Genomic DNA, 57,671 nt, shown 5'->3' with positions numbered 1-57,671 from the left:
AAGTTACTCTGATGAACGACAAACAGAGGGGGCTAACTTAATATATAGCCTAATTTCCTGAGTTAGTTGAACAGTCGAACTGCCTATCTTATTTTTTGCTTGCGTAGCTATTAGCTGAAAATAAATCTCACTGCACTCATATAAACACAAGGTCAATTATGTAGATATGATAAGATTTATATAGAGCATGGCTGTGAGAGACGACAGAACTTGTTTTAATTATTTCGACAGGATTTTACGAAATGCATAGTGCACATTAAATACTATCAAATAGAATAAATTTCTGAGGCAACAAAATAAATTCTGTGTATGCCGCATGTCACTCTATACATAAACTTTTATTACTTATCATCCTGTCCCATCAAAGATGGCGCATTATATATGTCTAAATTCTACACATCCGCAGGTATTCTGGTTTATTACCACTATAGCTTGCATGCTTCTTCTGCTCAGATCACTATGCCTCATCGCATCTATTTTGCGGGCCTATCATGTGAAACACACTAAGCTATAAAATGACTTTTTTATGCGATTCGATAAATAAGAATTTAACCTTGTACATCCTATCACTAACGTTTCCAAAATTTATGAACAAACCAATATGCTAAATAAAAAATATTTAAATACCATAGAGTTGCCAGATGAATACTCTTCTTCACCTGAAGAGTATTTTTTTAATTTTCATATACGTTGATTTTAAAAAATAATAAAATTTTCCTCTATAAAACTTAACATTCGGAAATAACTTTACTTCTCCAAATTCTTCATAGTCTTTAGACTGGCAGTATTCTGCAATTAAATTATAAAAATTATACTTGTAAAGTATTCTCTCCTTGGCAGTCTTAAGCCCATCTTGATCAAAATATTTCAACTTCCCTGATATTAGTTCATCGACTATCTCTATTACGCCTTCGATCTTCTCAATGTCAATTGATAAAACAGATTTTTCTGGAAAAAATTCGTGTATGTCAGGACAGCCATAGTAGATTGGTCTAGAGCCACTAAGAAAAGTATCGGCAAGCTTTTCTGACCAGTATCCCTTATGACGACCATTCTCAACAACGATACAAAACTTATATCTTTTTATCACATCGAGCTTATCATCAAATCTCATTCCACCATGGCCATAAATATCAATTAAATCACCAATTCTTGATTTTTTGATTTCCTCTATAAATTTATTTCGTTTTTCATGCCCAGGAAAAATTGATTTCCCACTTGAAATAATGCAGGCTTTATTATATTGACTTACTTCTGGGTAATTCTCAAAAAAGTTGAAATCTTTCCCTGAATTTAACATCAAGTTATGCCGTCCATTATTTATTACAACAGACAAACCAACCCACCATGTATGGACATTGCAATGAATTAAATTAGGATGAATTATTTTCTCATCTGATGCGATAACTACACCAAATTGACTTATAAAGTGTGGGCTAACATTACAAAGATTTTCACATGGTTCCATTGATATATATATACATCTCTCTTTAGGGACGCGTGAAATAAATCGCTCTTGTAGTGCAGAGTGATGCATAACTGCAACCCAATCATATGCCTCACTCTCATCAAAAGTAAAACCCACCCCCCCCCAATTCATACCCCATGAATCAGGTATTTGCCTTTCTAGAATTTCTTTGCAAATATTTGGAGCATGCTTTATTAGAATCTTGATCATTTCAAAGCTTTACCTGACTTAAGCGTAATAACATGCCGTGAAAACCACTATGGTCATTGACTATAAAAAGTTCAATAGCCATCTTGCCTATTGAAATAATTTATTTAGCATGACTTCTTTCACTCCATAATTTTTTTAAGTCTGCAATAGCTCGATTATTACACAGTACAAATGATAAGATGGTAAATATACTTATAGCAGAAACAAATGTTATTATTTTATAAATGAAAAATCCGTTCATAAAGAGGTAACTATTAAATATATATACCAATGCTACTGCGGGAGAAAATGACAGAAACAACATTTTAAATGAAATTAAGGAATCCTTATAACTAAACCAGGAGTATTTAGAAGAAAGAATAAGCGGCAGAAATAAATATGGCACAGCAATTGATGAGATGGCCATTGCAACACCAATCCCTGCTATTCCCATTAATTTTACTAAGATGATCGATAAAACAATATGAAGCGTAAGCTCTATGTATGAGAAAAATATTGTCTCTTTTTTTTGATTTAATCCTGTAAGCAATGCCGAGGACTGATTAACAGAAGGCAATGAAAAAACGTAAAAAGTGAGCGCCATAAGCAGGTATGGATCTATATTAATTAAGGCAGAGTGTGTCCATAGCTTAATTATATTATCACTGAAAACTAGGGCTAGTAATAAAATATAGCCGTTTAATAATGTTAGTAAATGAAGTCCCTTTTTATATGATGCCGCAATCCACTTAAATAATCCCTGTGCATATTTGTGCCCGTAGATACTAAATAGGGAGACAGAATACAAGTTCAAAAAACCATATGGTATCAATAGAATTTTAGTTGCAAATGAAAAATTTGCAACTTCATTTAATCCTAGGTAGTGTGAAATTATTAAATTATCAACGGACCACCCAAGAGTTACTGGCAACCCCAGTATTAAGAATCCTGCACCTCCAGTTAAAATTTTTGCAGCAAATTGACTATCGAAGTATGAGAAGTCAAAAAAATTCACTTTCTTAATTGTTTTTCTAAAATAGAAGTAAATGCCAAAGAAAATAACTAAATTTAATGAAAATATAATCCAAACATAATCTACAATGCTTAATTTTCTTGCGTAACATATTATAAAGCTAAGCAACGTTATGCCAGAAAATAAAATATCAAATACTTTCCCTGGAATTTGCCTTTGGTAGATATTAAACGACGTTATTAAGGCTTGAATCGGAAACTTAGCAAGCAATACTGCAAGTGAAGCAATTAATAGCTTATATATTACATTATCACCATTAACACCTAGCGCCATTAAGATATAATGTTCACCATTAAAATAACTTACGATTAGCAGAGCTATAGTTAAAAATAATGAAACAATAATCAACAGGAATAGTGAATTCCAAATTAATTTTATCTTCAACTTCTCAAACAAAGGAACATGAGACAATACAGTCAATGACGAAGGTATTCCTAGGTTACTAAGTGCAATGTATGTGCATACTGTGTTGATTAATGTCCATGCCCCATAATAATGTAGTCCAAAGAAATTTAATAAAAGTGGATGTAGTACTACATTGATTGCATTAGTTAAAACAAGTGCCAAGACACCAAATATAATACCGCCTGACAATGTGCCGTTAATTATTTTATATAAAATATTGCGTAAATGATTCATGGTCTTTGGCAATAGAATTTAACTGTGGGACTGAATCATCAACATAAAGTTGATGATTCGGAAATATAGACTTACCTCCTAATATATATTTTTTTAGACTACACATATCCACATCACCATTCGGCATAAATATGCTTCCGACATGGTCGTCTTTAGAATGCGCATATGATAGTAGTTTATTTTTAACGAAATCAATATCTCCTAGCCAAGAATGATGAAAACCCGAGTATCCATCATGGCAATAAATCTCATTTATTAATTTTCCAGCCTCCCCCTTTTTCCTTAACTGATCAGATGTCATCTTTAATGATTTAAATACTTTACCAGTCATTAAAAAAACTCGATATGAATAACGCTCAGGCCCTGGCCAATTTTTTGAAAATAAATTTAGGTAAAAGAGCGTGAAGCGAAGTCCAATTGTTATAATTCCATGCTTCTTCGTTAATTCTATAAGGTCAGGAAAAACTCTCTGATCAATAATTTCATCAATATCTGACAGTATAATTGTGTCATCATCCTTCACATCTAAAAATGAACATGCTAAATTTCTTTGTATGGCCTCATTTGTCCACGGGTTTACATCGTACTTAATAAACCATGGTTTTCTCGAGATTCGAATTTTTTTACCTACAAAAAGCTGATTACCGTCAACTTTATGATATGTTAAATAAGAATTATCGCACTCAAGTGAAAAGGCGTAGTTTTTATTATCATAGCGGAATGTCTTATTTGACTCTGTCACACAAGTATGAATGCCACTCGATTTGTTTTCATTAATTTTAATTTTTGCAATTAAATTCTCATTATTGAAAGGACTGCAATCGTAAAACATATGTAACCTTTTTATATAGAGTCGAAATTATTTTCGGTCGATTAATCAAGAGATTACATAATCGCCAAATTGAACCCTGCGCTGCTCGCCAATAATTTAACGTTCTACGTTTTCCTTTTTTCCAATAGCAATAATGCCATCTTAGTTCTGAATATACTTTGTACTCATGATAATCTAAATTATTTTTTGTAATCAGCTTTGAACTTAATAGGAAGTTCAAGATTCTTTTCCTATCTGCTAGTGACTCCTTACTACTGTCACTACTATTGTGAACTCTATACTTCGCAAGTATATGGCTAAGCCATATTAACTCACCATTTGCAAGAACTTGGAGAAGGAAGGATAAGTCCGAGTGTTTTCCACCAAGATCGTCATTCAATATGCATTCTTTAACCATTGACGTTCTATACATGTACGTTGGAAATGGCGGATGCGATCCTGTAAATATGCGTAAATACTCCTGAGCAAGAATCTTCGGCGTCTCAATCTTACGTGGGCCCATTTCAGTAGCGATAAATTCCCGCGTTATAATCCCCCCCTCATCAACAACATAAGAATTACAAGCCACCGCAGAAGCTTTTGTATTTTTGATTAACGCTCCATGCAATACCTCTAAATACCCTGGCAGAACCATGTCATCATCATGAAACATTACCAAAAATTCACTCGAAGCCTCCTTTATCACTAAATTGAAGTGATCTCTTGAAGGCAAGTCTAATCTTTTTATGTATTTTACCTGAGGAAACCTCTCGCTAATCAACAATTGAACTTCACATCCTAATGAATTATCAGAGACAATTACCTCAACATTATCATAACCTTCATCCAATACTGATTGAATCGTCTGCTCGATATATTTTGGCCTATCACGACTAAGAATATAAAATTGTATATCAGCCATTATGGAATTACCTATTTAGTCCTGATGTTTATATTTTAAGTATATTACAAGTCAAATTAACTGAAATAACAACATTCGTTTGAAATACGAACATTACTCAGGGTTGCATAATTACTTCGTTAGTAAGTTTTTTACAAGGAAACTAATTCATACTAATTGCTTACTGTTGAACTTGTATCATAAAATCATACAATGGTAAGAAATAAAAACGTTACATAAATGAGGCTGAACACCCTAGTAACTGAATTTGCCTTTTCACAATTCGTAAAAACGGTCTACATTACTATGTATAACGCAGACACCATACTAAACCAAACCCATCGGAGTTCCTGTGTATAATTCTTTCCAGCCCAAACGCCACCTTCATCCAACGCTCAACGGAAGCAACCCATGAGAGGCATCCGCAACGACAACCAGTCGAACCCGTTCTGCACGAGAATCAAATCCCTGTAGATCCCTTGCTGCGCAAGATCCTCCAGATAGTTGAGTAGGTGCTCGAGTCGATTAATGATATCTTTAACGGCCTGTATTTCCGGCCTTCGATTCCGCCGGAACATCTACTGCCCGCATCATTGCTGCAAGTGCTCTACTCCATTCACGCCGAGCATTTACAAGGCGAACAGCTGGATTACATCCTTTTCTTCCGTCGGTTTACCAGCCTGTACGCTGATGCACGCGTCTGGAACCATATCAGCTTCTCATAGAACAGTGACCGCCCGTTCACCGAGGACGTTACGCGGGACTTTTCCATCCGTGTCCGTAACCTCACCGAGTGGCGCAAGTTGACCAACGACGAGCATTCCCCTGATCGATGCCAGGGCCTCCTACAAAAGCTTTGTACGCAAGGATAACGGCACCTCGCCGCCCAGGGGGCCAATCCGGGTGACGACTTTTGCGGCCAGAGGAGCAGCAAGCAAACCCACCAGTCGCACACCGGCCCAGAATCCCGACCGGTCAGCAAGCGTCAAAAGGATAGCAGCCGCCTCTGTCACATGGTGCACATCCTAACCGAAAACCACAACCGGGTCATCAGGGGCATCTCGGTGTCGCAGGCCTGCTGCGTCGCAGCGCCAAGCGCGGCAGTAGTGTTGGCACCGAAAAAGGCTATAAAACGCCAGCCTTCTTAAAAGATTGCGCGAACTGGTAATCTCACCTCATGTGGGATCCAAGCGGCTTTACAGCACCATCGACAACAAAGCCACTCGCAATGAGAACTATCACATCAGCCGAACACTCTCGCAAACGGATAGAGGAATGCTTTTACTGGCTGAAAACCGTGGGTGGCCTTCGTAAAACTAAACTGATCGGTCGAGCAAAACTGAACGGGCAGATGTTACTAGTGTTTGCCACTTACTATAAACTGGTCCATATTGGCAGCGTATCAGATTGTTGGAACGGATTGAGCTTTTCCACTTGCCAACTTCCCGGGTTTCCGATATGCATTTGACAATGCAATTCGATTATTGCAACAAGCTCAATACATTTCGTATTGGTGAAGGCGCCCTGCCAGTCTACCTTCGTTTCAGCCTACTCGTATCTCAACAAAGCTATTTACTATGAAAAAAATTAGACCACAATGATAAAAATTCTTCTATCGGGTGAATAATGTTGCTTCCATGCATGCGGCTTGTACTTACGATAAGTATCTCACTAGTGTTTTCATCCGCTCCGGCCAAAAATGGAAATGCTTATAAATTCATGTGCATTATTTTAATAATATCGTATCTATTCTTTTATCCAACAATTAATTGTCTACCGCCGGCACGATCCCAACTTACAACGCAAGTAATCGCATCCTCCAATAAGATCGATTTCGACAACCCCAACTCACTGCGTTTCAACCCATTGTTTGAGATAGAACATTTAACACGATACGTCATTCCCAGCATCCCCATAACATGTACTCAGACATGCCCCCTCAAAAATCTGGCAAACTCGATGAGCAATCTTACTAACCAAGATAGCAATGTCCGAACTAACATTGTATCCGTTCAAGACCACTTCTTCAGAATAACCAGCAACAAACGAATACAGCATCATGCATGACACGCTGAGCAACGAATGCAAAATAGAACTAACTGGATTACCTTAGCTCTAGCATTCATATTGAATACCAGAGCCACTTAGGATTAGAGCAGCAGGCCGCCAAGGCGATTCAACGTAGCCTGTGACCCCACTGTACCGCATACGTCTGGAGTTAACGCCACCGGTCTCACAATGCAACTGACGTCCGGCTGCAGTGTCTTCGCCTCCAGCAGCCAGGAGCCGAAGCCACCATCTAGGAGATGATCTTCCAGCGTTACAATCTCCTCATGAACACGCATCGGCTCGATTTGGGCCGCCTTATCGGACATCGACCATAGAGGCATCGAGTAAACTGCACGATCAGAGTACTCATCCCGCGCAACCCAGTCCATTGCAATTTGCAAGCCCGCACCTGTCGTGAGCATTGCACGTCGAGTTCCACCATCACGTACTTTCAGCCAGCTTCCGGGGCTGACATAAGGGGGAGCCTGATGGAAGTTTGGCTCTCCCGCCTTGCCCAATCGCAAGTACGACGGCCCCGGGTTTGCGACCAGATAACGCATACAGGCCCGCACCTCCATCGGATCGCCGGGCGCAGCGATCAGCATATTAGGCAGCGTGCGCATCAATGCATAGTCTTGAACTGCGTGATGCGAATAGCCCAAAGCACCATAAGCGACTCCTCCGCCCACTGATACTACGGTGACTGGCAACTGGTGGTACGCCACATCATTACGAATCTGCTCTGCGCAGCGGAAAGTTGGGAAGTTGGCGATTGAGTAAGTGAATACGTGATAGCCCTCTGATGCCATGCCTGCAGCCAAGCCTGTCATATTCTGCTCGGCGACACCCGCATTGATAAAGCGGTCGGGGAACTCCTCCGCAAATGGCTCAACGACGGAGTAACCGAGGTCACCAACTATCAGTGCGATCTGTGGATACAGGCGGGCTAAGTCCACCAGCTCTTGAATAAAAGCATTACGCATGATTCAGCTCCCTCAGTGCAAGGTCGAGTTGCTCGGACGATGGGGACTTGTAATGCCAATCGACACTGTTTTCCATAAAGCTGACACCCTTACCCTTGATGGTGTGAGCAATCACGAACGAAGGTTTGCCGGGCTCCCAGGGAGTGGAATCTAACGCTTCTGCTAATGCTGAGTGATTGTGACCATCAATTTCACGAACAGCCCAGCCAAAAGCCCGCGCCTTGTCAGCCAGTGGCTCGACACGCAAGGTCTTGTCAACCGTCGTCAGACTCTGCAGCTTGTTGTAATCCAAAATCGCCACTAGGTGGTCCAGATGATGATGAGCGGCAAACATCATCGCCTCCCAATTGGAACCTTCGCCTAACTCCCCATCGCTGAGCAGCACGTACGTCCTCCAGTCCTGCTCCGAACGCTTGGCCGCTAGCGCCTTGCCAGTTCCAAATGGCAGGCCATGACCAAGCGAGCCTGTCGAGAACTCGACACCAGAAGCCTTGTGACTGATATGGTTCATCAGTACTGAATGGTCCTGCCCATACTTGAGGAGATCATCCACGGGGAAGAAACCGGTCTCGGCTAGCGCCGCATAAACTGCGACGCATGCGTGTCCCTTGCTCAGGATGAAGCGATCACGCTGCGGCGCTGCCGGCTGCTTCGGATCCAAACGAAGTACCTGACCGTAAAGAACCGCTACGATGTCGCAGATAGAGAGAGCCGAACCGATGTGAGAGGCTCTGGCCCGATGCACCATTTGCAACGCCTGGACACGCATACGCCCGGCAAGGTCACGACTATCAATGTGAAGGCTATTCATTTCATTTCAGTAAGGGTTGGCCAGCCCAGAGGGCCGTACGAAGAATGGCTTCATCCAAGCTGACAGTTGGTACGACTCCCAGCTCAATGGCAATACGTTCCACAGATGGCACATAGGACTGGGGCACAGCCCCCGGAGGTGGTGTCTGAGCTATCCGCACTTTCCCCTTTCCCCCTAGGACACCATTGACGCGATGGGCCAATTCACCGATTGACAAGCTCTCAGTGCCCCCAACGTTATAGGCCCGGCCACTTGGCGCGTCGAACAACATCAACCATAGCCAATGCACAAGGTCTGCGGCGTATAGATAGCTACGCAACGGCGTACCATCGCCCTGGATATGGATGTCCTCGCTTCGCATTGCAGACCCGATGAAATTACCAATCGCGAAATGCTTGTCGAGTGGCAGGTGCGGACCAACGAACGCAAAACAACGAGCAATTGCCACCTCAAGACCTGGCCGCACCGCTGCAGCCATCGCGCACAGCAACTCGCTGACGCGTTTGCCCTCACCATAGGCTGACGCTGAGGTCAACGGATCAGGAGCACCGGACCAGCTCTCGGAAATGGCCGGAACCTCAGATGGCGTACGCCCGTAAACGGCACCTGAACTCAACAGCAATAGGCGCCTTGGAGCCGTTCCAGGCAACATAGCATCCAGCACTCGACGCGTACCCACTATGCACGTATCTAATATCTCGGACTGCGTGCTCGTAGCAACAACATCAGTCGCAGCATGGATTGCAAAATTGCAATCACCAACAATCTCTGGTGTGAGGTTGCGCACATCACCAGTAAGCCATTCGATCTCTGGTGCTCCACGCAACTCGGGGAACTCTTGGAGGAAAGACTCTGGCCGACGGCTCAATGCAACAACGCGCGCGGACAGGCCAAGTTGCCGGTTAGCGTGCAGGAAGGTGGCCAAGAGCCATTTACCGATAAAGCCAGTACCGCCGGTCAATAGCAGCTTTTGTCCACGCAGCCTCTCCCAGCGGACCCCTATCATGTCGACAACATGATCAAGATCTTCAACTGGTAAGAGTAAAGGGGAATGTACGCCGCTCATGCTTAGAAATTCACCCCGAAAAACTCTTCCAGCTTATCTGCAATGTAATCAAGCTGCTCTTTCCCCAACGCGGGGAAAGTACCCAGCCAGAAAGTCTGGTTCATCACAACATCAGTGTTGGTCAGATCACCGCTGATACGGAAATTACGCCCTGCCATGTACGGCTGTTTCGTCAGATTACCGGCGAAAAGAAGGCGCGTACCAATCTTGTTTTCTTCCAAGAAATTGATCAGGTCGGCACGCTTCACTCCAGCGCTGTCCTTGACGATTAGTGGGAAGCCAAACCAGGACGGTTCGCTATTCGGCGTCGCTTGCGGCAGGTGCAGGAACTGCTCAACGCTGGACAACCGGTTCTTCAGATAAGCGAAGTTGGCACGGCGCTTGGCGATAAATTCCTCGACACGATCCATCTGTGCCAATGCACAGGCGGCCTGCATATCCGAGATCTTCAGGTTATAGCCCAGATGGCTATAGGTGTACTTGTGGTCGTAACCGTCGGGCAGATCGCCACCCAGATCCTTTTTCGTCCAGCAGAATCGCTTGTCGCAGGTATTATCTTTACCGGGTGCACAGTAACAATCACGCCCCCAGTCGCGGAAGGATTCGGCAATCAGCTTCAAGTCAGCATTGTTGGTAAATACCGCCCCTCCCTCACCCATTGTAATGTGATGTGCTGGATAGAAGCTCAGTGTAGCGATATCGCCAAAGGTGCCAACCAGCTGACCATTGTAGGTTGCCCCCAAGGCATCACAGCAGTCTTCCACCAACCAGAGGTTGTATTTCTTGCACAGCGCGATAACGACATCCAGATTGAACGGGTTGCCCAAGCTATGGGCCAGCATGATAGCTTTAGTCTTGGGTGTGATGGCAGCTTCAATCTTGTTTGCATCAATGTTGTGTGTAGCAAGATCCACATCGACAAACACCGGAACGGCACCGAACTGGAGGATAGGGTTAACCGTCGTTGGGAAGCCGGCTGCCACGCCGATGATTTCATCTCCCTGCTTGATTGCACGATCACCCAACTTTGGGCTGGTCAGTGTCGTGAACGCAACCAAGTTAGCAGATGAGCCTGAGTTGACTGTGATCAGGTACTTCACACCCAAAAATTTGGCTAGTCGCTCCTCAAACATGGCATTGAAACGCCCCGTCGTCAGCCAACCGTCCAGTGAGGCGTCCACCATCAACTGCAGTTCTTTCGCACCAATAACCTTGCCCGAAACCGGTACCACACTTTGACCGGCGACAAAGGGTTTTGGCGTGTAGGCAATTTCTGCATATTGCTGTACCAATTCGCTTATTTGTGAACGTAGTTTATCGAGTTGTGGCTGGAAATTAACGGTAGATACTGTATTCATTTTTCACTCTGATATTGTTTAATTTGATCAAGGCAGAAAGCGCGCATGTCTGCAGCAGACAGCCAAGCCTGGTGCCAGTCGGTAATGCGGGAAAGCGCCGTTTGCAACGACCATTGCGGCAACCAGCCCAGCCGTTGCCTTACTTTGGAAATATCCAGCTTAAGATAGTTGGCCTCGTGTGGATGATCACCCGGTTGCAAAGACCATGTAGCCCCCTGGCCCCAGGTTTCGCACAGCTGCTCCACAATCCATTGAACCGAGCGTGCATCTTCATCGCAAGGGCCGAAGTTCCAGCCTTCCGCATCGACTTGACCATTTTCGTACAGTCGTTCTGCTAACAGAAGGTAACCGGAAAGTGGTTCCAGCACGTGCTGCCAAGGACGGATGGCATGCGGATTACGGATCTGAACGGGTTGCTGCTTTTCCAGGGCACGAAGGATATCAGGAACTAAACGATCCAGCGCCCAGTCTCCGCCACCAATCACATTACCTGCACGTGCAGTAGCCATTGCAATACCTTCGTTTTTTAGGAAGGAATTACGGTAGGCACTACTTACAAGCTCGGCACAGCCCTTGCTGTTGGAGTAAGGATCGTAGCCCCCCATCGGTTCATCTTCCCGGTAACCCCAGACCCACTCTTTATTCTCGTAGCATTTATCTGTAGTGACATTAACGATGGCCCGAACACTACCAGCCTTACGTGCAGCTTCGAGAACATGAACGGTACCCATGACATTGGTGGCATAGGTTTCGATGGGCTGTTGGTAAGACAAACGCACCAAAGGCTGCGCTGCCAAATGGATCAGAATCTCAGGCTGGAAATCCGTGACTATAGCGCATATTTTTTCATAGTCTCGAATATCTGCAATCTGAGTGTCCATGCCTTCAGCTACTCGGGCCACATCAAACAATGCTGGTATTGTGGGTGGCTGTAGGGAGACGCCGCACAACTCAGCCCCCATTGATTGGAGCCAAAGGGACAGCCAGCTACCTTTAAAGCCTGTATGCCCCGTTAACAATACGCGTTTGTTACGCCAGAAATCCGGCCTGATTTGCTGCGAAATCACTTGGAGCCCCACTTCTTCCAGGGAGCGTTGCCACTCATCCAGAGCTCTTCCAGAAAATGTTTGTCTCGCAGCGTATCCATCGGTTGCCAGAAACCTTGGTGTTCATAGGCCATCAGTTGCCCATCCTCAGCCAACTGCATCAGCGGCTCCTGCTCCCAGACAGTGCTATTACCTTTGATATATTCCAACACTTTTGGGCTCAGAACAAAAAAGCCACCATTAATCATGGCTCCATCACCTTTTGGCTTCTCTTTGAAGCTCAAGACCTTACTGCTCTGAATATCCAGCGCGCCAAATCTCCCCGGAGGATAAGCCGCCGTTAATGTTGCAGCTTTTCCATGCTGGCGGTGAAATTCAATCGTCGCCGAAATATCGATATCACTGACACCATCGCCATAAGTAAAACAAAAAGCCTCTTCGTCTTTAACATAATCAGCAACACGTCCAAGCCGCCCACCGGTCATAGAATCATCACCAGTATCGACCAATGTTACTTTCCATGGTTCTGCGCGCTTTTCATGAACATGCATACTATTTGCTTGCATATCAAATGTTATATCCGACATATGCAAGAAATAATTTGCAAAATACTCCTTGATGAAATAGCCTTTGTAACCACAGCAAATAATAAAATCGTTAACTCCATGGTACGAGTACATCTTCATGATATGCCAAAGAATCGGCTTGCCACCAATCTCTACCATAGGTTTGGGACGAACTGATGTTTCTTCACTCAGTCGCGTACCGAGTCCCCCTGCAAGAATCACTGCTTTCATTTCGACTCTCTCTATTCGATCAATTGCTTGCCGAGCACACGAAGGCATCGGAGTAGAACTGTTTAGCGGGCAAGCCAGCATCAGTGAGTATTTTCTTAGCGCTATGGATCATGACATCTGACCCACAGGCATAGACCGATGCATTATCCCAATCAGACACCAAATCAAGCATCACATGCTGGATATAACCTGTTTTACCAGTCCAACACTCATGCGAACGCGATTGAACCGGGATATAATTGCCCCCCCCAAAAATACTGGGCACATCAAGATAAAAATCTTGCGGCTGACGACCACCCCACAATATAGTTACTGATCGTGGTTTTTTCTCAGGCTGCAAGTACATGATAGACTCCAGCATTGACTTGACAGGAGCAATACCCGTACCAGTTGCCAGGAAGAACACGTCAATATTAGCAGTGTCTCGCAGCCAAAAAGTACCATGCGGCCCATGGAGACGCAGAAGATCATCGACCTTAGCTTGATTGAACCAGTACTCGCTCATCACGCCTCCATCCACTTTGCGAATATAGAGTTCAAGAGCTTTTTCAACAAAGCTTGAATTCGCTAAGGAATAGCTACGACGTACACCACCAGGGCCAATTACATCAATATACTGACCAGGAATAAATTTAAAATTTTCTGCTGGAGGAATACGCAATACAACCTTGACTACATCAGATGCAAGTTGCTCAATAAGTGAGATACGACAAGGCAAAGTTTTGGGCACGGGCACTACGATATCGCCAAAGTCTTCAATGTCGAGTTCAACATCAGATTGAGCAGATCTTGCACAGGTCAATATCCAGCCCTCTTTCCGTTCTTCGGAAGTAAGCCCCGTCTCATCCATCAGAGGTGACGTGATGCCACTCAGCACCTTGGCTTTGCAAGAACTACAACGCCCCGTTCGACAACTATAAGGGAGCTTTAAGCCGGAAGAGGAGGCTGCTTCCAATAGAGACGTATTTTTCTCCACTTGAAATTGACGTCCGCTTGCTAGTTTAACAATTGCCACTGTAGCCACTTATTCCACACTAACATTGACGACGTAACCATTGGCCTTTAGCAAGGCATGCTGCTTGGCAGATTGCAAATCTGCTGCAACCATTTCCGCGCACATTTCCTGTACAGTAATTTCAGGCGTCCAACCAAGTTTAGCTTTGGCTTTTGCGGGATCCCCCAACAGCGTCTCTACCTCTGTCGGGCGGAAGTACCGAGGATCGATACTCACAACGGTCTGACCCACTTTGAGGGCCGGGGCCTTGTCGCCCTCAATTTTATCTACAATTGCGACTTCATCGACACCTTGCCCCTCAAAATGCAAAGTAATGCCCAGTTCTTGTGCGCTCCACTTGATGAACTGTCGTACGCTATATTGCACACCTGTTGCAATAACAAAGTCCTCCGGCTGTTCTTGCTGGAGCATCATCCATTGCATGCGCACATAGTCTTTTGCATGCCCCCAGTCGCGCAATGCATCCAGGTTGCCCATGTACAGACAATCCTCAAGCCCTTGGGCAATATTTGCCAAACCGCGGGTAATCTTTCGTGTCACAAAGGTTTCCCCACGACGTGGACTTTCATGGTTAAAGAGGATGCCATTACAAGCATACATGCCATAGGCTTCTCGATAATTCACTACGATCCAGTAAGCGTAAAGCTTAGCCACCGCATAAGGGCTACGCGGATAAAAAGGAGTCGTCTCTTTTTGCGGGATCTCTTGCACCAAGCCATATAACTCACTCGTTGATGCCTGATAGAAACGCGTTTTCTTTTCCAGACCCAAAATCCGGATTGCTTCCAGAATCCGCAGCGTACCGATGGCGTCCACGTCAGCCGTGTATTCAGGGCTTTCAAAACTTACTGCCACATGGCTCATCGCACCAAGATTGTAAATCTCATCCGGCTGGGCCTCCTGAATGATACGTACAAGATTGCTGGTATCCGAGAGGTCACCATAATGAAGCTTCAGTCGAGCATCTGTTATGTGTGGGTCTTGATAAATGTGATCCACTCGCTGGGTGTTAAAAAGACTCGCACGGCGCTTAATGCCATGCACCACGTATCCTTTTTCCAATAAAAACTCTGCCAAATAAGAACCATCCTGGCCCGTAATACCAGTAATAAGTGCAACTTTATTCTTTGTCATAGCCACAGCAGTCACGCGAAATTTTTCTCTAAGAAATCACGGTAAGCAAGTGCAAGTCCTTCGACAAGATTGACTTTTGCTTTCCAGCCTAAAGTATTGAGTCGCCTACTATCCATAAGCTTGCGAGGCGTACCATCTGGCTTGTTTGGATCCGTATGTATTGTACCGGCATACCCTACAGTTTCGGCAACAATTTGAGCCACTTCAAGAATAGAAACATCATCTCCGAAGCCGACATTGATATGACTGAGCATAGGTTGGGTATTTGCAATATAGGCCTCCGTCGAGAGGTTCATTACATGAACACATGCCAAAGCCATATCATCCACGTATAGAAATTCCCGTCTCGGCTTACCTGTACCCCAAATAGTAACACTTGGGGCATTGCTCATTTTTGCCTCATGAAAACGGCAAATGAGCGCGGGAATTACATGAGAATTTTCCGGATGATAATTATCACCCGGTCCATATAGATTGGTAGGCATCACACTACGATAATCTATACCATGTGATTGGCCATACTGGCGATTATAACTCTCACACAATTTTATACCCGCAATCTTGGCAATGGCATAAGGCTCATTCGTTGCTTCGAGTACGCCTGTAAGCAGTACAGCTTCACTCATCGGCTGGGGGGCCAATTTTGGGTAAATACAGCTGGAACCAAGAAACAGTATTTTCTTTACACCACTACGGAAAGCCGCATCAATGACATTGGCTTCTATCATCAGATTTTGGTAGATAAATTCCGCTGGATAGGTATTATTGGCGTAAATCCCACCGACTTTGGCCGCTGCCAGATACACCTGATCTGGCTTTTCCGCCTCAAAAAAATCCCTTACTGCTGCCTGATTTGTAAGATCCAGTTCCGAATGCGTACGAGTAACAATATTTTGGTAGCCCTTAGCCTGGAGTACACGGATGATGGCGGAACCTACCATCCCCCGATGACCCGCAACATAGATTTTCGGAGCATTCATTTAGACAGTTCTTCCATAATTATCTTCAAATCGAACTATATCGTCCTCACCCAAGTAACTTCCCGACTGCACTTCAATAATTTCTAACGGTATAGTACCAGGGTTGGCCAAACGATGGACTTCCCCCAGTGGAATGTATGTCGACTGGTTTTCTGTCAAGAGGATAACTTGATCGCCATTGGTAATCTCAGCCGTACCTTTTACAACGATCCAGTGTTCTGCCCGATGGTGATGTTTTTGCAGGCTGAGGCTAGCTTTGGGTTTGACCTGAATCCGCTTGACCTTGAAGCGCCCGCCTTCGTCGATACTGTCGTACCAACCCCAAGGTCGGTGGACTTTTCGATGCAATGCGTACTCTTCGCGCTTTTGCTTCTGGAGTCCGCTGACGATATGCTTGACATCCTGGCTGCACGATTTATTGGCGACCAGCACAGCATCCGAGGTTTCAACGACAATGATGTTCTCTACGCCAACCAAGCTCACCAACCGGCTGGTTGCATGAACGAGTGTATTACAGCTACCAATGGTTAGCACATCACCGACGTGGGCATTACCGTTCTCGTCTTTAGATAGAACCTCCCAAACTGCATCCCATGCCCCCAGGTCACTCCAGCCGGCATCGAGCGGCACCATTTTGATGGGGAAAGCGCTTCCGGGACAGTGTTCTATCGCAGCGTAATCCACGGATTCAGCTGGAATCCCGGCAAACTCATCTTTGCCTGGTCTAACGAATTGCGCATCCGTCGAACGCTTAGACCAAGCTAAACGTGTTTTGGCTAGAATAGCCGGCCGAAATGTCTCAAGAGCGTTCAGCCACACTGAGGCTTTGAGCACAAACATGCCCGCATTCCAGAAATAACCTCCCTCTTCCAGATAACCTTGGGCAGTTTGCGCATCCGGTTTTTCGACGAAACGCAGGACAGTCCGTGCTTGGATACCTCCAGCGGCGTTGTCCATCTGAATATAACCGTAACCCGTTTCTGGACGATCAGGCGTCACTCCCAGAATCACGATCGCACCGTTCGCCGCTTCTTTAATCGCAGTCTGCGTCGCTACCACGAACGCGTCGAAGTCGCTTACCGTCTGATCGGCCGGGGTGACAACCAGTACCGGGTCATGACCTTCCTCCGTCGCCGCCAATGCAGCCAAAGTAAGCGCCGGTGCGGTGTTACGACCAACAGGCTCAAGCAAGGCACTCCCCAACTCGATACCGATTTCACGCAATTGCTGCGCCGCCAAAAAACGATGATCCTCCCCTGCCACGATCAATGGTGGGGCAAGCTGCATATCGGCACTAGCCAAACCTGACAGGCGTTGAACTGCTTGCTGGAACAAGCTTTCGCTACCTGTCAGGCATAAAAACTGTTTTGGGAAGCCAGTTCGAGAAAGAGGCCACAAGCGCGTACCAGAGCCACCACAAAGAATTACTGGAGTTACATTAATCATGCGGTATTGAATTCCTTTTCACCAAGACTCCCCATTTCCAATTTGAGCGCCTCAATTTCAAACCTCAGCGCCTCATACTCATCCATTTTCCGCTGCAAGAACTGCTGAGCAAGGGCCGTCTTTTCAGCTATACCACTTGGAGTGAGCACATAGATGTAACCAAATTTATTCTTGGAGTGAGCGAAGTTTTTCATTTTCACCAACCCCTTTTCCATCAGACTCTTCAGGCAATAATTCAACCCTCCTACGCTTATACCCAACCTTTCAGCCAACTCACGCTGAGTAAGATCAGGATTTTCTTGCAGGATACGCATAATCCTAAAGTATGTATCTTCCTGCAGTCTTGCTTGGCGGCTTATCATAAAATAGAAACATCACTCCAAAATGATTTATTGCATAAGTATAGGGAAAAAACCATTTACACCGCAGCTAGACAATATCTTGAACTCAACAAAATTGTTCTGTAAGAACTTGAACATTATACCCAATGCGATGCCAAGAGGCCTACATCACCAGGCTTGCCTAAAACATCCACCCCAGGTTTGGGCACGCTGATCGTACACGCTCCTACACTTACTCTTCAATTCGCATGCACAAAACAACGCGCGAGTGGCAGTGGGTTAAGCTTGCTTGCGGTATAAACCGTTAAGCGCAGCACAGTCTCAGGCACTCCGCGCTCGCCATTAAAGGCCGAGGTACCCCAACACCCCCTCCGCAGCCTCTCGCCCCTCAAACACAGCTCTAACCACCAAGTCCGCGCCGCGAACCATATCGCCTCCGGCGAAAACTTTAGAGTTACTGGTTTGGTATTTATGTGCACCGTGCACAACAGCTAAGGTGCGGCCGTTGGCAGCAGTGGCTATGCCTTGCTTGTCTGCCCATGGCGCCGCTTCAGCCAGAAAGCCAAACGCAATGACAACGTGGTCGCATTCTACGATTTCTTCGCTGCCTGGCACAATCTCCGCGTTTCGGCGACCCTTGCCATCAGGTTCTCCCAGCCGGGTCTCCGCCAGCTTAACTGCTAACGTGCCTCCGATCATTGGCTCAATGGCAAGAGGCTGGCGGTTCCACAGGAACTCGACACCTTCTTCTTTCGCATTACCCACCTCCCGCGCAGAACCCGGCATATTGGCCTCGTCGCGACGGTAAGCGCAAATCACTCGCTTAGCCCCCTGGCGTATCGCAGTACGAACACAGTCCATGGCGGTATCACCGCCGCCCAGCACCAATACGCGCTTACCCTTCATCGAAATAGCCACCTCGCCGTCCAGAAGTGTCCCCATCGATTGGCGGACGTTGTTGATGAGATATGGCAATGCCTCAAGCACCCCCTTGCTGTCTTCACCAGGGAAGCCGCCCTTCATGGCTTTGTACGCTCCCATGCCCATGAAGATCGCATCGTGTCTTTTCAGTAATGTTTCAATGGAGACATCTTTGCCGACCTCCGTATTCAGCACAAACTCAACGCCCATACCCTCCAGGATCTCCCGGCGACGACGCACCACATCCTTTTCCAGCTTGAACTCCGGGATGCCGAAAGTCAGCAGCCCCCCGATCTCCTCGTAACGGTCGTACACCACTGCCTTGACGCCATTTCGCACCAATACGTCTGCGCAGGCGAGACCTGCTGGGCCGGCGCCTATCACGCCTACGGTCTTGTCGGTCCACACTACTTTAGACATGTCAGGCCTCCAGCCGGCCTTGAACGCCTCGTCAGTAATGTACTTCTCAATACTACCGATGGAGACGGCGCCAAAGCCGCCCTGGTTTAGCGTACAGGCCCCCTCGCACAACCTGTCCTGCGGACAAACGCGGCCGCAGATTTCCGGCAGGCTGTTGGTTTGATGCGACAGCTCGGCGGCTTCGAACAGGCGACCTTCTTCCACCAGTTTCAACCAGTCAGGAATGTAGTTGTGCACCGGGCACTTCCATTCACAGTAGGGGTTGCCGCAGGACAGGCAGCGGCCGGCCTGGTCGGCAGCATCCACCGCGTTCAGCGGTTGGTAGATTTCCTTGAATTCGATTTTGCGAACGCTGGCTTCAACTTTGTCGCCCGGGTTGCGCGACAGCTTCATGAACTGGAATACATCAGACATTGTGTTTTCTCCCGCGAGGGAGGGCGGCGCCATGCGCCGCCCTATATATATGGATGTGCAAGCGGTGCTTAGTCTTTGAGCAGGCTTTCCAGCTTGGCGGCCTTGGGCTTCACCAGCCAGAAGTAGTCCACGTAATCGTCGAAGTTCTGCAGCATGGCGCGGCCGGTTTCGGAGCCGGTCAGCTCAACGTGCTTGGCGATCTTTTCCAGCAGATAGGCGCGGTACATGCCCATTGCCTCGCCGTTGATCAGGTGGATGTCGATCAGCTCGTTGTTGTAGCGGTAGGCGAACTTCTCGTTAGGATCGTAAACGAAGGCGAAGCCGCCGGTCATGCCGGCGCCGAAGTTGTAGCCGGTCTCGCCCAGCACGATGACGGTGCCGCCGGTCATGTATTCGCAGCAGTGGTCGCCGGCGCCCTCTATCACCGCCAGCGCGCCGGAGTTGCGCACCCCGAAGCGCTCGCCGGCGATGCCGGCGGCGAACAGCTGGCCGCCCGTCGCGCCGTACAAACAGGTGTTGCCGATGATGATGGATTCGCTCGCCTGGTAGCCCGCATCCTTGGGCGGGTAGATGGTGACGCGGCCGCCGGCCATGCCTTTGCCGACGTAGTCGTTGGCGTCGCCTTCCAACTCCAGATGCAGGCCAGCCGCGTTCCACACGCCGAAGCTCTGACCGGCGCTGCCGCTGAACTTCACTTTCAGGCAACCGAAGGGCAGCCCGGCCGCGCCATGCACGCGGGCGATTTCGCCGGACAAGCGCGCGCCGATGGAGCGGTGGGTGTTTTCAATCGGGTAGGCCAGCTCCAGCATCTGCTTGTTATGGATGGCCGGCAGCGCGTCTTGCAGAATCTGCTCGGCCAGCTCGCCCTTATCAAAGGAAGGATTGCTGTCCGACACGCAGAAGCGCGGCTCGCTGTCCGGCACGGTGCCTTGCGACAGCAGCGGGGCCAGATCGAGACGGCCCTGACGCTCGCTCTCGCCATCCTGCACATCCATCAAGTCCATGCGGCCGATCAGCTCTTCCATGCTGCGCACGCCCAGCTTGGCCATCCACTCGCGGGTTTCGCGGGCGATGAACAGGAAGTAGTTGACCACCATGTCCGGCAGGCCGGTGAAATACTTGGAGCGCAGTTTGACTTCCTGCGTCGCCACGCCGGTGGCGCAGTTGTTCAAATGACAGATGCGCAGGTATTTGCAGCCCAGCGCCACCATCGGCCCGGTGCCGAAGCCGAAGCTCTCCGCGCCCAGAATGGCAGCCTTGACCACGTCCAGGCCAGTTTTCAGGCCGCCGTCGGTCTGCACCCGCACCCGGCCGCGCAGGCCGTTGGCGCGCAGCACCTGCTGCGCCTCGGACAGGCCCAGCTCCCACGGCGAACCGGCGTATTTGACCGAGGTCAGCGGCGAGGCGCCGGTGCCGCCGTCGTAGCCGGAGATGGTGATCAGATCGGCGTAAGCCTTGGCCACCCCGGCGGCGACGGTGCCGACGCCGGGCTCGGCCACCAGCTTGACCGACACCAGCGCGGACGGGTTCACCTGCTTCAGGTCGAAGATCAGCTGCGCCAGGTCTTCGATTGAATAAATGTCATGGTGCGGCGGCGGCGAGATCAGGCTGACGCCTTCCTTGGCGTGGCGCAGCCGCGCGATCAGCCCGGACACCTTGTCGCCGGGCAGCTGGCCGCCCTCGCCCGGCTTGGCGCCCTGGGCCACCTTGATCTGCAGCACCTCGGCGTTGACCAGGTAGTGCGGGGTGACGCCGAAACGGCCGGACGCCACCTGCTTGATCTTGGACATCTTCTCGGTGCCGTAGCGCGCCGGATCTTCGCCGCCCTCCCCGGAATTGGAGCGGCCGCCCAGGCGGTTCATGGCAATGGCCAATGCCTCGTGCGCTTCCGGGCTCAACGCGCCCAGCGACATGCCGGCCGAGTCGAAGCGCTTGACGATGGCCTCCACCGGCTCCACTTCGTCCAGCGGAATCGGCTCGGCGGCCAGCTTCAGCTGCATCAGGTCGCGCAGCATCGCCACCGGGCGGGTGTTCACCGTCTCGGCGTATTGCTGGTAGGCCTGGTAATCGTCGTTCTGCACCGCCTTTTGCAGCAGCTGCACCACGTCCGGGTTGTAGGCGTGGTATTCCTCCCCATGCACGTATTTGAGCAGGCCGCCCTGGTTCAGCCCACGCATCGGGTTGAACGCCAGCCGCGCCAACTGCTTCTGATCGGCCTCGAAGTCGGAGAAATTAGCGCCGGACACGCGCGACACGGTGCCCTTCAGGCACAGCGCCACCACTTCCTCATGGATGCCCACCGCCTCGAACAGCTGCGCGCCGCGGTAGGACGCGATAGTGGAAATGCCCATCTTGGACAGCACCTTGAGCAGACCCTTGTTGATGCCCTTGCGGTAGTGCTGCAGCGCCTCATTGGGACGCAGGTCCACTTCGCCGTTGTTCACCAGCTCGATGATGGTCTGGTAGGCCAGATAGGGGTAGACCGCGGTGGCGCCGTAGCCCAGCACGCAGGCCATCTGGTGCGCGTCGCGCACGGTGGCGGTTTCCACCACGATATTGGTCTTGCAGCGCAGGCCGGCGTCGATCAGCGCGTGATGCACCGCGCCGGTGGCGAACAGCGCGTGGATGGGCAGCCGCTGGCCGGTGGCGTGACGGTCGGACAGCACCACCACCACGGTCCCTTCCTGCACCGCCTCCACCACGTGGCGGCTCAGACAGGCAATCGCGTCTTTCAGCGTGGTTTCGGCCGGGTCATAGCACAGGTCGAAATTGGTGGCCTTCAGGTAAGGCTCCGGCCGCGTGGTGACGCGGGTGAACTTCTCATGGCTCAGCACCGGGCTGCGCACTTCCAGGCGCTTGGCGTGCTCGGCGCTCTCCTCGAACATATTGCGCTCTGGGCCGAACACGGTGTTCAAGGACATCACCACCGCTTCGCGAATCGGGTCGATGGGCGGGTTGGTGACTTGGGCGAACTGCTGGCGCAGGTAGTCGAAGGGCGAGCGCACGCGCTGCGAAAGCACCGCCATCGGCGTGTCGTCGCCCATGGAGCCGACGGCTTCCTGGCCGTCCGCCGCCAGCACGCGCAGGATCTGGTCGCGCTCCTCGCGGCTGAGGTTGAACATTTTCTGCAGCTTGGCCAGCTCGTCCTTGGGCAAGGGTTCGACGCCGGCGTCGTCCTCGATGGACAGCTCCAGGTACTTGGCGCTGTCCTTGATCCACTGGCGGTAGGGCTTGGCGCTTTTCAGCTGCGCGTCGATGTCTTCCGGCATCAGCAGCTCGCCGTTGACCAGGTCCGCGGCGAACAGCTGGCCCGGCTTGACGCGGCCCTTGCGCACCACGTCCTGGGCGCGGTAATCCCACACGCCCACTTCCGAGGCGATGGTCAGAATATTATCCTTCGTCAGCACCCAGCGCGCCGGGCGCAGGCCATTGCGGTCCAGCATGCAGGCGGCGTAGCGGCCATCGGTCAGCACGATGCCGGCCGGGCCGTCCCACGGCTCCATATGCATGGAGTTGAATTCGTAGAAGGCGCGCAGGTCCTTGTCGGTGCTGTCCACGTTCTGCCAGGCCGGCGGCACCAACAGTCGCAGCGCGCGGAACAGCGGGATGCCGCCCATCAGCAGGCCTTCCAGCATATTGTCCAGGCTCATCGAGTCCGAACCGTCGGTCTGGACGATGGGGCGCACAGCGTCCATGTCCAAATGCGGCGAAGCCATGATGCGCTCGCGCGCGCGGGCCCAATTGCGGTTGCCCTGCACCGTGTTGATCTCGCCGTTGTGGGCGAGGAAGCGGAAGGGCTGGGCCAGCTTCCACTGCGGCCAGGTATTGGTGGAGAAGCGCTGGTGGAACACCGCCAGGCTGGACTCGAAGCGCGGATCGGCCAGGTCCAGAAAGAAGCGCGGCAGGTTCTCCGGCGTCACCAGGCCTTTATAGGAAATGGTGTGCGGCGACAGCGTGGGCAGATAGAAACAGGCATCGTCCGCCTTATTGGCTTTCTCAGCCAAGCGGCGGCCCATGTAGAGCCGGCGTTGGAAGGCCAGCTCATCCATGCCGAACGGGCAGTTCACGAACACCTGGGAGATAGCGGGCAAGGAAGCCAGCGCCGTTTCGCCGCAGGCCGAGGTATCGACCGGCACGGTGCGGAACCCGGCCACCTCCAGCTGCTGGGCTTCCAGATGCTCGCGCAGGCGCGCCAGGCTGCGCTCGCCTATCGCGCCGTCCGAGTGGTGGAACACCAGGCCGGCGGCGTACACTGACTTCAGGGCGATGCCGGCTTCGGCCGCCACTTCGCGCAGGAAGCCATCCGGTTTCTTGAACAGCAGGCCGCAGCCGTCTCCGGATTTGCCATCCGCCGCCACCGCGCCGCGGTGGGTCAGCTTGGCCAGCGAGGAAATGGCAGTGGCCACCAGCCAGTGGCTAGGTTTGTCGTCCAATTGCGCGATCAAGCCGAAGCCGCAGCTGTCTTGTTCGAATTCCGGTTTATACAATGTGCCCTGCAGGCGGCGCTGTCTGTCCATTTCTCGGCCCGTTTATACTTTGTAGTGATGCATCCGATTCTACGGGCAAGATCGCAACAACCGCAAGCGCGCTTGCGGCGGCGCAACAATCATTTGATTTCAGTCATTTGATGCGCAATCTATTGTTTTTGATATGTAATTTCACTACTACATATTGGTCGTTTTTTTGTTTTAATGAGACGAAAATTTTCAAAAATACGACAGGGTTTAGGCGGTTTTATTTGATACAAAACCTGGAAATGAACTGTATTTTGAATTTTGTCAAACAATATTCCTAAGCGCAAATGAACCGAGACGAGCAGTCCCTACAGACCTTGCAATTCGTCCGCCAGCTGGCGGAACAGGCCTTGTCGCGCTCAGCCGGCGCGCCACTGATCACCGGAAACCAGGTAGCGCTGCTGTACGACAGCGCGGATAACTTCCCCGCCTGGGAAAAAGCGCTCGCCGCCAGCCAGGATTCCATCCTGATCGAAATGTATATCTTCGCCAATGATCAATTTGGCTTTAAGATTCGTGAAATCCTTATAGAAAAAGCAAAGCAAGGCATCCAAGTTTGTCTACTCTATGACTGGCTAGGCAGTTGGCGCTCTCATTTATCGAGCTTCTTCAAGCCGCTTCAGGAAGCCGGCGCCCAGGTGCGCGCCTATCATCCGCCCAGCCTGAGCGGCGGACTCAGCCTGCTGGGCCGCAACCATCGCAAGATGATCATCGTCGATAGGCGCGAGCTGTTCGTCTCCGGCCTGTGCATCAGTCAAAGCTGGCGGGGCGCGCCGGACAAAGGACTGGCGCCGTGGCGCGATACCGGCCTGGCTTTGCGCGGTCCGCTGCTGGCGCCGGCGCTGGCGGCGTTCGCCGATAGCTGGGCCTGCTGCGGCGCGCCGCTGGAGCCGCGCTGGCTGGAACCCGCCGATACCCAAGCTTGCGGCGAAACGGCGGCGCGGCTGATCGCCACCACCCCGTCCACCGCGCGCATGATGCGGCTGGACTTGCTGGTGGCCAGCTTTGCCCGCAGCACGCTGTGGCTGACCGATGCGTATTTCATGGCCACCAGCCTCTACTTGTCCGCGCTGCAGCAAGCCGCCCGCGACGGCGTGGACGTGCGGCTGCTAGTGCCGCGATCCAGCGATATCCGCTGGATCGCCACCATCTCCCGCACCCAGTACCGCTCGCTGCTGGAGGCTGGCGTGCGCGTGTTCGAATGGGACGGCCCGATGATTCACGCCAAGACGGCGGTGGCTGATGGCCGCTGGGCGCGCATCGGCTCCACCAATCTGAATTTGTCCAGCTGGCTGGTCAACCGCGAACTGGACATCGCCTTGGAAGACGAAAGCCTGGCCTCGCAGCTGGCGGAGCGCTTCCTGCTGGACCTGGAGCAGGCCACCGAGATCGTGCTCAAGCCGACGCGCCGCCGCCCGGTGCCCACCCCGGTGCGCCAGGAGAAACGGCGTCCCGGCTCCACCAGGGAGCGGGCGCTGAGCGGCGCCAGCGCCGCCGCGCGCCAGGCCGCTCGCCTGGGCGATATGCTGGGCGCGGTGGTGCATGGCAGCCGCAGCGTGGAAAGCAGCGAGGCGCCGGCTTTTCTCAGCATCGGCCTCGCCCTGTGCCTGCTGGCCCTGGCCATCGCCTATTTCCCTTGGCTGGCGGCAGCGCCGCTTACCCTGTTGCTGGCTAGCGCCGGCCTGGCCACAGTGGTCAAATCCCTCAGCCTCTATCGAACAAAGCGGCAAAAAAAACAACAGTCGGATGCGGCTGGAAACGATGCGGCGCCCAACCGCGACAACCACCGGGAGCCGCAATAAAAACAGCCGCTTACCCCCCACTCCCGCGCCATGCCGGAGCCGAGCTTTTCCTCCACCGCCCGCCGCTAGGCAAATTTTTTTCATGCCTGCCGCATCGCAGCACAACACGCCATGCAAAAGGTCTACAATGCGCGCTTTCTTGGGATGTTCTCCAGGCCGGCTGACGTGAAGCGACCACAGGTCGCCAGGTACGGACCGCGGCGCAAAGCGCCCCGTTTTATTCGCGCCTCAAGGCCAGCCTCCAGGGCGGCGGCGAAGACTCGTTCTTCCACCGTGCGTACAGATCTGCGCCCCACGCGCACCTAGCGACACTGCCACGGCATGGTCCGGTGACGCCACCCGACCCCGCCGCAGTGTCCGAGTTAAAGCAACTAAGGACTCAGGTATGCGTTTTCACTTCCCCATCGTGATCATCGACGAGGATTTCCGCTCGGAAAACACCAGCGGCTCCGGCATCCGCGAACTGGCCGCCGCCATGGAGGCGGAAGGCATGAGCGTGATCGGCTACACCAGCTACGGCGATCTCACCTCCTTCGCCCAGCAGCAGAGCCGCGCCGCCGGCTTCATCCTGTCGATAGACGACGAGGAATTCCAAACAGAAGACACCGCGCAGCAGGCGCTGGGTAATCTGTACGGCTTCGTCGCCGAAATCCGCCGCCGCAACCCGGACATCCCGGTCTACTTGTACGGCGAGACCCGCACCGCGCGCCACATCCCCAACGACATCCTGCGCGAGCTGCACGGCTTCATCCACATGCATGAGGACACGCCGGAATTCGTGGCCCGCCACATCATCCGCGAGGCCAAGAGCTACCTGGACAACCTGGCGCCGCCGTTCTTCCGCGCGCTGGTGGACTACGCCTACGACGGCTCCTACTCCTGGCACTGCCCCGGCCACTCCGGCGGCGTGGCCTTCCTGAAGAGCCCGGTGGGCCAGATGTTCCATCAGTTCTTCGGCGAGAACATGCTGCGCGCCGACGTCTGCAACGCGGTGGACGAGCTGGGCCAGCTGCTGGACCACACCGGCCCGGTGGCGGCGTCCGAGCGCAATGCCGCGCGCATCTTCAACGCCGACCACCTGTTCTTCGTCACCAACGGCACCTCCACCTCGAACAAAATCGTCTGGCACAGCTGCGTCGCCGCCGGCGACATCGTGCTGGTGGACCGCAACTGCCACAAGTCCAACCTGCACGCCATCATCATGACCGGCGCCATCCCGGTGTTCCTGATGCCGACGCGCAACCACTACGGCATCATCGGCCCGATCCCGAAATCCGAATTCCAGCCGGACACCATCAAGAAGAAGATCCTGGCCAACCCGTTCGCGCGCGAGATGCTGGAGAAGCACCCCAACCGCAAGCCGCGCATCCTGACGCTGACCCAGTCCACCTACGACGGCATCCTATACAACGTCGAAGAGATCAAGGGCTTGCTGGACGGCGAGGTGGACACGCTGCACTTCGACGAAGCCTGGCTGCCGCACGCCAGCTTCCATGACTTCTATCGCGACTTCCACGCCATAGGCGAGGGCCGTCCGCGTTGCGAAGACAGCCTGATCTTCTCCACCCAATCCACCCACAAGCTGTTGGCCGGCATCAGCCAGGCCTCGCAAATCCTGGTGCAAGACCCGCAGAACCGCCAGCTGGACACCGCCTGGTTCAACGAGGCCTACCTGATGCACACCTCGACCAGCCCGCAATACTCGATCATCGCCAGCTGCGACGTGGCCGCCGCGATGATGGAACAGCCGGGCGGCCAATCGCTGGTGGAAGAATCCTTGGTGGAGGCGATGGAGTTCCGCCGCGCCATGCGCAAGGTGGACGATGAGTACGGCCGCGACTGGTGGTTCAGCGTATGGGGGCCGGACGACCTGTCCGACGACGGCATCTGCGACCAGGCCGACTGGACCCTGCGCCCCGACGAGCGCTGGCACGGCTTCGCCGGCATCGAGGAAGGCTTCAACATGCTGGACCCGATCAAGGCCACCGTGCTGACGCCGGGCCTGGACGTGGACGGCAGCTTCGAGGAAATGGGCATCCCGGCCGCCATCGTCACCAAGTACCTGACCGAGCACGGCGTGGTGGTGGAAAAGACCGGTCTGTACAGCTTCTTCATCATGTTCACCATCGGCATCACCAAGGGCCGCTGGAACACGCTGATCTCGCTGCTGCAACAGTTCAAGGACGATTTCGACAAGAACCAGCCGATGTGGCGCGTGATGCCTGAGTTCGTCGCCAAGCATCCGCAGTACGAGCGCGTGGGCCTGCAAGACCTATGCCAGCGCATCCACGGCCTGTACGCCAAGCACGACGTGGCACGGCTGACCACGGACATCTACCTGTCCGACATGGAGCCGGCCATGCGCCCGGCCGACGCCTTCGCCAAAATGGCCCACCGCGAGATCGAGCGCGTGCCGGTGGAACAGCTGGAAGGCCGCGTCACCGCGGTGCTGCTGACGCCGTACCCGCCGGGCATCCCGTTGCTGATTCCAGGCGAGCGCTTCAACAAGACCATCGTCGACTACCTGCGCTTCGCCCAGGCCTTCAACCGCGAGCTGCCGGGCTTCGAAACCGACGTCCATGGCCTGGTGGCGGTGGAAGTGCAAGGCCGCAAGGTTTACTGCGTGGATTGCGTCAAGCAATAAGCCGAACGGTAGAAACGACAAAGGCGGGAGCGATCCCGCCTTTTTTCATGCCTCCCCGCGCCTCACAGCCAAGTCACCAGCCGATTGCGGCCGGCCTCCTTGGCCCGATACAAGCCGTCATCCGCCCGCGCCAGCGCGGCAGCCACCGTGTCACCGTTCTGCAGCAGGGTCAGTCCAGCGGAGCAGGTGTAAGAGAATTCCGGCTTGTCGGCCAAAGGCCGCGATTGGGCCACCGCGGCCAGCAGCGCTGTCAGCATCAGCTCCGCCTCGCGCAGCGCGCGGTCCGGCAGCAAGAGCAGGAATTCCTCTCCGCCCATGCGCCCCAGGCCCTCCTTGGGCTTGAGCAAGGGCTGGACGCGCCGCACGAAGTCGCGCAATACCTCGTCGCCTATCAGGTGGCCATGCGTGTCGTTGATGCGCTTGAAATGATCCAGGTCCAGAATCGCCACCGCCCCAGCGGGCGGAGAGCGCTTCAGCAGCACTTCCAGATGGTTCATGATATGGGCGCGATTGCTGATGCCGGTCAAGGCGTCGGTCAGCGCCGCGCGCTGAGCCAGGTCGCGCGCCACGCGCAATTCGCGCTCGTCCGCGTGCAGGCTGGAGATATCGCTGCCCACGCACCACATCCAACCATCGGCCTGCACCGTCTCCGTCATCCAGATCCAGCGGCCGTCGGTCAGGTCCGCCTCGAAGGTGCGAAACGGCAGCTTGCCGCGCCGCGAGCGCGCCGAGGTGATCCAGGCCTCGATATCGTCGGTGCGGATGCAGCTGCCGTGGCCTTGCTCATATCCTCGCCGCATCAGCTGCTCCCAGCTCAGCCGCTCGTCGGCGCCGACGCCGAACGTCTCGCAAAAAGCCGGATTAGCGAAGCGCAGCTGGTCGTGAATGTCGAATAGGGCGATCAGCAGCTGGCTTTCTTGTTGCAAAGACAGCAGGCGATCGGCGATATCGGGTTCCTGGCAAGGGTCGGCCATATTTGGCGCTCCGCAAAGACGCAGACCAGGGCCGGCTCGCGCCCGCCCCATTCATTCCAGCATAGTCGAGCGCCCGCGCTCGGCGTCACTGCCGCGAAGCCGTCAGCAGCCGCAAGGCGAGGCCGCCAAACACCATGGCCAGCAGATATTGCGGCCACCGTCCGCCCTTGCCGCCGGCCAGCGTCCTGCCCATGCGGCTGCTGGCCACGATCACCAGCGCGTTGACGCCAAGGCCCACCACGTTCAGCACCGTGGCCAACAACATGATCTGCAACGCCACCGGCCCGACCTGCGGCTCGACGAACTGCGGGAACAGCGCCAGCACGAACAGCGCCATCTTGGGATTCAGCAGATTGGTGGCCAGTCCCTGCAGCGCGATGCGGCGCAAGGGCTGCACGGCGGCAGCCGCCCTGGAGGAACGCAGCACGCTCTTGCTGCGCAAGGTGGTCCAGGCCAGGTACAGCAGGTAGGCGGCGCCGGCAATGCGCACCGCGTCATAGGCCATGGGCACCAGCACGAATAGCTGGGCCAGACCCAGCGCCGCCAGCAGCGCATGGCAATAGGTGCCGAGCTGGATGCCGAACAAGGTGGCGAAGCCGGCGCGCAGTCCCTGGCCCGCGCTGCGGCTGGCGATCAGCAACATGTCCGGGCCTGGCGTGGCGGCCAGGGCGAGGCAGGCGAGGGAAAACAGCAGGAGGGTGGACAAGGCGGGCACAGGAGACTCCTCAAGCGCTTACGAAGCGCACTCATCATACCGTCATCGTGACGATGGAGACAGCTCGTTCCACTCTGGAAACGCTCCCGCCTTTACGGTATATCTACTTGTCCTATCAAAAGGAGCTGCCATGGACTTCCCCACCCTGCTCACCGAGCGGCTGACGCTGCGCGAGATCACGCCGGACGACGCGCCGGCCTTGCTGGCCATCCATGGCGATGCCGAAACGATGCGCTGGTTCGGCTCCGACCCGCTGACTACGCTGGAACAGGCCAGCCAGATGGTGAAAACGTTCGCCAGTTGGCGAAGCTTGCCCGCGCCCGGGACGCGCTGGGGAGTCGCTCTGCGCAGCGGCGGCCCGCTGATCGGCAGCGTGGGCTTGTTCAAATGGAACCGCGGCTGGCGTTGCTGCACGCTGGGCTATGAGCTGGCGCGCGAACATCACGGGCAGGGCCTGATGGCCGAAGCGCTGCGCGCCGCGCTGGCCTGGGGCTTCGACCATATGGAACTGAACCGGATCGAGGCCCAGGTGCATCCGGACAACCTGGCATCCTTGAAGCTGTTGCAGCGCCTGGATTTCCAACAGGAGGGCCGCGCACGCCAGGCCGGCTTCTGGCTGGGTCGCTACCAGGACCTGATCAATCTGTCGCTGCTGCGCGAGGATAGCGCGCTGGCAAAGGCCAGCGCCTGAAAAGGGAAGAAATCCATGCACCACTACCCGCTGTTCCTGCTGATGGCTAGCCTGGCCATCTTGACGCCCGGCCCCGGCGTGCTGAACTCGCTGGGCAACGCGCTGCGTTTCGGCCTAAAAGGCAGCCTGCCCGGCATACTAGGCGTCGCCAGCGGCAGTTTCATCGTCGCGGCACTGTCCGCCACCGGCCTGGGCCTGTTGCTGGCCGCCTCCGCGCTGGCCTTCGCCACGCTGAAATGGCTGGGCGCCGGCTATTTGTTCTATCTGGGCATCAAGCTGCTGCGCGCGCCGGCCTTCCGCTTCGACGCGCCCGAGGCCAACCGGCAGCCGGCAGCCGGCCTGGCGGCAGTTCGCCGCCGGCATGCTGCTGCAGATGAGCAACCCGAAATCGATTTTCTTCTTTCTGGCCATCTTCCCGCAATTCATCGCCGCCGGCAGCGCGCATTACGCGGGCGAATTCCTGCTGCTGGTGAGCAGCTACAGCGCGCTGCTGGTGCTGATCCACAGTGCCTACGCCTTGCTGGCCCATTCCATGCGCCGCTGGCTGAACAATGAGCGCGGCGGCCATCTGGTCAACAAGGCCAGCGGCGCCAGCTTCCTGCTGTTCGGCAGCCTGCTGGCGGCATCCAATCGCTGAGTTTTACCAGCCGTTTTCCAGCACGATATGGCCCGGCGCGTTCTGCCGGGTCATGCGGTAGCCCATCTTCATCAGCTGGCGGTGGGTGTCCTCCACCATCTTGGGATTGCCGCACAGCATGAAGCGGCTGTGTTCTGGCGACATCGTCAGGCCGGCGCGCGCGGCCAATTCGCCGCTCTCCAGCAAGGCGGGAATGCGCTGGCTCAACATGCCGGCCGGCGCGTTACGCGTCACCACCGGCAGGTATTGCAGCTTGCCGCCGTGTTCGCCCCACAACGGATGGTCGCGCAGTTCGGCGATCTCGTTCTGAAACGACAGCTCCTCCGCCTCGCGCACGCAATGCGCCAGCACGATGCGCTCGAAGCGTTGCCACACTTCGGGCTGCTTCAGGATGGACAGATAGGGCGCGATGCCGGTGCCGGTGGCCAGCAGCCACAGGTCGCGGCCATCCGGCAGCCGGTCCGCCTCGAAGAACCCCATGGCGCGCTTGTCCAGCATCACCTGGCCGCCCGGCTGCAGCAGGGCCAGGCGCGAGCTGAACTGTCCTTCCGGCACTACGATGGAATAGAACTCCAGATGCTCGTCATAAGCCGCCGAGCACATCGAATACGCGCGCCACACCTGTCCGCCGGTCTCCAAGGGCAGTCCCAGCCGCGCGAATTGCCCCGGCGCGAAACGGAAACCGGCCGGCCGAGTCAGCCGGAAGCTGATCAGCTTGTCGGTCCAGCGCTTCATGTCCGTAATGGTTTCGGTGGTGTATTTCTGCTGCATCTCGGCTTCCAGGGCGGCGTCCATCTCGAAATCCTATTGTTGATCAATTTACTCAACAATTATGCGCCGGACAGACTCCCCTTGCCAAGCCACTCGGCCAGTTGCGGATGCAGCCCCTCGCGCGGCCAAGCGGAAATCTCTTCTAAAGCCAAGATCAACAAGGCATCGACTTCCGGCCCCAGCCGCCAGCTATCCGGCAAGCGTCCTTGGAACAGGGCGCAGCATTCGCCGTCCAGCGTCATCTCGCCCAGCGGCTGCAAATCCAGCCCGCTCACGCCCAGCTCCTCTTCCAGCTCCCGCAAAGCCGCTTGCCGCGGCGACTCGCCCGGCTCGATTCCGCCGCCCGCGGCGAAATCGAGGCAGCCCGGATGGCTGTCGTCATCCCGCGCGCGTCGCTGCCACGCGCAACGCTGGCCATCGCTCAACAGTATCAGTACGCTGCTGGCTGGATCCATGCCGTCCATCTTGCTCTCCGTCGCGAAAACGCGATGCTAACATCATGCGGCTGATTTGAAAGCCGATCAGGAGATTCACCATGACCATCGCCCTGGCCCTGCACGGCGGCGCCGGCACGCTGCGCCGCTGCGATATGGATGCCGAACAAGAACGCGAATACCGCGCCGGCCTGGCGCGCGCGCTGGACGCCGGCTACGCCATCCTTCGCGGCGGCGGCTCGGCGCTGGACGCCGTTTGCGCCTGCGTATGCGCGCTGGAAGACGATCCGCTGTTCAATGCCGGCCGCGGCTCGGTTTTCAATCTGGACGGCAAGCAGGAAATGGAGGCGGCGGTGATGGACGGCGCCCGCCAGGACGCAGGCAGCGTCACCGGACTCTCCCGCGTGCGCAACCCGGTATTGCTGGCGCGTGCGGTGATGGAAGCCACCCCGCACGTCACCCTGGGCTACGCCGCCGCGGAGGACTTCGCCGCGCGCATCGGCGCGGCGATGCAAGCGCCGGAATACTTCCACACCGACAAGCGCTGGCAAGCGCTGTTATTGGAAAAGGAAAGGCTGGCCAATGGCGGCGCGGACGACGAGATTCCAGAAGACCGCAAGCACGGCACCGTCGGCGCCGCGGCGCTGGACGCGCAAGGCCGGCTGGCGGCGGCCACCTCCACCGGAGGACGCACCGCCAAGTGGCCGGGCCGCATAGGGGATACGCCGGTGATAGGCGCCGGCACCTGGGCAGACGGGCATTGCGCGGTGTCCGGCACCGGCCACGGCGAATACTTCATACGCGCCGCAGTCTGCCATGAAATTTCGGCCCGCATGCGCTACCTGGACGAGACGCTGGAGACGGCATGCGACGCCGTCATTCACTGTCAGTTGGCCAAGATGGGCGGCAGCGGCGGCGTGGCCGCCGTAGACCGCCAGGGCCGCGTGGCCCTGCCTTTCAACTGCGAAGGCATGTACCGCGCGGCCATAGACGGCACGGGACGCCGCCTGGTCGCCATCTACCGCGGCGCAGCCTAGCGATACGCGGCCTGCCACTCCGCCTGCAACAGGGACATCAGCTCCGCGGCCGGCAATTCGCGCGCTTCGGCCACGCTTTCGCCGGCCCACAGCGACATCAGATCGCTTCGCCCCGCCTTGGCGGCAGCCGCGCGCAGCGGGCCGGTCAGCGCATTGGTCACCGGATAGGGCGGCAACTGGTCCTGCCAAGGCGACATCGACTCGATATAACGATTGCTCAGTCCGCGCGCATAGCGGCCGGAGAACGCGCGAGTCAGGCAGGTATCGCCAGCCTTGGCCTGGGCCAGGGCCTGCTTCCATGCCGACGAGATGCCGGACTCCGGACAGCGCAGGAAGGCCGTGCCCAGCTGGCAGGCCTGGGCGCCATGGCGCATCGCGGCGGCGATGTCGCGGCCGTGCATGATGCCGCCCGCGGCAATCACCGGCAGCGGCAGATTCTGCGCCAGCTCGTACACCAAGGACAGCATGGGGCGCAGCGACTGCAACGGCTCCCCGATGAAAGTGCCGCGGTGGCCGCCGGCCTCTCGCCCCTGGGCGCATACCGCATCCGCGTCCAGCTCGGCCCAAGCCAGGCCCTCGGCCAGATTGGTGGCCGTGCCGATCACCAGGATTCCGGCCGTTTTCAATTCGCGCATCTGTTCCGGCCGCAGCATGCCGAAAGTGAAGCTGACCACCGCCGGGCGCAAGGCCAGCACCATGGCCAGTTGCGCGTCGAATGACTGGCAGAACCGTCCGGGCGCGGTCGGCGGCTTCAGCCCCAGCTCGGCATGCCAGGGCCGCAGCAGATCCAGCGCGCCCTTCAATGCCGATGCGCTGGCAAGCGGTTCATCCTGCACGAACAGATTGATGCCGAAAGGCTGAACCGTGCGCGAGCGGATGCGTGCCGCCTCCTCGCGCATCTGCTCCGGCGACAGCATGGCCCCGGCCAGAAAGCCCAGGCCGCCCGCCTCGCTCACCGCCGCCACCAATTGCGGCGTGGTCGCGCCGCCGGCCATCGGCGCCTGTATCACCGGTAATTTCAGCTGCAATCGTTGCCAAAACGCTGGCGGCATTCGCTTCCTCCTGATTGCGCGAGCGCGCGGCCCGCCAAATGATTGCCCGACTATGCCTCCGCGAGGGCCTGTTCCAGATCGGCCAAGAGGTCGTCGATATCCTCGATGCCCACCGACAAGCGCAGGCCTCCCTCCACGATGCCCAGCGCGGCTTTGCGCTCCGCCGGCATGCTGCCGTGCGACATGGTGTAGCTGTGGTTGACCAGCGACTCCACCCCGCCCAAGGACTCCGCCAGGGCAAACAGTCGCAGTTTTTGCGCGAAACGGCTGGCCGCCTCGCGGCTGTCTTCGCGCAGCCTGATGCTGACGATGCCGCCGAAGCGCTTCATCTGCCGCTTGGCCAACGCATGGTCCGGATGTTCCGGCAGGCCGGGATAGAAAACCTGGGCCACCTTGTCATGCCGGCTCAGAAAATCCGCCACCTTCTCCGCATTGTCGCAATGCCGCTCCATGCGCAGCGCCAGGGTCTTGATGCCGCGCAGGGTCAGGAAGCAATCCTGCGGCCCCGGCACCGCGCCGGCGGCGTTCTGGACGAAGCGGATGTCCTGGAACAGCTTGTCGTCGCTGACCGCCACCAGGCCAAGCAGCACGTCGGAATGGCCGCCCAGATACTTGGTGGCCGAATGCACGACGATGTCCGCCCCCAGCGTCAACGGCCGCTGCAAATACGGCGTGGCGAAGGTATTATCCACCGCCACCTTTACACCATGACGATGCGCTATCGCGCTCAGTGCCGCGATATCGACCAGGCCCAGCAAGGGGTTGGTGGGCGACTCCAGCCACAGCAGCCGCGTGGCCGGCGAGATGGCCGCCTCCAACAGGGCGGGATCGGACAGGTCGACGAAGCGCACATGGATGCCGGCCGGCTGCATCACCTGGGTCAGCAGACGATAAGCGCCGCCATAAAGATTGGCCACGGCCAGCACTTCATCGCCGGGTTTCAGGCTGGCGCGCAATACCGCGTCTATCGCCGCCATGCCGCTGGAAAAGGCCAGACCATGGCGCGCCTCCTCCAGGCTGGCCAGGCAATCTTCCAGCGCGCTGCGCGTAGGGTTGCCGCTGCGGGCGTAAACAAACGGCATGGCTTCCCCGACATGGTCATAAGCAAAGGCCGAGGTCTGGTACAGCGGCGGCATCACCGACCGGTTATGGTCGGCGCTGTCGTAGCCGACATGGATGGCGCGAGTGGAAAATTTCACAAAAACTCCTCAAAATCATAAGCTTGGGCAAACCGTCTGACAATCCAACGCAAATCGCCGGCAAATCATGCATTCGCCATGACCATTTCATCGCATCGCAACCATTTCAACGCAATTGCGAGCAAATCTCGGCAACTTGCCCTGATCTCAGCCAAGTCTGCGCCGTTTTTCGCTTTACATAGCCGGGCTTTAGGGCTATTTTGCAGCGTTTCGCATTAAAACCATCGTTTGCATGAAGCTAGAACGCGTTTTCGACATCCTGTCCCACCAGCTCGAGTCATATCCCAGAGCAGACTGCCTGGCCGCCAAAGCCGGCAAATCGTGGCGACAATTGTCGACCAGCGAAGTACGGGATACCGTCGACCGCCTCAGCCTGGGCTTACTGGAGCTGGGCATAGGGCGCGGCGACAAGGTGGCCATAGCCGCAGACAACAGCATCGAGTGGGTGCTGGTGGATATCGCGCTGCAACAGATCGGCGCGGTCAGCGTGCCGCTCTACCCCACCGTCACCCTTGATGATGCACGCTATATCCTGGCGCATGCCGAGGTCAAGCTGGCTTTTGCCGGCAGTGCTGCATTGCAACGCAAGCTGTACGAAGCGCTGGGCAAGCTGTCCTGCCCCATCTACGGCCTGACGGATATCGAGGGCGTGCCGTCCTGGCGCGAGATCGCCGAACATGGCCGCACCGAACGCCAGTCCGAGCTGGACGCGCTGCGCGCCGCCGTGCGTGCCGACGATGTTTACACCATCATCTATACCTCCGGCACCACCGGCCGCTCCAAGGGCGTGATGCTGAGCCACCGCAACGTGCTGAGCACCGTGGTCGCCACCGCGGCCTTCACCGGTCTGCCGCAAGGCCGCTGCCGCGCGCTGAGCTTCTTGCCGCTGTCGCACATCTTCGAGCGCGCCGGCGTGTTCTACTACCTGTACAGCGGCACCGGCATCTATTTCAGCAGCGTGGAATGCCTGTCCTCGGCGCTGGCCGACATCAAGCCGCATACCTTCAGCGCCGTGCCGCGCGTGCTGGAAAAAGTGCATGAGAAGCTGGTGGGCAAGGCGCGCGATCTCAGCGGCGCCAAGCGCCGCCTCTACCAATGGGCACTGGCCCGCGCCGAGTCCTTCGATCCCAACCGCAAGTTGTCGCTGCTGGAGTCCATCAAGCACGCGCTGGCCGACAAGCTGGTATACAGCAAATGGCGCGCCGGCATGGGCGGCGAGCTGATTTCCATCAACGTCGGCTCCGCCGCGCTGCAACCGCGACTGGCCCGCATGTTCTGGGCCGCCGGCGTGGCCGTGGCCGAGGGCTATGGCATGACCGAGAGCTCCCCGGTGATCTCCGCCAATCCGTTCACGGCGCACGGCGTGCGCATCGGCAGCGTGGGCTTGCCGCTGCCCGGCGTGCAAGTGCGCCTGGCCGACGACGGCGAAATCCTGGTGCGCGGCGACAACGTGATGGTGGGCTATTACAAGGAACCGGAGCTGACTGCGGAAGCCTTGCAGGACGGCTGGCTGCACACCGGCGACATCGGCGTGCTGGAAAACGGCTACCTGCGCATCACCGACCGCAAGAAGGAAATGTTCAAGACCAGCAACGGCAAGTACATTGCGCCGCAAGCACTGGAGAACAAGCTGAAGGAATCGGCCTTCATCGACCAGATCATGGTGGTGGGCGACGGCCAGAAGTACGCCGCCGCGCTGATCGTGCCCTTGTTCGAGAAGCTGAAGGAGTGGTGCGCCGAACACGGCATCGCCTATACCACCGATTGCGAAATGAGCCGCCATCCCAAGATCGTGGAGCTGATAGACCGCGAGATCAAACGCTTCAACCGCTGCTTTGGCAGCTGGGAGCACATCAAGAAATTCTCGCTGCTGGACAAGCCCTGGTGCGTGGATGCCGGCGAGCTGGCGCCGACCCTGAAACTGCGGCGCAAAGTCATCGCCGAACGCTGCCGCGCCATGATAGACGGCATGTACGGCATGCCGGAACCGGCCTAAACGATTCAGCCCCGCGAATGCGGGGCTTTCTCTTTATCGCTCACATTGTCGGAAATCAACGCTGGTGAGCCAGGCTCAGCCTGTTTTCCACGTATCGCTGCACGCGTTCGAACAAGGCGCTCATCAGCCAGTACAAGGCTGCGGCGGCTAGATACAGTGGGAGGGGCTGGAAGGTCTGGGCGATCACTTCCTTGGTGGCCAGCATCAACTCCGTCACCGTGATCACCGACACCAGCGAGGTGTCCTTGATCAGCGAGATCAAGCTATTGGACAAGCTGGGCACCGACAGGCGCAATGCCTGCGGCGCGATGATGTGGCGCATGGTCTGCCACCAGGACAGGCCCAAGGAAAACGCCGCGTCCCATTGCCCCTTGGCCACGCCGGCGATGCCGCCGCGCAGGCTCTCCGACAGATAGGCCGCCACGTTGAGCGTCAGCGCCAACACCCCGGCCGGCACCGGGTCCAGCTCCATCCCCACGCCAGGCAATCCGTAATAGATGACAAAAATCTGCACCAACAGCGGCGTGCCGCGCAGCGCGCTGACGTAAAACGCCGCCAATTGCGACAAGACGGGCAGCTTCGCCACGCGCACCATCGCCACCAGAAAACCCAATGCCAAGCCCAACACCATGGAGACCAGCGCAAACATCAGCGTATGCGCCGCGCCCTTCAGCATCACCGGCAGCGCCGCCTCGAACAGAGCCATCCAATCGTCCATGCCATCCCTTCCCTAGAAAAACCGACGCCCCCGCGCATGCAGGGGCGTCCGCATCGAGCCATGATACTCGGGTTTACTTCTTTGCCGCCGGCGCCTTGGCCACGTCAATACCAAACCACTTGACCGAGATCTTCTTGAAAGTACCGTCGGCCTTCATGCCGGTGAGCGCCTGATCGATCGCCGCCTTGAACTGGGGATTACCCTTGGCGAACGGAATGGCCATGGTCGCCACCTCGCCCACCGGCGCGCCGGCCTTCAGCGGCAGCTTGGCCTGTTTGATGGCGAACGGAATCAGCAGACTGTCGTTCAGCGCCGCGTCCAGACGACCGATGGCCAGGTCTTGCAGATATTCCGGCGCGCCCGGATAGGTCTTGACCTGCACGCCGGCCACGGCCTTGGCCATGTCGGCGTAGTTGCTGCCCTGACCCACCCCCAGCTTCTTGCCGTTCAGGTCGGCCAGGCTCTTGAAGTTGCGCGTTTCGTTCTTGCGCACGATGAGCTGAGCGCTGGAATAGGTGTAAGGCTGGCTGAAATCGAATACTGCCTTGCGCTGCTCGGTCACGCCCACCTGGTTGACCACGATGTCGAACTTGCCGCTCTGCAGGCCGGCTAGCAGGCCGCTCCACTCGGCCGTCGTGAATTCGGGCTTCAGCTTCATGCGTTTGGCGATCTCGGTGGCGATCTCCACATCGAAGCCGGTCAGCTGCTGCTTGGCGTCGCGGAAATTGAACGGCGGGTAGGTTCCCTCCAGCGCGATCTTCAGCGTGCCGCGCTGTTTGACCGCGTCCAGGAGATCGCCAGCCATCGCGGCGGGCATGACAAGAATGGCCACAAGGGCAGGCAGGAGAAGTCGCATATCAATATAACCAAATGAAATTAAGAATATTAAAAATATAGAATTGAAGAATATCAGACTCTGCAAATACATGGCAAGCCCCTGCCCAAATGAAAAAACCCACTGCAAGCAGTGGGTTCGGATCAGACAGCTGGCACCAATTCAGACCGCCACGAGCCGACGCTGTCTCTGCGCTTGCAAGGCCAGGCACAAGCCCGTAGCCACCATCAAACCAACCAGTCCACTCAAGATCACGATCAAGCCGCGCTTAGGGCCAACCTTCTCCACCGGGACGGATGCCGCCAGCACGATCTGCACGTCCTGCGCCGCCTGCAACTGCGCCACCTTGACTTGTTTTTGCAACTCATCAACCATCGCGCGATTGAAATAAAAATCTCGCAGCACTTTCAATTGTTCGCCAGGCAGCCTGGACAAGCTGGAATTGCCTCGCTCCAAATCCGCGCGCAACTGCAGCAATTTACCCGTCTGCCCCTCATTTTCTGCCAGCGCGTTCTGCGCATCCAAAGCCGCAAAACCGGCCAATATCTGTTCGGCGTTGCCATCCAAAGCCAGCTTGTTACGCAAATCCATTTTCTCCATCGCGCTGGCCGCATTATCTAGCTCCCTGCGCGCAATATCGAGGCGGCCACGCATCACAAACAACCGTTTGCTTTGTTCGGTTACATGGCTGTCCAGTATTTGTTGCCGCACGGAACTGGCAAGCGCATTGGCCAAATCCGCCGCCTTTTCCGGCTCGATGTCTCTCACGTTCAACTCAAGCAGGCCATCTTTGTTTGCAGTGGCTTTTAAACGATTGGACAGCGCAATTTTAGCCTCGCGCGTATCCGCGACCTGGTATCGCCCCATCAAATCAAAGCGTTCGACCAGCGCGTCCAGCGTCGCGCCTCCCGTCGCGATTGAAATCCCACCCTGCGCCCCCACCGGTACAGGAATAGCTAGCAGCGCCTTGCCCTCATATTGATTCGGCAATTGAAAAACCACGAATATGGCAACGAGCGCGAACAACATGCCTCCAGCCAACAACCAGCGATACCATGTGCACAGGAAAGACCAAATCTGCGCCAAGTCCAGATCATCATCATGCATTTTATAAGTTCCGTTTTCAACCATATTGCATAGCTTTGGAAGTATTTTAATCTATACACCGGTACCGCGGCAAAAATACAAAGTCACATCTGCAAATACATTAAGCGACGTCACTCAACCCAACCGCAAAAAAATAGCCGCACCTTAGTGCGGCTAGTGCTTACATTAGCATAGGCGTTAAACGTTGAACAAAAAGTTCATCACGTCGCCATCTTGCACCACATAGTCCTTGCCCTCGGCGCGCATCTTGCCTGCTTCCTTGGCCTTGGCTTCGCCGCCCAGGGCGATGAAGTCGGCGTAGGAAATGGTTTGCGCGCGGATGAAGCCGCGCTCGAAGTCGGTGTGGATCACGCCGGCCGCCTGCGGCGCGGTGTCGCCCACATGGATGGTCCAGGCGCGCACTTCCTTCACGCCGGCGGTGAAATAGGTTTGCAGGCCCAGGAGCTTGTAGCCGGCGCGGATCAGTCTATCCAGGCCCGGCTCTTCCAGACCCAGCGTTTCCAGGAACTCGACCTTGTCGGCGTCGTCCAGCTCGGCGATTTCGGACTCGATGGCCGCGCACAGCGCGACGACCGGCGCGCCTTCGCGGGCGGCGTACTCTTCCACCTTGGCCAGCAGCGGATTATTGCTGAAGCCGTCTTCGGCCACGTTGGCCACATACATGGCCGGCTTGATGGTCAGCAAGCAAAGCGGCTTGATCAGCGCCTTGTCTTCATCGGACAGGCCCAGCGAACGCGCCGGCTTGCCTTCGTTCAGGTGCGGCACCAGCTGTTCCAGCACGGCGATCAGCGCGCGCGCGTCCTTGTCCCCGGCTTTGGCCTTCTTGCCTTCGCGAGCGATGGCTTTTTCCACGGCGGACAGGTCGGCCAGCGCCAGCTCGGTCAGAATGGTTTCGATGTCGGCGATCGGGTCCACCTTGCCGGCCACGTGGACGATGTTGTCGTCGTCAAAACAGCGCACCACGTTGACGATGGCGTCGGTCTCGCGGATGTTGGCCAGGAACTGGTTGCCCAGTCCCTCGCCCTTGGAAGCGCCCGCCACCAAGCCGGCGATGTCGACGAACTCGACGATGGCTGGCTGGATTTTCTGCGGGTTGATGATCTTGGCCAGTTCGCCCAGACGATGGTCCGGCACTTCCACGATGCCGACATTCGGCTCGATGGTGCAGAACGGGTAGTTGGCGGCTTCGATGCCTGCCTTGGTCAGCGCGTTGAACAGGGTGGACTTGCCGACATTGGGCAAGCCGACGATTCCGCATTTCAGGCTCATGGCTGTCTTCCTAAACTTTCTTGATTCAATTCATTATGGCGGCGGCCCGTCAGGCCGCCAGCCGCTATCACTTCGCTTCGGTGTGCAGCGTCTTCATCGCCTCGGCCATCTTGCCGGCGACGGCGCGCGGCAGCTCGCGCAAGGAAGCCAGAATGGCTTCATCCAGCGCCTGCTGCTCCTCGGCGCGCGGTTTCTTCAACACGAAGTTGGCCACTTCCTTCTTGTCGCCGGGATGACCGATGCCCAGACGCAGCCGCCAGAAGGCCGGCGAACTCAGCCGAGAGGCGATGTCCTTGAGGCCGTTGTGGCCGCCATGGCCGCCGCCCTGCTTGAAGCGGGCGACGCCGGGCGCCAGGTCCAGCTCGTCATGCACCACCAGGATTTCATCCGGCAGAATCTTGTAAAACTGCGCCAGCGCCAGCACGGCCTGGCCGGACAGGTTCATATACGTCATCGGCTTCAGCAGCCAGACGTCCTGCCCTTCGATATTCACGCGCGCCACGTCACCGTGGAACTTGCCTTCGCTGCGCCAGTTGCCCTTGAACTGCCAGCACAGCTCGTCCACCAGCCAGAAACCGGCGTTGTGTCGCGTCTTTTCATAATCCGGGCCGGGATTGCCCAAGCCCACTATCAGGCGGATACCGGACATGTCTTCACATTCCAAATGAAAAAAGCTCGCTGCCCGCCGCGAGGCGCACAACGAGCTCTTCTCCGTCACCCGCGCGGGCGACGGCAGCAGCGATTACACACGAGCGAAGTCGATGTGCAGCACTTGCTGTTTGTACGGGTGCATTTGGAACGCGGCAACCTTCACCTGTTCCTTCTGGCCATCAATTACCAGTTCCAGCACGGAGGTGTGGAAGTCGGCGTGCTTGACGGCGTGGTAGATGGTGTTGTGGTCCAGTTCCAGGGAAACGGCTTCCTTGCCAGCGCCGTAAACCACGGCCGGCACTTTGCCAGCGTGACGCAGGCGGCGGCTCGCACCCGTACCCAGATCAGCACGCTTGGCAGCAATCAGTTCGTAAGACATGTCAAAACTCCAATTTTCAGATTAAAAGCACCCGGCCCGCCGCGACCAGCGGGCCCGATGTTTACGGCAGGCAAGCGCCCGTCGCAACCAGTTCCTCATTGAAGAGGTAAGACACCGACTCTTCGTTGTTGATCCTGCGCAGCGTCTCGGCCAGCAGGCCCGCGATCGAGGCCACCCGGATGTTCGGGCAGGCTTTGGCCGCGGCGGTCAACGGGATGGTGTCGGTCACCACCACCATGTCGATGTCGGAATTCTTGATGCGGTCCACGGCCTGTCCGGAGAAGATGGCGTGGGTCGCGTAAGCCAGCACGCGTTCGGCGCCGCGCTCCTTCAGAGCGCTGGCCGCCTTGCACAGCGTGTTGGCGGTGTCGATCATGTCGTCGACGATCAGGCAGGTGCGGCCCGACACGTCGCCGATGATGTTCATCACTTCGGCCACATTGGCCTTGGGACGACGCTTGTCGATGATGGCCAGATCGGTGTTCAAAGCCTTGGCCACCGCGCGGGCGCGCACGACGCCGCCAACGTCCGGGCTGACCACGATCAGGTCGTCGAAACGCTGCGAGCGGATGTCCTTCAGCAGCACCGGCGTGGCGTAAACGTTGTCTACCGGAATGTCGAAGAAGCCTTGGATCTGATCGGCATGCAGGTCGACGGTCAGCACGCGGTCGATGCCGGCGCTGGTCAGCATATTGGCCACCAGCTTGGCCGAGATCGGCACGCGGGCGGAACGCGGGCGGCGATCCTGGCGGGCGTAGCCGAAATAGGGAATCGCCGCGGTGATCCGGCCGGCGGAAGCGCGCTTCAGCGCGTCGGCCATGGTCAGGATTTCCATCAGATTGTCGTTGGTCGGGGCACAGGTGGATTGCAGGATGAAAACGTCGCGGCCGCGCACGTTTTCCAGCAGTTCCACCGCCACTTCGCCGTCGCTGAACTTGCCGACATCGGCGCGTCCCAACGAGATATCCAAATGTTTGACTACGTTCTGAGCAAGTTCCGGATTAGCCGTACCGGTAAATACCATCAAACTGTCGTATGCCGCCATGATTCGCTTTGCCTTAGCTGGATAAAGAAAAAGCGTGTAAGGCTCTCTTACACGCTTTTTTCATGCTCTCTCTTATCGGGAGAAAGTCCTGGCTGGGGAGGTAGGGATCGAACCTACGAATGCCGGAATCAAAATCCGGTGCCTTACCACTTGGCGACTCCCCAGTAACCTTATTCAGCGCCGTCGAACAGGGGGTGGACATTCAGCCCTTCCGCAATAAAACCCTGATATTTATTCGACACCGCTCGGTATACTTTATCGGCTTCGTCTTTCGACTCAAACTCCAGAAAAACACAGGCTCCGGAGCCGGTCATCAGCGGCGAACCATATTTTTTCAGTTCGCTCAGCACTTCATTCACCGCTGGAAACATTTCCGTCACAACGCCTTGCAGATCGTTTCTTCGCTGCTGCGTTGTTTCGAGGATTCGCATTATGCCGGCGCCCTCCGCCTCTGTCAACATGCTTTCCGAAAAATTTCGGAATATCGCGGCGGTGGGCACATGCACCTGTGGGTGAATTACCAAATACCAGGCCGGCTTCAAAGAAACCGGCTCCAGGACCTCACCGACACCGGTCGCCAGCGCGTTGCGGCCGAAGATGAAAACCGGCACGTCCGCGCCCAGTTGCAAGCCGAGTCGCTGCAGCCGCTCGCGCGGCCAATTCAAGCGCCACAGCCGATTCAAGGCGATCAATACCGTGGCGGCGTCGGAACTGCCGCCGCCCAGGCCGCCGCCCATGGGCGTACGCTTGTCCAGCATGATGCTGGCGCCAAGCGCGCAACCGCTTTCCCGCTGCAGCAAACGCGCAGCGCGCACGGTCAGGTCCTGCTCCGGCGGCACGCCTGCGGTTGGTGTCAGCAGTTCGATCTCGCCGTCGTCGCGCACCGCCAAGTGCAGCGTGTCGCCAAAATCAATGAAGCGGAACACGGTTTCCAACAGGTGGTAGCCGTCGGGACGCTTGCCCACCACGTGCAATAAGAGATTGAGTTTGGCCGGAGCCGGAAAGGTATGAAACGCTTGCTGCATGGTTGTTCTATTGAAGTGTGCTTGTTCACGATCGCGGGGGCGGGCCGCTCATTGCCAGCTCTGCACCACCACTTTGACGATCAGGCCTTCGCGCTGCATTTCCACGCGCTTGGGATGGCTGGCGTCACCGTCGGCATCGCGGACGAAGCGGATGCGCCAGCCCTGTTGCTCTAGCGCGCCGTCCGCATCGACACGGCTGGGCAAGTCCGGCGCGGGCAGACCGCGTATCCACCAGGCCAGATTGGACAGCGGCAACGGCCAGCCCAGCACTTGCTGGGTCAGGCTTTCCACGTCGTCGGCCTGCCAACGCTTGCCATCGGCCAGCAAGGTGACGCCGGCGTCGTCGCGCAAAACCTTGGCCACGGTGTTGCCCAAGGGGGAGTTGATCGCCACCTCGTCGCGCGGCGGCTCATGCCGCCAGTCGAAGTTGGCGACATGGCCTTTGCCGTCCAGATTGGCCGACAAACGCCCACTGACGTTGAACGAGGCATCCTGCGCGGCGGAAACCGAGGCCGGCGCGCGGAAAGGCACTTCATGCGTCGCGCAGGCGCTCAACAGCAGGGCCAGCGCGGCGCAGGCCAAACGCTTCATCGCTTGGCCCCCAAACGCTGCATCGTCTCCAGGATAACCTCATGCCCCGGATGCGCCGTCAGCTCCTTGTCCCACAGCTGCTGCGCGTCTTCGCGGCGCCCAAGCTTCCACCACACCTCGCCAAGATGGGCGGCCACCTCCGGATCCGGCATCGCCTTGTACGCTTGCTCCAGGTACTTGCGCGCGGCGTCCAGCTTGCCTTGCTTGTACATCACCCAGCCCATGCTGTCCTGGATCACCGGATTGCCAGGCTCGGCCTTCAATGCCTTGTCGATATAGCCATAGGCCTCGCGGTAACGGGTGGTGCGGTTGGCCAGGGTATAGCCCAGCGCGTTCAGCGCCTCCACATCATCGGGCTTGTCTTTCAGAATGGCGCGCAGATCGCGTTCGGCATTGCCGGCATTGCCCAGGATGTCCGACACCAGCGAGCGTTCATACAGCAACTCGCCCGCATGCGGCTGCTGACGCAAGGCCTTGCTCAACAACTCATACGCGCGCTGCGGCTGCTTGGCCTCGCGGGCTAGCTGGGATTGCAGCAAAGCCACGGAGACTTTCTCTTTCTCGGTGCTGCCCAGCGCATCCAGCCGGCTCAGCGCGGCGTCCAGGTTGCCGTGTCCGGCTTCCAGGATGGCCAGACGCGATTGCGCCGGCAGATACTGCGCCCCCGGCGCCACCTTGCCGTACCACTGCTCGGCAATCGATGCCTCGTGCCTGTCTTCTGCGATCTGCCCCAAGGTATAACGCACGAAATCGGCTTCGGGATACTGGTTTTCGAGGGCGCGCTGCAGGCGGTCGACAGCCGTGTCCAGGTCCCGCATCTGATAGGCCAGCAAACCCGTGGCGTACAGCAGCTCCGGATTATTAGGCTGGCTCGTCAGCAAAGACTCGAAGGCCGCGCGTGCCTCGGGGAAGCGCTTGGCGCCCACCAGCAGCCGCGGATACGCGATGCGCAATTCCAGACTGGCCTGCGGGCGGCGAGCCAGCTCGCGCTGCAGGAAGACCGTCGCGGCATGGATATCCTTGCGCCGCAGCCGGTCCACCTGCCAGGCCACAGGCAGGTCCCATTGCGGCGCGATTTGCGCCAGCCGGTCAAACTCGCGATCCACCGCGGCCTGATCGTTATTGTCGGCGGCGGCGGCCAGCACGGCGAAGCGCGCCTCCGGCAAATTGGGATAGGCGGCGGCAAGCTCCGCCACCATGCGGTAGGCCTCGGCCGAGCCGCCGTCCTGGCGCGAACTCAGGCGGGCCAATTGCACGAAGATGGCCGGCGCCCGCGCCGGCTCTCGCCGCAACAATTCCTCAATCAGGGGCTGACTCTCAGCCAGCCGTCCGCCGCGCATCAGCGCGATGAACAGCTGCTCCCGCGCCGGCAGGGAGTTCGGATCCAGCTCCATCCACAGCCGCAGCGCCTGCGTCGCCTCTTTCAACTGCCCGGACAACAGACAAAACTCCGCTGCGCGCTGCGCCAGCCGCGGGTCGCGCGTCTGGCGCGCCAGATCCAGATAGGTCACGCCGGCCGAGCCGGCTTCGCCGCGCTGCGCGGCGATCTCGCCGGCCAGCACGCCATAGAGGATTTCCGGCGTCAACGCCACATTGGGCAGTCGGGACGCCTCCGGCTTGGCGGGCTCGCCGGCCTGCGCGTCAAGCTGCGGATTGGGCTGAGCGGGCACGGCCAGGGGGGCCTGGGGCCGAATGCCGGCGCAGGCCGACAACATCATCACCAACAACAAGGGAAGGGTTTGTTTCAGCGGTTTCATACTGGAGTCAAGTTGCCTGCTCAAAGCCTGTTGAACGCGTAGAATAGCATGCCCGGTTTTTATGTTTGCACCATTTACCGAATCGTCACCCTATGCCCGAATTGCCTGAAGTCGAAACGACCCGTCGCGGCGTTGCGCCGCACCTGGAGGGTCAGACCCTGCTCGGCGCCGTCGTACGCCAGCCCGCGTTACGCTGGCCCGTGCCGCCGGACCTGGACCATATCCTCCGCGGCGAAACCATTCTGGCCGTGCGGCGTCGCGCCAAGTATCTGCTGCTGGCGTGCCAACACGGCACCTTGCTGATCCATCTGGGCATGTCCGGCAGCCTGCGCGTGATGCCGGCCGGCACGCCGCCGCAGAAACACGACCACCTGGACCTGCTGCTGGACGGCCGGCTGCTGCGCTACCGCGATCCGCGACGCTTCGGCGCCGTGTTGTGGCATGTCGGACCGATAGAGCGGCATCCGCTGCTGAACGCATTGGGGCCGGAGCCGCTGTCCGCCGCGTTTGACGGCGCGGCGCTGTTTGAAGCCATGCGTCGCCGCCAGAGCGCCATCAAGCTGGCCATCATGGACAACCATATCGTGGTTGGGGTCGGCAATATCTATGCCAATGAGGCGCTGTTCCACGCCGGGATCGCCCCTACCCGCGCCGCCAACGCATTGACGCGCGGCGATTGCGACCGGCTGGCGACGGAAATCAAGGCCGTGCTCATGCGCGCCATCGACGCGGGCGGCAGCACGCTGCGCGACTTTGTCGACAGCGATGGCAAGCCCGGCTACTTCCAACAAAGCTATATGGTGTACGGCCGGCAAGAGGCGCCTTGCCGCCGTTGCGGCACGCCCATCCGTCATATCCGCCAGGGACAGCGCAGCACTTACTATTGCCCGCTGTGCCAGCCGTGATAGAGTGGCGGGCTGTAATCATTCAGACGCGAAATCTTAAAGAAGCCTTGACACACGCCACCACCTCGCTCCTCACCCGCAGCGGCCGCGTTATCCGCCTGCTCGCGCATCTAGCCGTCGGCATTTTCATCGTCGCCACCCGCTATTCCCGGCTGGCGCAGGCAGAACGCGCCGTGGTCACCCGCCGCTGGGCGCAGCAGGCGCTGAAGATACTGGGCGCCAGCGTCAAGGTGCAGGGCGTCAATCCCGGCTTCTATCCGCCCAATACTCTGCTGGTGGCCAACCACGTGTCCTGGCTGGACATCATCGCGCTGAACAGTTGCACCGTGTCGCGCTTCGTCGCCAAACGCGAGATCCGCCAGTGGCCGGTGATAGGCTGGCTGGCCCATGTCGCCGGCACGCTGTTCATCGACCGCGCGAACCGCCGCGACGCCAGCCGCGTCAACCAGATCCTGGCCGACGCGCTGCACAAGGGCGGCTGCATGGCGGTGTTTCCCGAATCCACCACGTCGGACGGTCGCGGCCTGCTGCCGTTCAAGGCCTCCCTGTTCGAGGCGGCCTTATTGGCCGGCGGCATCGTGCAGCCGGTGTCGCTGCGTTACCAGCGCCCAGATGGCAGCCTGTTGCTGGAGGCGGCCTATATCGACGACATTTCCTTGCTGCAAAGCATGCGCAAAGTGCTGTCGGTGCCGCAGATCGAGATCGAAATTTGCTATGGCAAGCCGCTGCGGGCCGGCGATGGCGGCCTGGATAATCGCTTCCTGCTGGCGGAAGAGGCTCGCCGCGAGGTCGCGCGCGGCTTGGGGCTGCCACTGGACGCGCCGCCGCCCCAGGAAGCCGCCCCCACCGCGCACACCGGCGCCTGACGCTAGCCGCCGGCCGCCATTTCGATTTCCCGATACGCCCGGCAGGGCAGCGAGAACAGCTGCCTGTCGTCCAGCCTCAGCGCGGACAGGCTGCCGCCCCATAAGCAGCCCGAATCTATCGCCAGCACATCCTCGTCCAGATGCACGCCCAAGGCGGACCAGTGGCCGCAGATGATGGGCGTGCCGCCGTGACGGCGGTTCGGCGCCTCGAACCACGGCACCAGATTGGCCGGCGCGCCTTCCAGTTCGCCCTTGTAACTGAGATCCAGCTCGCCGTCGCGCGTCAGGAAGCGCATGCGCGTCATCGCGTTGACGATCAGCCGCAACCGGTCCGCGCCCTTGAGGTCGTCGCTCCAGCGCGCGGGCTTGTTGCCGTACAAGCGCCCCAGGAACTCGCGGTGGCGGTTGCCGGACAGGCCGAATTCCACCTCCTCTGCCAGCCGCAGCGCCTTCGATATCGTCCACTCCGGCAGCAAGCCGGCGTGCACCATCGCGTAACCATGGCCCTCCAGCATCAAGGGCTGGCAACGCAGCCAATCCAACAGCACCTTGCCGTCGGCGGCATTGAGCACTTCGTTGATCGTGTCATCGCGATGCAGCTTGCCGAAGCCTTCCGACACCGCCAGCAAATGCAGATCGTGATTGCCCAACACCATTTCCACCTGGTCCTGATGGCGGAACACCCAACGCAGCACATCCAGCGACTGCGGCCCCCGGTTGACCAGATCTCCGGTCAGCCACAAGGTATCCTTGCCGGGATTGAAGTCGATCAGGCGCAGCAACTGCTGGAAGGGGTCGAAACAGCCTTGGATATCGCCGATTGCGTAGATGGCCATATGGTTTCCTCGTGATGCGGATCGGGCTTGGGATTCCATCCGCGATAAGCCATGATACCCCATGCTACAATGCACGGCCTCGATTACCGATTTGCTACGCCCGCCCGGGTCTCATCGCCATGTCCGCTCCCCTGCTCAATCCGCCGCAACGCGCGGCCATCCATTATCTCGACGGCCCCTTGCTGGTGCTGGCGGGCGCCGGCTCGGGCAAGACCCGGGTCATCACCTACAAAATCGCCCACTTGGTGCGCGAAGGCGGCATCCCCGCCAGGCACATCGCCGCCATCACCTTCACCAATAAGGCGGCGCGCGAGATGCTGGAGCGGGTGGGCAAGCTGATGAGCTCGGCGGAAATCCGCGGCATCACCGTCTCCACCTTCCACTCGCTAGGGATGCACATCCTCAGGCAGGAAGCACCGCACCTGGGCTACAAGCCGCAGTTCTCCATCCTGGACGCCTACGACGCCGGCAAGATCATCGCCGACATCCTGAACACCACCTCCAAGGACGAGATCCGCAAGGTGCAAAGCCAGATCTCGCTGTGGAAAAACGACCTCAAGACCGCGGATGAAATGATGCAGACCGCGGACGGCCAATGGGAGAGCATCTGCGCCCGCACCTACCTGGCCTACCAGGACACGCTGACCGCCTACCAGGCGATGGATTTCGACGACCTGATCCGGCTGCCGGTGCAACTGTTCCGCGAGCACCCGGAAGTGCTGCTCAAGTGGCAAGGCAAGCTGCGCTACCTGCTGATAGATGAATACCAGGACACCAACACCTGCCAGTACCAGTTGGTGAAACTGTTGACCGGTGTGCGCGGCCTGTTCACCGCCGTGGGCGACGACGACCAGTCCATCTACGCCTGGCGCGGCGCCAATATGGAAAACCTGCGCCTGCTGCAACAGGACTTCCCGGCGCTGAAAGTCATCAAGCTGGAGCAGAACTACCGCTCCACCGCGCGCATCCTGCGCGCCGCCAACAGCGTGATCTCCAACAATCCCAAGCTGTTCGAGAAACAGCTGTGGAGCGAGCTGGGCCTGGGCGAACCGATCCACGTCGTCCAGTGCAAGGACGAGGAGCACGAGGCGGAAACCGTGGTGCAAAAACTGCTGGCCCACAAGTTCGAACACCGCACCGAGTTCAAGGACTACGCCATCCTCTACCGCGGCAACTATCAGGCGCGCATCTTCGAACAGGCGCTGCGCAACCAGCGCATCCCCTACCAGATGGCCGGCGGCCAGAGCTTCTTCGACAAGCCGGAGATCAAGGACCTGCTGGCCTATATGCGCTTGATCACCAACCCGGATGACGACCCGGCCTTCATCCGCGCGCTGACCACGCCCAAACGCGGCGTCGGCGCCGGCACGCTGGAAAAACTGGGCGCCTGGGCCGGCCAGTACAGCAAGAGCCTGTTCGCCGCCGCCCACGACGCCGGCCTGCGCGTGCAGATTCAGGCCGCGCAGCTGGCGCCGCTGGAGCATTTCTGCGACTTCATCTCCCAGCTGCAATACCGCGCCACCCGCGAGCCGGCCGGCAAGCTGGCGCTGGAGCTGCTGCAGGCCATCGGCTACGAGGCCTGGCTGTACGATAGCGAGGACAGCCCCAGGATCGCCGAAACCAAGTGGAAAAACATGCTGGAAATGGTGGACTGGCTGTCGCGCAAAGGCGAGACTGACGGCAAAAACCTGATCGAGCTGACCCAGACCATCGCGCTGATCACCATGCTGGAAGGCCGCGACGAGGGTGAGGTCGATGCGGTGCGCATGTCCACGCTGCACGCCTCCAAGGGACTGGAATATCCGCACGTGTTCCTGGTGGGCTGCGAGGAAGGCATCCTGCCGCACAGCGAATCCGTGGACAACGGCATGGTGGAGGAAGAGCGGCGGCTGATGTATGTCGGCATCACCCGCGCCCAGCGCAGCCTGACGCTGAGCTACTGCGTCAAACGTCGCCGCGCCGGCGAGTGGCAATTCATCGAGCCGTCGCGCTTCATCGGCGAAATCAACGGCGAGGATCTGCGCCACTTCGGCAAGCCTGGCGCAGAGCCTCTGGTCAGCAAGAGCGAGGGCAAATCGCGGCTAGCCAATTTGACCGCCATGCTGGCCAGCAAGGACAAGTCCGGCGAGGCGCCTCAGAACTGAGCGGGCAAGAAAAATGGCGCCTTGGAAAAGACGCCATAAAGAAGAATGAGGAACATCTCTGGGTGAAGCGAGGCTGGGGAACCTCACCTGACCGGTCAGCATGGCTGCAAACCTGTCAATCAGATGGTCCTATGATGCCCGAAGATGGCAACCATGCCACCTGTCCTTTCGATCAAGTCATATTAATTGACTTTTCATCATGATGTAATGAAACGAAAAACGCCATGCGGCCGGGCAGCATGGCGTTTTTTTCAAAGCACTGAATTATTTAGAGTTATTGACCATATACTCGATTGCAGCGCGGAATTCCGCATCGCTGCCGGTATAGCCGCCTTTAGGCGGCATCGCGTTCAGGCCCTTGGTGGCGATCTTCACCACTTCGTCCAGGCCCGGCTTCAAACGCACGGCCCAGGCGGCCTTGTCGCCAAACTTCGGCGCGCCGGCCACGCCGGCGGCATGGCAAGCCACGCACACGCTTTCATAAATCTTCTTGCCCACCACCGCCGGATCGGCCGCCGCGCTTGCGCCGGCAGCGCCGCCAACCGGCGGCTCGGTGAACTTGGCTCCGCCGGCATTGCCCATATAGGCCACCGCGCGCTTCACCTCGTCATCGGTCAGATCCGGCGAGCCGCCCTTGGCCGGCATCGCGTTGAAGCCGTGCAAAGCGTGATCGACCAGCATATCCCAGCCCTTGGCGATACGCGGCGCCCAGGCGGCGGCGTCGCCAAACTTGGGCGAACCGGCCAAACCTGCGCCGTGACAGGAAATGCAGATAGCCTTGAACACCTGCTCGCCGGTACGCATGCCCGGCGGCGCATCGCTGGCCTTGGCTTCGCCTACAGGCTTCAGACGAGCGGCCACGGCCTCCTTGGTCATCACCTCGGCATCCACATTGAACCCACTGGTAGCAAGCTTGGCCAGAAGCCAAATCGCCACGACAAGAAAGACAACGACGCTGACCAGAACCTTGATGATCTGGCCGGGGGCCATTCCGTTCTCATTACTCATCCCAAGCCTCGCCTGAAAAAAATGACAATTAAAACCGGTTGATTATAAGGTATGCATCTTCGCATGGCAAAAAACCACACTCTGGACTCGGAATAGTGTCTTGCTGTATGATGCCCTTCCTGAGTGCCAAAGCACGATGCACCCGTAGCTCAGTTGGATAGAGTGTCAGTTTCCGAAGCTGAAGGTCACAGGTTCGATCCCTGTCGGGTGCGCCAGTCAAATCAAGGGCTTGCCAGCGTATTGCTGCAAGCCTTTTTTATTTTTCTATCTATTTCCTATTTCTTTCTGATTCTTCTGGCAATCAGAAAAAACATGCCAAGCCCGTCCCGGCGACGGCATCCGGCGGCGTGGTCGCATCCAAGCCCGCTTTTTTTATATGCTGAATTTGATATAGATCATTTCCCAGCCTAATTTCACGCCATTCGATGCCGTCGTACTGGATGAACTCCGCAGGCCGCGCGCGCCTCGGGGCGCAAAAAACCCCTGCTCGAGAGCAGGGGCTGCCTGATTAACCCATCAGCGACGCGCTTTCTTGCTCGTCGCCGTCTTCCTCTCCCAGGAAGCCGCCGCTCTGGTGAGCCCAGAGCCTGGCATAGAGGCCGCCGCGCGCCAGCAACTGCTGGTGCGTGCCTTCCTCCACGATCTGGCCGCCATCCAGCACGATGAGACGGTCCATCGCCGCGATGGTGGACAGCCGGTGCGCGATCGCCACCACCGTCTTGCCTTCCATCAACCGGTACAGGCTGCTCTGTATCGCGGCTTCCACCTCGGAGTCCAGCGCGCTGGTCGCTTCATCCAGCAGCAGGATGGGCGCGTCCTTCAGCATGACCCGCGCGATGGCGATGCGCTGGCGCTGTCCACCGGACAGCTTGACCCCGCGCTCCCCGACATGGGCATCGTAGCCGGTGCGGCCCTTCGGGTCGCTCAGCGTGCGGATGAAGTCGTCCGCCTCCGCCTTGCGCGCGGCCACGATCATGTCCTCATCGCCGGCATCCGGCCGGCCGTACAGCAGGTTGTCCCGCACCGAACGATGCAGCAAAGAAGTATCCTGCGTCACCATGCCCACCTTGGCGCGCAGGCTGTCCTGCGTCACGCCGGCAATGTCCTGACCGTCAATCAGGATGCGGCCGCCGTCCAGGTCGTAAAAGCGCAGCAACAGATTGACGATGGTGGACTTGCCGGCGCCGGAGCGGCCGACCAGACCGATCTTCTCGCCCGGTCGTATCGTCAGATTCAAATTGCTGATCACTTGCTTGCTGCCGCCATAGGCGAAGTCGACCCTGTCGAAGCGTATTTCGCCGCGCGGCACTTCCAGCTGGGCCGCGCCGGGTTTGTCCAGCACCGAGACGCGCCGCGACAGCGTGGTGATGCCGTCCTGCACCGTGCCGATGTTTTCGAACAGGCTGGACATCTCCCACATGATCCAGTGCGAGATCCCGTTCAGGCGCAAGGCCATGGCGGTGGCCGCCGCCACCGCGCCCACATCCACCTTGCCCAGGCTCCACAGCCACAGCACCGACCCCGCCGTCACGCCAACCAGCAGCATGCTGGTGAGCTGGTTGACGATCTCGAAACCGCTGACCAGCCGCATCTGGCGATAGGCCGTGTTCAGGAACTCTTCCATCGCGCCCTTGGCGAAGCGCGCTTCGCGCTGGCCATGCGAGAACAGTTTCACCGTGGCGATATTGGTGTAGGCGTCGGTGATGCGGCCGGTCATCAGGCTGCGCGCGTCAGCCTGCAGGCTGGCGGCCTTGCCCAGCTTGGGCACGAAGTACCACAGCGTGGCCACGTAAAGGGTCAGCCAGCCCAGGAAGGGAAGCAGCAGCACCAGATCGAAATGGCCTAGCACGGCGATCATGGTGACGAAATAGATCACCACGAATACCAGGATGTCGGTAATGATCAACACCGTGTCGCGCACCGCCAAGGCAGTCTGCATCACCTTGGCGGAGACGCGCCCGGCGAATTCGTCCTGGTAGAAGCTCAGGCTTTGGCCCAGCAGGTGGCGATGGAAATTCCAGCGCAGCCGCATCGGAAAATTGGAAAACAGGCCCTGATATTTGCTGGCGGCCTGAAACGCCACCAACAATACGCTGCCGAACAGGATGCCGGCCAACAGCAGCAAATGCTCGCGCTCGCGCAGCCACAGCTGATCCGCCGGCGTCTTGGCCAGCCAACTCACCACCGAGCCCATCATGGAGAACAGCAGGGCCTCGAAGGCGCCGATACAAGCGGTGAGCAAAGTCATGCACAGAATCAGGCCGCGCAGGCCTTGCGTGCAGAACCAGATAAAGGAAAAAAAGCCCTGGGGAGGTTGGGCAGGGGGCGTGTCCGGATACGGGGATACGCGGCGTTCAAACCAGCCAAACATAAAGATCGCTCCATTCTCCGTCGCCGGGGAGGCGCGCGGACAAGGGGTTAAGGGAGCGATGACGTTAGCCTATCTCAAACCAAGGCGCAATGGGAAAGTTGTAACCGCAGGCGCTAGTCGACACGCTCCACCTTGACGTAAACCTCCTCCAGTTTTTCGGTCTTGCGCGTTTTCAGATCCACCTTATGCACCTCGGCCCGCACATTGCCGCGGTACACCCTCAGCATCAGTTCCGCCGCCCGCCGCGCCTGTTCCTGCGTCGGATGCAACGGTCCCCGATCGTCGACTCCGAAGTTGGGAGAGATCAGCTTCAACTTGTACATTTTTATTATCCAAAGCAAAACGCGGGTCAATTTGTTTTTATACCGTACGTATTATGCATTGGCAATATTACCATGAGTATATTTAAAGCCTAAGCTATGGAACGGAGAGATCCCCCCAGCAAGAAGAACCATTTTTCCTTTGTAAACAGTAGCTGAATCTGATATTCCAGCCATGGCATAAGTCATTTTCGCGCTCCATTAATGAGTAAAATACATTGATGCATTTCTGACGTCCGTAAAAAAGCCCGCACTTGCGGGCTTTTTTATTTCAATGGAATTTTTCGTGCCGATCAGGCAAGAATGGCTTCATCCCGCCCCAGCGCGTGACGAACGCGCGTCAAGGCCGTCTCGACAACAGCGGTCGATTCTCGCCAGTAACCCAGGCGACACAGGCAGTCCATGCTCACCAGGGCCGCGTCTATCATGAAGCGTTCGGCCAGCAGCAGTTGCTCCACCTCATCCAACGGCAACAGCACATGCTCGGCCACCTCGCCGTCTTGGCAAGCCGGTGCCTCTCCGGGCGCCAGCCATAGATCGTAGGCGTAAAGCCACTCCCTATGCAGCCCGCGCGCCACCGGACGTTGCGCCAGCAGCAGGGTGGCCGGCTGCAAGCCATGCAGCTTGTCCTGGGTGATGCCCGCCTCTTCCCAACCTTCCCGCTGCAAGGCCAATCCCAGCGTTTCACCGGCGGCCACGCCGCCGCCAACCAGGTTATCCATGCGGTTAGGGTCCACTGCCTTGTGCGGACTGCGCCGCCCCACCCACATCCGGACCTCGCCATCGGCCATGCGGCACAGGCCGTTGACATGCACCGCGCGGCTGGTCAGGCCCAAGGGGCGGAAGGCCGCGCGTTCCAGCTCGAAATAGGGACGGCCGTCTTGCCGGAACGCGGTGAAGTTCTCATTCCGCCAGCCATTGAGCCAGCCGGCCTGCTGCCAACGCCGCGCCGCCTGCGCCAAAGCGTGGCTGATGCTGCGATAACTGCCATCCAGCCGACAGGATACGCCCAGATAGTTTTCCTCGAATAGCGCGGACTCGTGCTGCAACAATCGTTCCTTCCATTGCGCATTGACGTAACCCATCCGCTCCGAGCCGATAAACAATGGCGTAAACTGCTGCGAATCAAACCGGCTGACCTTGTCCAGATAGCCCAGTATGGCATCCACCTGCATGAGCACTCCCCCAGCTTTTTTTCGGGAAGGCTGCATCTTAGGATGTCTCAGAAGCCTTGACCATTCTTCCTCGCACATTCGCGGCAAGTGTTGCATTCCATCCATCAACTCAGCGCAAACGATCCGCCAAGCCGGAGTCGCGGCGCGGCGCGCTGGCCACGCCCTCCCGCCACACGGCCTCGCTGCCGCTCACCGAAAAAGACGCGCGCGCGCGCGTGATGGCGGTGTATATCAGGGCGCGGTTCAACAGCGCGCCGGCCTGCTCCGGCAACTGCAGCCAGACTTCGTCAAATTCCGAGCCCTGGCTCTTGTGAACCGTCATGGCGAAGACGGTCTCATGCGCGGGCAGCCGGGCGGGAGAGAACTCGCGCCAACCGCCGT

Annotated in this window: 50 protein-coding genes, 2 tRNA genes and 1 pseudogene (1 of these 53 only partly in view); 12 read left to right on the top strand and 41 right to left on the bottom strand. The window is 57.1% G+C overall.

All coding sequences use genetic code 11. The annotated features are described in order from the left end of the window. Nucleotides 1-655: 655 nt before the first annotated feature. The 4 genes from FYK34_RS20130 to FYK34_RS20115 form a co-directional block, all read right to left on the bottom strand. Nucleotides 656-1,678, bottom strand: a complete 1,023-nt coding sequence (locus FYK34_RS20130) for a glycosyltransferase family 10 domain-containing protein (protein ID WP_149299614.1) — start codon at nt 1,676-1,678, stop codon at nt 656-658. Between the two features lie 100 nt (nt 1,679-1,778). Further along, a complete protein-coding gene (locus FYK34_RS20125; RefSeq protein ID WP_149299612.1) occupies nt 1,779-3,329 on the bottom strand; it encodes an oligosaccharide flippase family protein in 1,551 nt (516 codons plus the stop codon). Then, nucleotides 3,301-4,161 carry a glycosyltransferase family 17 protein gene (locus tag FYK34_RS20120; RefSeq protein WP_149299610.1) on the bottom strand — a complete coding sequence of 287 codons (861 nt, stop codon included), beginning with the start codon at nt 4,159-4,161 and terminating at the stop codon, nt 3,301-3,303. Before FYK34_RS20120 ends, FYK34_RS20125 begins: the two co-directional genes overlap by 29 nt. Next, nucleotides 4,133-5,062 (bottom strand): glycosyltransferase family A protein, encoded by a 930-nt coding sequence (locus FYK34_RS20115; protein WP_149299608.1) that lies wholly within the window; start codon nt 5,060-5,062, stop codon nt 4,133-4,135. The genes FYK34_RS20120 and FYK34_RS20115 overlap by 29 nt, the downstream gene beginning before the upstream one ends. A 491-nt stretch (nt 5,063-5,553) precedes the next feature. On the opposite strand from FYK34_RS20115, the gene FYK34_RS21220 reads away from it, so the two are divergent. Beyond that, the gene (locus FYK34_RS21220) at nt 5,554-5,766 is read left to right on the top strand and encodes a transposase (RefSeq protein ID WP_407923588.1); all 213 of its coding nucleotides are present in this window, start codon (nt 5,554-5,556) and stop codon (nt 5,764-5,766) included. A 1,425-nt stretch (nt 5,767-7,191) separates the two neighbouring features. On the opposite strand, the gene FYK34_RS20110 is transcribed toward FYK34_RS21220, so the two are convergent. The 13 genes from FYK34_RS20110 to gltB all read right to left on the bottom strand — a co-directional run bounded on the left by FYK34_RS20110 (nt 7,192) and on the right by gltB (nt 24,339). Further along, a complete protein-coding gene (locus tag FYK34_RS20110; protein WP_149299606.1) occupies nt 7,192-8,073 on the bottom strand; it encodes a transketolase family protein in 882 nt (293 codons plus the stop codon). Next, on the bottom strand, nt 8,066-8,884 hold the full coding sequence (locus tag FYK34_RS20105) for a transketolase (protein WP_149299604.1): 819 nt from the start codon (nt 8,882-8,884) through the stop codon (nt 8,066-8,068). Before FYK34_RS20105 ends, FYK34_RS20110 begins: the two co-directional genes overlap by 8 nt. 1 nt (nt 8,885) lies before the next feature. After that, the gene (locus FYK34_RS20100) at nt 8,886-9,950 is read right to left on the bottom strand and encodes an NAD-dependent epimerase/dehydratase family protein (RefSeq protein WP_149299602.1); all 1,065 of its coding nucleotides are present in this window, start codon (nt 9,948-9,950) and stop codon (nt 8,886-8,888) included. 2 nt (nt 9,951-9,952) lie between these two features. Continuing rightward, nucleotides 9,953-11,308, bottom strand: coding sequence for a lipopolysaccharide biosynthesis protein RfbH (gene rfbH, locus FYK34_RS20095; protein WP_149299600.1), 1,356 nt, complete (start codon nt 11,306-11,308; stop codon nt 9,953-9,955). Then, nucleotides 11,305-12,375, bottom strand: a complete 1,071-nt coding sequence (rfbG, locus tag FYK34_RS20090) for a CDP-glucose 4,6-dehydratase (RefSeq protein ID WP_231137325.1) — start codon at nt 12,373-12,375, stop codon at nt 11,305-11,307. Before rfbG ends, rfbH begins: the two co-directional genes overlap by 4 nt. Beyond that, nucleotides 12,372-13,151 carry a glucose-1-phosphate cytidylyltransferase gene (gene rfbF, locus FYK34_RS20085; protein ID WP_149299596.1) on the bottom strand — a complete coding sequence of 260 codons (780 nt, stop codon included), beginning with the start codon at nt 13,149-13,151 and terminating at the stop codon, nt 12,372-12,374. The genes rfbG and rfbF overlap by 4 nt, the downstream gene beginning before the upstream one ends. A gap of 19 nt (nt 13,152-13,170) precedes the next feature. Next, the gene (locus FYK34_RS20080; protein ID WP_196782552.1) at nt 13,171-14,175 is read right to left on the bottom strand and encodes a 2Fe-2S iron-sulfur cluster-binding protein; all 1,005 of its coding nucleotides are present in this window, start codon (nt 14,173-14,175) and stop codon (nt 13,171-13,173) included. Continuing rightward, on the bottom strand, nt 14,176-15,315 hold the full coding sequence (gene gmd / locus FYK34_RS20075) for a GDP-mannose 4,6-dehydratase (RefSeq protein WP_331252016.1): 1,140 nt from the start codon (nt 15,313-15,315) through the stop codon (nt 14,176-14,178). Then, nucleotides 15,312-16,280: a GDP-L-fucose synthase gene (gene fcl / locus FYK34_RS20070; RefSeq protein WP_149299594.1), complete on the bottom strand. Its 969-nt coding sequence runs from the start codon at nt 16,278-16,280 to the stop codon at nt 15,312-15,314. Before fcl ends, gmd begins: the two co-directional genes overlap by 4 nt. Beyond that, on the bottom strand, nt 16,281-17,726 hold the full coding sequence (locus tag FYK34_RS20065) for a mannose-1-phosphate guanylyltransferase/mannose-6-phosphate isomerase (RefSeq protein WP_149299592.1): 1,446 nt from the start codon (nt 17,724-17,726) through the stop codon (nt 16,281-16,283). Beyond that, nucleotides 17,723-18,088 carry a MarR family EPS-associated transcriptional regulator gene (locus FYK34_RS20060; protein WP_149299590.1) on the bottom strand — a complete coding sequence of 122 codons (366 nt, stop codon included), beginning with the start codon at nt 18,086-18,088 and terminating at the stop codon, nt 17,723-17,725. Before FYK34_RS20060 ends, FYK34_RS20065 begins: the two co-directional genes overlap by 4 nt. Nucleotides 18,089-18,409: 321 nt before the next feature. Then, on the bottom strand, nt 18,410-19,822 hold the full coding sequence (locus FYK34_RS20055) for an FAD-dependent oxidoreductase (protein WP_149299588.1): 1,413 nt from the start codon (nt 19,820-19,822) through the stop codon (nt 18,410-18,412). A 68-nt stretch (nt 19,823-19,890) separates the two neighbouring features. After that, nucleotides 19,891-24,339, bottom strand: coding sequence for a glutamate synthase large subunit (gltB, locus tag FYK34_RS20050; protein ID WP_149299586.1), 4,449 nt, complete (start codon nt 24,337-24,339; stop codon nt 19,891-19,893). 284 nt (nt 24,340-24,623) lie between these two features. On the opposite strand from gltB, the gene FYK34_RS20045 reads away from it, so the two are divergent. Next, nucleotides 24,624-26,138, top strand: coding sequence for a phospholipase D-like domain-containing protein (locus tag FYK34_RS20045; RefSeq protein WP_149299584.1), 1,515 nt, complete (start codon nt 24,624-24,626; stop codon nt 26,136-26,138). 385 nt (nt 26,139-26,523) lie between these two features. Next, on the top strand, nt 26,524-28,782 hold the full coding sequence (locus FYK34_RS20040) for an arginine/lysine/ornithine decarboxylase (RefSeq protein ID WP_149299582.1): 2,259 nt from the start codon (nt 26,524-26,526) through the stop codon (nt 28,780-28,782). Between the two features lie 62 nt (nt 28,783-28,844). On the opposite strand, the gene FYK34_RS20035 is transcribed toward FYK34_RS20040, so the two are convergent. Next, nucleotides 28,845-29,756: a sensor domain-containing diguanylate cyclase gene (locus FYK34_RS20035; RefSeq protein ID WP_149299580.1), complete on the bottom strand. Its 912-nt coding sequence runs from the start codon at nt 29,754-29,756 to the stop codon at nt 28,845-28,847. Nucleotides 29,757-29,841: 85 nt separating this feature from the next. Continuing rightward, complete coding sequence (locus FYK34_RS20030) at nt 29,842-30,471, bottom strand: LysE family translocator (protein ID WP_149299578.1); 630 nt, start codon at nt 30,469-30,471, stop codon at nt 29,842-29,844. Between the two features lie 130 nt (nt 30,472-30,601). Between FYK34_RS20030 and FYK34_RS20025 the strand changes: the two genes are divergently transcribed. From FYK34_RS20025 to FYK34_RS20985, 3 genes and pseudogenes are all read left to right on the top strand, one after another. Then, complete coding sequence (locus FYK34_RS20025; protein WP_149299576.1) at nt 30,602-31,162, top strand: GNAT family N-acetyltransferase; 561 nt, start codon at nt 30,602-30,604, stop codon at nt 31,160-31,162. Between the two features lie 15 nt (nt 31,163-31,177). After that, nucleotides 31,178-31,390 (top strand): annotated as a pseudogene (locus FYK34_RS20990) (LysE family translocator); the annotation flags it as partial. A 25-nt stretch (nt 31,391-31,415) separates the two neighbouring features. Then, nucleotides 31,416-31,799 carry a LysE family translocator gene (locus FYK34_RS20985; protein WP_331252027.1) on the top strand — a complete coding sequence of 128 codons (384 nt, stop codon included), beginning with the start codon at nt 31,416-31,418 and terminating at the stop codon, nt 31,797-31,799. A gap of 3 nt (nt 31,800-31,802) precedes the next feature. On the opposite strand, the gene FYK34_RS20015 is transcribed toward FYK34_RS20985, so the two are convergent. Then, nucleotides 31,803-32,594, bottom strand: a complete 792-nt coding sequence (locus FYK34_RS20015; RefSeq protein WP_196782546.1) for a ferredoxin--NADP reductase — start codon at nt 32,592-32,594, stop codon at nt 31,803-31,805. Nucleotides 32,595-32,629: 35 nt separating this feature from the next. Then, nucleotides 32,630-33,034, bottom strand: coding sequence for an NUDIX domain-containing protein (locus FYK34_RS20010; RefSeq protein WP_149299574.1), 405 nt, complete (start codon nt 33,032-33,034; stop codon nt 32,630-32,632). A 71-nt stretch (nt 33,035-33,105) separates the two neighbouring features. Here FYK34_RS20010 and FYK34_RS20005 point away from each other — a divergent pair, with 71 nt between their 5' ends. Continuing rightward, on the top strand, nt 33,106-34,041 hold the full coding sequence (locus FYK34_RS20005; RefSeq protein WP_149299572.1) for an isoaspartyl peptidase/L-asparaginase family protein: 936 nt from the start codon (nt 33,106-33,108) through the stop codon (nt 34,039-34,041). On the opposite strand, the gene FYK34_RS20000 is transcribed toward FYK34_RS20005, so the two are convergent. Then, nucleotides 34,038-35,093 (bottom strand): NAD(P)H-dependent flavin oxidoreductase, encoded by a 1,056-nt coding sequence (locus tag FYK34_RS20000; RefSeq protein ID WP_149299570.1) that lies wholly within the window; start codon nt 35,091-35,093, stop codon nt 34,038-34,040. The genes FYK34_RS20005 and FYK34_RS20000 overlap by 4 nt on opposite strands. 50 nt (nt 35,094-35,143) lie before the next feature. Beyond that, nucleotides 35,144-36,292, bottom strand: coding sequence for a trans-sulfuration enzyme family protein (locus FYK34_RS19995; protein ID WP_149299568.1), 1,149 nt, complete (start codon nt 36,290-36,292; stop codon nt 35,144-35,146). A gap of 232 nt (nt 36,293-36,524) precedes the next feature. Here FYK34_RS19995 and FYK34_RS19990 point away from each other — a divergent pair, with 232 nt between their 5' ends. Next, nucleotides 36,525-38,288 (top strand): AMP-dependent synthetase/ligase, encoded by a 1,764-nt coding sequence (locus FYK34_RS19990; protein ID WP_149299566.1) that lies wholly within the window; start codon nt 36,525-36,527, stop codon nt 38,286-38,288. Nucleotides 38,289-38,343: 55 nt separating this feature from the next. Here the strand turns inward: FYK34_RS19990 and FYK34_RS19985 are convergent, their stop codons facing one another. The 11 genes from FYK34_RS19985 to FYK34_RS19935 form a co-directional block, all read right to left on the bottom strand. Then, nucleotides 38,344-39,006: an amino acid ABC transporter permease gene (locus FYK34_RS19985; RefSeq protein WP_149299564.1), complete on the bottom strand. Its 663-nt coding sequence runs from the start codon at nt 39,004-39,006 to the stop codon at nt 38,344-38,346. Nucleotides 39,007-39,079: 73 nt separating this feature from the next. Then, nucleotides 39,080-39,811 carry a transporter substrate-binding domain-containing protein gene (locus tag FYK34_RS19980; RefSeq protein ID WP_231137324.1) on the bottom strand — a complete coding sequence of 244 codons (732 nt, stop codon included), beginning with the start codon at nt 39,809-39,811 and terminating at the stop codon, nt 39,080-39,082. Nucleotides 39,812-40,003: 192 nt separating this feature from the next. Further along, nucleotides 40,004-40,948, bottom strand: coding sequence for a GNVR domain-containing protein (locus FYK34_RS19975; protein WP_168209817.1), 945 nt, complete (start codon nt 40,946-40,948; stop codon nt 40,004-40,006). Between the two features lie 177 nt (nt 40,949-41,125). Continuing rightward, a complete protein-coding gene (gene ychF / locus FYK34_RS19970) occupies nt 41,126-42,217 on the bottom strand; it encodes a redox-regulated ATPase YchF (protein ID WP_149299557.1) in 1,092 nt (363 codons plus the stop codon). Between the two features lie 67 nt (nt 42,218-42,284). Next, a complete protein-coding gene (pth, locus tag FYK34_RS19965) occupies nt 42,285-42,866 on the bottom strand; it encodes an aminoacyl-tRNA hydrolase (RefSeq protein WP_149299555.1) in 582 nt (193 codons plus the stop codon). A 93-nt stretch (nt 42,867-42,959) separates the two neighbouring features. Continuing rightward, nucleotides 42,960-43,247 carry a 50S ribosomal protein L25 gene (gene rplY / locus FYK34_RS19960; protein WP_149299553.1) on the bottom strand — a complete coding sequence of 96 codons (288 nt, stop codon included), beginning with the start codon at nt 43,245-43,247 and terminating at the stop codon, nt 42,960-42,962. Nucleotides 43,248-43,308: 61 nt separating this feature from the next. Then, the gene (locus FYK34_RS19955; protein ID WP_149299550.1) at nt 43,309-44,292 is read right to left on the bottom strand and encodes a ribose-phosphate pyrophosphokinase; all 984 of its coding nucleotides are present in this window, start codon (nt 44,290-44,292) and stop codon (nt 43,309-43,311) included. 89 nt (nt 44,293-44,381) lie between these two features. Further along, a tRNA-Gln gene (locus FYK34_RS19950) sits at nt 44,382-44,456 on the bottom strand. 6 nt (nt 44,457-44,462) lie between these two features. Beyond that, nucleotides 44,463-45,317, bottom strand: coding sequence for a 4-(cytidine 5'-diphospho)-2-C-methyl-D-erythritol kinase (ispE, locus tag FYK34_RS19945; protein WP_149299548.1), 855 nt, complete (start codon nt 45,315-45,317; stop codon nt 44,463-44,465). Nucleotides 45,318-45,365: 48 nt separating this feature from the next. Continuing rightward, nucleotides 45,366-45,908: a lipoprotein insertase outer membrane protein LolB gene (gene lolB / locus FYK34_RS19940; RefSeq protein WP_149299546.1), complete on the bottom strand. Its 543-nt coding sequence runs from the start codon at nt 45,906-45,908 to the stop codon at nt 45,366-45,368. Beyond that, nucleotides 45,905-47,665 carry a tetratricopeptide repeat protein gene (locus FYK34_RS19935; RefSeq protein ID WP_149299544.1) on the bottom strand — a complete coding sequence of 587 codons (1,761 nt, stop codon included), beginning with the start codon at nt 47,663-47,665 and terminating at the stop codon, nt 45,905-45,907. The genes lolB and FYK34_RS19935 overlap by 4 nt, the downstream gene beginning before the upstream one ends. 92 nt (nt 47,666-47,757) lie before the next feature. Here FYK34_RS19935 and mutM point away from each other — a divergent pair, with 92 nt between their 5' ends. Together mutM and FYK34_RS19925 are read left to right on the top strand one after the other, a co-directional pair. Further along, nucleotides 47,758-48,570, top strand: a complete 813-nt coding sequence (gene mutM / locus FYK34_RS19930) for a bifunctional DNA-formamidopyrimidine glycosylase/DNA-(apurinic or apyrimidinic site) lyase (protein WP_149299542.1) — start codon at nt 47,758-47,760, stop codon at nt 48,568-48,570. Nucleotides 48,571-48,617: 47 nt separating this feature from the next. Continuing rightward, the gene (locus FYK34_RS19925) at nt 48,618-49,436 is read left to right on the top strand and encodes a lysophospholipid acyltransferase family protein (protein WP_149299540.1); all 819 of its coding nucleotides are present in this window, start codon (nt 48,618-48,620) and stop codon (nt 49,434-49,436) included. Nucleotides 49,437-49,438: 2 nt separating this feature from the next. Here FYK34_RS19925 and FYK34_RS19920 read toward each other — a convergent pair whose 3' ends face one another. Beyond that, a complete protein-coding gene (locus FYK34_RS19920; protein ID WP_149299537.1) occupies nt 49,439-50,272 on the bottom strand; it encodes a symmetrical bis(5'-nucleosyl)-tetraphosphatase in 834 nt (277 codons plus the stop codon). A gap of 119 nt (nt 50,273-50,391) precedes the next feature. Here FYK34_RS19920 and FYK34_RS19915 point away from each other — a divergent pair, with 119 nt between their 5' ends. After that, nucleotides 50,392-52,416, top strand: a complete 2,025-nt coding sequence (locus FYK34_RS19915; protein ID WP_149299535.1) for a UvrD-helicase domain-containing protein — start codon at nt 50,392-50,394, stop codon at nt 52,414-52,416. Between the two features lie 264 nt (nt 52,417-52,680). Here FYK34_RS19915 and FYK34_RS19910 read toward each other — a convergent pair whose 3' ends face one another. Beyond that, nucleotides 52,681-53,424 (bottom strand): c-type cytochrome, encoded by a 744-nt coding sequence (locus FYK34_RS19910; protein WP_149299533.1) that lies wholly within the window; start codon nt 53,422-53,424, stop codon nt 52,681-52,683. Nucleotides 53,425-53,562: 138 nt separating this feature from the next. Here FYK34_RS19910 and FYK34_RS19905 point away from each other — a divergent pair. After that, a tRNA-Arg gene (locus FYK34_RS19905) sits at nt 53,563-53,639 on the top strand. 293 nt (nt 53,640-53,932) lie between these two features. Here the strand turns inward: FYK34_RS19905 and FYK34_RS19900 are convergent. From FYK34_RS19900 to recD, 5 genes are all read right to left on the bottom strand, one after another. Next, the gene (locus FYK34_RS19900) at nt 53,933-55,795 is read right to left on the bottom strand and encodes an ABC transporter ATP-binding protein (protein WP_149299530.1); all 1,863 of its coding nucleotides are present in this window, start codon (nt 55,793-55,795) and stop codon (nt 53,933-53,935) included. A 113-nt stretch (nt 55,796-55,908) separates the two neighbouring features. After that, a complete protein-coding gene (locus tag FYK34_RS19895) occupies nt 55,909-56,118 on the bottom strand; it encodes a hypothetical protein (protein WP_149299528.1) in 210 nt (69 codons plus the stop codon). 51 nt (nt 56,119-56,169) lie between these two features. After that, the gene (locus FYK34_RS21090; protein WP_269203845.1) at nt 56,170-56,304 is read right to left on the bottom strand and encodes a hypothetical protein; all 135 of its coding nucleotides are present in this window, start codon (nt 56,302-56,304) and stop codon (nt 56,170-56,172) included. Between the two features lie 104 nt (nt 56,305-56,408). Beyond that, nucleotides 56,409-57,290, bottom strand: a complete 882-nt coding sequence (locus FYK34_RS19890; RefSeq protein ID WP_149299526.1) for an NUDIX hydrolase — start codon at nt 57,288-57,290, stop codon at nt 56,409-56,411. A gap of 109 nt (nt 57,291-57,399) precedes the next feature. Further along, on the bottom strand, nt 57,400-57,671 hold the end of the coding sequence (gene recD, locus FYK34_RS19885) for an exodeoxyribonuclease V subunit alpha (RefSeq protein ID WP_149299524.1). 1,420 nt of this gene lie beyond the right edge of the window; the window shows 272 of its 1,692 coding nt (coding positions 1,421-1,692); its start codon lies beyond the right edge, outside the window — the gene reads right to left on this strand; it ends in the stop codon at nt 57,400-57,402.

This window comes from Chromobacterium paludis (assembly GCF_008275125.1).
Lineage (GTDB): Bacteria > Pseudomonadota > Gammaproteobacteria > Burkholderiales > Chromobacteriaceae > Chromobacterium > Chromobacterium paludis.
This window is presented reverse-complemented; position numbering and strand designations above follow the sequence as displayed.

Bases quoted from the DNA above. Each gene is read 5' to 3' on its own strand.
- FYK34_RS20040 (WP_149299582.1), top strand. From the start codon at position 26,524: ATGCGTTTTCACTTCCCCATCGTGATCATCGACGAGGATTTCCGCTCG.
- FYK34_RS19920 (WP_149299537.1), bottom strand. From the start codon at position 50,272: ATGGCCATCTACGCAATCGGCGATATCCAAGGCTGTTTCGACCCCTTC.
- FYK34_RS20060 (WP_149299590.1), bottom strand. From the start codon at position 18,088: ATGATAAGCCGCCAAGCAAGACTGCAGGAAGATACATACTTTAGGATT.
- FYK34_RS20065 (WP_149299592.1), bottom strand. From the start codon at position 17,726: ATGATTAATGTAACTCCAGTAATTCTTTGTGGTGGCTCTGGTACGCGC.
- FYK34_RS19895 (WP_149299528.1), bottom strand. From the start codon at position 56,118: ATGTACAAGTTGAAGCTGATCTCTCCCAACTTCGGAGTCGACGATCGG.
- pth (WP_149299555.1), bottom strand. From the start codon at position 42,866: ATGTCCGGTATCCGCCTGATAGTGGGCTTGGGCAATCCCGGCCCGGAT.
- ychF (WP_149299557.1), bottom strand. From the start codon at position 42,217: ATGAGCCTGAAATGCGGAATCGTCGGCTTGCCCAATGTCGGCAAGTCC.
- FYK34_RS20125 (WP_149299612.1), bottom strand. From the start codon at position 3,329: ATGAATCATTTACGCAATATTTTATATAAAATAATTAACGGCACATTG.
- FYK34_RS20025 (WP_149299576.1), top strand. From the start codon at position 30,602: ATGGACTTCCCCACCCTGCTCACCGAGCGGCTGACGCTGCGCGAGATC.
- FYK34_RS20105 (WP_149299604.1), bottom strand. From the start codon at position 8,884: ATGAATAGCCTTCACATTGATAGTCGTGACCTTGCCGGGCGTATGCGT.
- rfbH (WP_149299600.1), bottom strand. From the start codon at position 11,308: ATGAATACAGTATCTACCGTTAATTTCCAGCCACAACTCGATAAACTA.
- fcl (WP_149299594.1), bottom strand. From the start codon at position 16,280: ATGAATGCTCCGAAAATCTATGTTGCGGGTCATCGGGGGATGGTAGGT.
- FYK34_RS20110 (WP_149299606.1), bottom strand. From the start codon at position 8,073: ATGCGTAATGCTTTTATTCAAGAGCTGGTGGACTTAGCCCGCCTGTAT.
- FYK34_RS20045 (WP_149299584.1), top strand. From the start codon at position 24,624: ATGAACCGAGACGAGCAGTCCCTACAGACCTTGCAATTCGTCCGCCAG.
- lolB (WP_149299546.1), bottom strand. From the start codon at position 45,908: ATGAAGCGTTTGGCCTGCGCCGCGCTGGCCCTGCTGTTGAGCGCCTGC.
- FYK34_RS20055 (WP_149299588.1), bottom strand. From the start codon at position 19,822: ATGTCTGATGTATTCCAGTTCATGAAGCTGTCGCGCAACCCGGGCGAC.
- FYK34_RS19975 (WP_168209817.1), bottom strand. From the start codon at position 40,948: ATGCATGATGATGATCTGGACTTGGCGCAGATTTGGTCTTTCCTGTGC.
- FYK34_RS19955 (WP_149299550.1), bottom strand. From the start codon at position 44,292: ATGGCGGCATACGACAGTTTGATGGTATTTACCGGTACGGCTAATCCG.
- FYK34_RS20120 (WP_149299610.1), bottom strand. From the start codon at position 4,161: ATGTTTTACGATTGCAGTCCTTTCAATAATGAGAATTTAATTGCAAAA.
- FYK34_RS20035 (WP_149299580.1), bottom strand. From the start codon at position 29,756: ATGGCCGACCCTTGCCAGGAACCCGATATCGCCGATCGCCTGCTGTCT.
- FYK34_RS20100 (WP_149299602.1), bottom strand. From the start codon at position 9,950: ATGAGCGGCGTACATTCCCCTTTACTCTTACCAGTTGAAGATCTTGAT.
- FYK34_RS19935 (WP_149299544.1), bottom strand. From the start codon at position 47,665: ATGAAACCGCTGAAACAAACCCTTCCCTTGTTGTTGGTGATGATGTTG.
- rplY (WP_149299553.1), bottom strand. From the start codon at position 43,247: ATGTCTTACGAACTGATTGCTGCCAAGCGTGCTGATCTGGGTACGGGT.
- FYK34_RS21090 (WP_269203845.1), bottom strand. From the start codon at position 56,304: ATGACTTATGCCATGGCTGGAATATCAGATTCAGCTACTGTTTACAAA.
- gltB (WP_149299586.1), bottom strand. From the start codon at position 24,339: ATGGACAGACAGCGCCGCCTGCAGGGCACATTGTATAAACCGGAATTC.
- FYK34_RS20130 (WP_149299614.1), bottom strand. From the start codon at position 1,678: ATGATCAAGATTCTAATAAAGCATGCTCCAAATATTTGCAAAGAAATT.
- FYK34_RS19915 (WP_149299535.1), top strand. From the start codon at position 50,392: ATGTCCGCTCCCCTGCTCAATCCGCCGCAACGCGCGGCCATCCATTAT.
- FYK34_RS20015 (WP_196782546.1), bottom strand. From the start codon at position 32,594: ATGGACGCCGCCCTGGAAGCCGAGATGCAGCAGAAATACACCACCGAA.
- FYK34_RS20010 (WP_149299574.1), bottom strand. From the start codon at position 33,034: ATGGACGGCATGGATCCAGCCAGCAGCGTACTGATACTGTTGAGCGAT.
- FYK34_RS20005 (WP_149299572.1), top strand. From the start codon at position 33,106: ATGACCATCGCCCTGGCCCTGCACGGCGGCGCCGGCACGCTGCGCCGC.
- FYK34_RS19985 (WP_149299564.1), bottom strand. From the start codon at position 39,006: ATGGACGATTGGATGGCTCTGTTCGAGGCGGCGCTGCCGGTGATGCTG.
- FYK34_RS20115 (WP_149299608.1), bottom strand. From the start codon at position 5,062: ATGGCTGATATACAATTTTATATTCTTAGTCGTGATAGGCCAAAATAT.
- FYK34_RS19900 (WP_149299530.1), bottom strand. From the start codon at position 55,795: ATGTTTGGCTGGTTTGAACGCCGCGTATCCCCGTATCCGGACACGCCC.
- FYK34_RS20000 (WP_149299570.1), bottom strand. From the start codon at position 35,093: ATGCCGCCAGCGTTTTGGCAACGATTGCAGCTGAAATTACCGGTGATA.
- mutM (WP_149299542.1), top strand. From the start codon at position 47,758: ATGCCCGAATTGCCTGAAGTCGAAACGACCCGTCGCGGCGTTGCGCCG.
- FYK34_RS19910 (WP_149299533.1), bottom strand. From the start codon at position 53,424: ATGAGTAATGAGAACGGAATGGCCCCCGGCCAGATCATCAAGGTTCTG.
- FYK34_RS19990 (WP_149299566.1), top strand. From the start codon at position 36,525: ATGAAGCTAGAACGCGTTTTCGACATCCTGTCCCACCAGCTCGAGTCA.
- FYK34_RS19980 (WP_231137324.1), bottom strand. From the start codon at position 39,811: ATGGCTGGCGATCTCCTGGACGCGGTCAAACAGCGCGGCACGCTGAAG.
- rfbF (WP_149299596.1), bottom strand. From the start codon at position 13,151: ATGAAAGCAGTGATTCTTGCAGGGGGACTCGGTACGCGACTGAGTGAA.
- FYK34_RS19890 (WP_149299526.1), bottom strand. From the start codon at position 57,290: ATGCAGGTGGATGCCATACTGGGCTATCTGGACAAGGTCAGCCGGTTT.
- ispE (WP_149299548.1), bottom strand. From the start codon at position 45,317: ATGCAGCAAGCGTTTCATACCTTTCCGGCTCCGGCCAAACTCAATCTC.